This is a genomic window from Bacteroidota bacterium, from assembly GCA_018266755.1.
Classification (GTDB): domain Bacteria; phylum Bacteroidota; class Ignavibacteria; order Palsa-1295; family Palsa-1295; genus JAFDZW01.
This window is the reverse complement of the sequence record JAFDZW010000011.1, coordinates 1-57671: the sequence shown is the minus strand read 5'-3', so window position 1 is coordinate 57671 and position 57671 is coordinate 1. Positions and strand designations below refer to the sequence as shown.

General features: G+C 54.1%; 43 protein-coding genes and 2 tRNA genes (1 of these 45 running past the window's edge). 31 read left to right on the top strand and 14 right to left on the bottom strand.

Going from position 1 to position 57671, the window contains the following annotated elements; genetic code table 11:
- The 5 genes from JSS75_14700 to JSS75_14680 all read left to right on the top strand — a co-directional run.
- Positions 1-1446: the 3' portion of an acyl--CoA ligase gene (locus JSS75_14700; GenBank protein MBS1904951.1), read on the top strand. 270 nt of this gene lie to the left of the window's left edge; the window shows 1446 of its 1716 coding nt (coding positions 271-1716); its start codon lies off the left edge, out of view; it ends in the stop codon at positions 1444-1446.
- A 72-nt stretch (positions 1447-1518) separates the two neighbouring features.
- Entirely contained in the window at positions 1519-1890 is a 372-nt protein-coding gene (locus JSS75_14695; GenBank protein MBS1904950.1) for a GxxExxY protein, read from the top strand.
- 94 nt (positions 1891-1984) lie between these two features.
- Positions 1985-3070 (top strand): HD domain-containing protein, encoded by a 1086-nt coding sequence (locus JSS75_14690; GenBank protein MBS1904949.1) that lies wholly within the window; start codon positions 1985-1987, stop codon positions 3068-3070.
- A gap of 127 nt (positions 3071-3197) precedes the next feature.
- Positions 3198-5273, top strand: a complete 2076-nt coding sequence (ppk1, locus tag JSS75_14685; GenBank protein ID MBS1904948.1) for a polyphosphate kinase 1 — start codon at positions 3198-3200, stop codon at positions 5271-5273.
- Position 5274: 1 nt separating this feature from the next.
- Entirely contained in the window at positions 5275-6153 is an 879-nt protein-coding gene (locus JSS75_14680; GenBank protein MBS1904947.1) for a phosphatase PAP2 family protein, read from the top strand.
- Positions 6154-6236: 83 nt separating this feature from the next.
- On the opposite strand, the gene JSS75_14675 is transcribed toward JSS75_14680, so the two are convergent.
- Entirely contained in the window at positions 6237-6839 is a 603-nt protein-coding gene (locus tag JSS75_14675; protein MBS1904946.1) for an ATP-dependent Clp protease proteolytic subunit, read from the bottom strand.
- Between the two features lie 313 nt (positions 6840-7152).
- Between JSS75_14675 and JSS75_14670 the strand changes: the two genes are divergently transcribed.
- Together JSS75_14670 and JSS75_14665 are read left to right on the top strand one after the other, a co-directional pair.
- Entirely contained in the window at positions 7153-11292 is a 4140-nt protein-coding gene (locus JSS75_14670) for a choice-of-anchor D domain-containing protein (GenBank protein MBS1904945.1), read from the top strand.
- Positions 11293-11297: 5 nt separating this feature from the next.
- A complete protein-coding gene (locus JSS75_14665; protein ID MBS1904944.1) occupies positions 11298-12089 on the top strand; it encodes a hypothetical protein in 792 nt (263 codons plus the stop codon).
- 81 nt (positions 12090-12170) lie between these two features.
- Here JSS75_14665 and tig read toward each other — a convergent pair whose 3' ends face one another.
- A complete protein-coding gene (gene tig / locus JSS75_14660) occupies positions 12171-13436 on the bottom strand; it encodes a trigger factor (protein ID MBS1904943.1) in 1266 nt (421 codons plus the stop codon).
- A 21-nt stretch (positions 13437-13457) separates the two neighbouring features.
- A tRNA-Leu gene (locus tag JSS75_14655) sits at positions 13458-13539 on the bottom strand.
- Positions 13540-13758: 219 nt separating this feature from the next.
- On the opposite strand from JSS75_14655, the gene JSS75_14650 reads away from it, so the two are divergent.
- Positions 13759-15894 carry a hypothetical protein gene (locus tag JSS75_14650; GenBank protein ID MBS1904942.1) on the top strand — a complete coding sequence of 712 codons (2136 nt, stop codon included), beginning with the start codon at positions 13759-13761 and terminating at the stop codon, positions 15892-15894.
- Between the two features lie 76 nt (positions 15895-15970).
- Here the strand turns inward: JSS75_14650 and sucC are convergent, their stop codons facing one another.
- The 5 genes from sucC to JSS75_14625 form a co-directional block, all read right to left on the bottom strand.
- Entirely contained in the window at positions 15971-17134 is a 1164-nt protein-coding gene (gene sucC, locus JSS75_14645) for an ADP-forming succinate--CoA ligase subunit beta (GenBank protein ID MBS1904941.1), read from the bottom strand.
- Positions 17135-17232: 98 nt separating this feature from the next.
- Positions 17233-17778 (bottom strand): TPM domain-containing protein, encoded by a 546-nt coding sequence (locus tag JSS75_14640; GenBank protein MBS1904940.1) that lies wholly within the window; start codon positions 17776-17778, stop codon positions 17233-17235.
- A gap of 69 nt (positions 17779-17847) precedes the next feature.
- The gene (locus JSS75_14635) at positions 17848-18603 is read right to left on the bottom strand and encodes an SDR family oxidoreductase (GenBank protein ID MBS1904939.1); all 756 of its coding nucleotides are present in this window, start codon (positions 18601-18603) and stop codon (positions 17848-17850) included.
- Entirely contained in the window at positions 18600-19736 is a 1137-nt protein-coding gene (gene nadA / locus JSS75_14630) for a quinolinate synthase NadA (GenBank protein ID MBS1904938.1), read from the bottom strand. The genes JSS75_14635 and nadA overlap by 4 nt, the downstream gene beginning before the upstream one ends.
- An 11-nt stretch (positions 19737-19747) precedes the next feature.
- On the bottom strand, positions 19748-20758 hold the full coding sequence (locus tag JSS75_14625; protein ID MBS1904937.1) for an aminomethyltransferase family protein: 1011 nt from the start codon (positions 20756-20758) through the stop codon (positions 19748-19750).
- A gap of 57 nt (positions 20759-20815) precedes the next feature.
- Between JSS75_14625 and JSS75_14620 the strand changes: the two genes are divergently transcribed.
- On the top strand, positions 20816-21688 hold the full coding sequence (locus JSS75_14620) for a TraB/GumN family protein (protein ID MBS1904936.1): 873 nt from the start codon (positions 20816-20818) through the stop codon (positions 21686-21688).
- Positions 21689-21756: 68 nt separating this feature from the next.
- Here the strand turns inward: JSS75_14620 and JSS75_14615 are convergent, their stop codons facing one another.
- On the bottom strand, positions 21757-24657 hold the full coding sequence (locus JSS75_14615; GenBank protein MBS1904935.1) for an IPT/TIG domain-containing protein: 2901 nt from the start codon (positions 24655-24657) through the stop codon (positions 21757-21759).
- 92 nt (positions 24658-24749) lie between these two features.
- Positions 24750-28550, bottom strand: coding sequence for a T9SS type A sorting domain-containing protein (locus JSS75_14610; GenBank protein MBS1904934.1), 3801 nt, complete (start codon positions 28548-28550; stop codon positions 24750-24752).
- A 191-nt stretch (positions 28551-28741) separates the two neighbouring features.
- Between JSS75_14610 and JSS75_14605 the strand changes: the two genes are divergently transcribed.
- The 3 genes from JSS75_14605 to JSS75_14595 are packed head-to-tail and all read left to right on the top strand — an operon-like array spanning position 28742 to position 31652.
- Positions 28742-29683 (top strand): hypothetical protein, encoded by a 942-nt coding sequence (locus JSS75_14605; GenBank protein ID MBS1904933.1) that lies wholly within the window; start codon positions 28742-28744, stop codon positions 29681-29683.
- Positions 29683-30213, top strand: coding sequence for a spore maturation protein (locus tag JSS75_14600; GenBank protein ID MBS1904932.1), 531 nt, complete (start codon positions 29683-29685; stop codon positions 30211-30213). Before JSS75_14605 ends, JSS75_14600 begins: the two co-directional genes overlap by 1 nt.
- Before the next feature lie 14 nt (positions 30214-30227).
- A complete protein-coding gene (locus JSS75_14595; protein MBS1904931.1) occupies positions 30228-31652 on the top strand; it encodes a hypothetical protein in 1425 nt (474 codons plus the stop codon).
- 10 nt (positions 31653-31662) lie between these two features.
- On the opposite strand, the gene JSS75_14590 is transcribed toward JSS75_14595, so the two are convergent.
- Together JSS75_14590 and JSS75_14585 are read right to left on the bottom strand one after the other, a co-directional pair.
- Positions 31663-33564, bottom strand: coding sequence for a tetratricopeptide repeat protein (locus JSS75_14590; GenBank protein ID MBS1904930.1), 1902 nt, complete (start codon positions 33562-33564; stop codon positions 31663-31665).
- 82 nt (positions 33565-33646) lie between these two features.
- The gene (locus tag JSS75_14585) at positions 33647-34972 is read right to left on the bottom strand and encodes a replication-associated recombination protein A (protein MBS1904929.1); all 1326 of its coding nucleotides are present in this window, start codon (positions 34970-34972) and stop codon (positions 33647-33649) included.
- 309 nt (positions 34973-35281) lie between these two features.
- Here JSS75_14585 and JSS75_14580 point away from each other — a divergent pair, with 309 nt between their 5' ends.
- The 19 genes from JSS75_14580 to JSS75_14490 all read left to right on the top strand — a co-directional run bounded on the left by JSS75_14580 (position 35282) and on the right by JSS75_14490 (position 55116).
- A complete protein-coding gene (locus JSS75_14580) occupies positions 35282-38245 on the top strand; it encodes a hypothetical protein (protein MBS1904928.1) in 2964 nt (987 codons plus the stop codon).
- A 21-nt stretch (positions 38246-38266) separates the two neighbouring features.
- Entirely contained in the window at positions 38267-38863 is a 597-nt protein-coding gene (locus JSS75_14575; GenBank protein ID MBS1904927.1) for a hypothetical protein, read from the top strand.
- Position 38864: 1 nt separating this feature from the next.
- A complete protein-coding gene (locus JSS75_14570) occupies positions 38865-39575 on the top strand; it encodes a dienelactone hydrolase family protein (protein MBS1904926.1) in 711 nt (236 codons plus the stop codon).
- Between the two features lie 85 nt (positions 39576-39660).
- The gene (gene hflX / locus JSS75_14565) at positions 39661-40953 is read left to right on the top strand and encodes a GTPase HflX (protein MBS1904925.1); all 1293 of its coding nucleotides are present in this window, start codon (positions 39661-39663) and stop codon (positions 40951-40953) included.
- Between the two features lie 75 nt (positions 40954-41028).
- Positions 41029-41394, top strand: coding sequence for a hypothetical protein (locus JSS75_14560; GenBank protein MBS1904924.1), 366 nt, complete (start codon positions 41029-41031; stop codon positions 41392-41394).
- Between the two features lie 77 nt (positions 41395-41471).
- On the top strand, positions 41472-42389 hold the full coding sequence (locus JSS75_14555; GenBank protein MBS1904923.1) for a hypothetical protein: 918 nt from the start codon (positions 41472-41474) through the stop codon (positions 42387-42389).
- A gap of 132 nt (positions 42390-42521) precedes the next feature.
- Complete coding sequence (locus JSS75_14550; protein ID MBS1904922.1) at positions 42522-44780, top strand: SpoIIE family protein phosphatase; 2259 nt, start codon at positions 42522-42524, stop codon at positions 44778-44780.
- A gap of 9 nt (positions 44781-44789) precedes the next feature.
- Complete coding sequence (locus JSS75_14545) at positions 44790-45158, top strand: STAS domain-containing protein (protein MBS1904921.1); 369 nt, start codon at positions 44790-44792, stop codon at positions 45156-45158.
- Positions 45158-45583: an ATP-binding protein gene (locus JSS75_14540; GenBank protein MBS1904920.1), complete on the top strand. Its 426-nt coding sequence runs from the start codon at positions 45158-45160 to the stop codon at positions 45581-45583. The genes JSS75_14545 and JSS75_14540 overlap by 1 nt, the downstream gene beginning before the upstream one ends.
- Before the next feature lie 121 nt (positions 45584-45704).
- Entirely contained in the window at positions 45705-46520 is an 816-nt protein-coding gene (locus JSS75_14535; protein MBS1904919.1) for a hypothetical protein, read from the top strand.
- Between the two features lie 80 nt (positions 46521-46600).
- Positions 46601-47785 (top strand): hypothetical protein, encoded by a 1185-nt coding sequence (locus JSS75_14530; protein MBS1904918.1) that lies wholly within the window; start codon positions 46601-46603, stop codon positions 47783-47785.
- A 6-nt stretch (positions 47786-47791) separates the two neighbouring features.
- A complete protein-coding gene (locus JSS75_14525; GenBank protein ID MBS1904917.1) occupies positions 47792-48586 on the top strand; it encodes a c-type cytochrome in 795 nt (264 codons plus the stop codon).
- Positions 48586-49362 (top strand): c-type cytochrome, encoded by a 777-nt coding sequence (locus tag JSS75_14520; protein MBS1904916.1) that lies wholly within the window; start codon positions 48586-48588, stop codon positions 49360-49362. Before JSS75_14525 ends, JSS75_14520 begins: the two co-directional genes overlap by 1 nt.
- Before the next feature lie 99 nt (positions 49363-49461).
- Positions 49462-50154: a (2Fe-2S)-binding protein gene (locus JSS75_14515; protein MBS1904915.1), complete on the top strand. Its 693-nt coding sequence runs from the start codon at positions 49462-49464 to the stop codon at positions 50152-50154.
- Between the two features lie 129 nt (positions 50155-50283).
- A tRNA-Arg gene (locus tag JSS75_14510) sits at positions 50284-50357 on the top strand.
- 3 nt (positions 50358-50360) lie between these two features.
- Positions 50361-50765, top strand: coding sequence for a methylmalonyl-CoA epimerase (mce, locus tag JSS75_14505; GenBank protein MBS1904914.1), 405 nt, complete (start codon positions 50361-50363; stop codon positions 50763-50765).
- 163 nt (positions 50766-50928) lie between these two features.
- Positions 50929-52842 (top strand): excinuclease ABC subunit C, encoded by a 1914-nt coding sequence (locus JSS75_14500; GenBank protein MBS1904913.1) that lies wholly within the window; start codon positions 50929-50931, stop codon positions 52840-52842.
- Entirely contained in the window at positions 52832-53842 is a 1011-nt protein-coding gene (gene tsaD, locus JSS75_14495) for a tRNA (adenosine(37)-N6)-threonylcarbamoyltransferase complex transferase subunit TsaD (GenBank protein ID MBS1904912.1), read from the top strand. The genes JSS75_14500 and tsaD overlap by 11 nt, the downstream gene beginning before the upstream one ends.
- Positions 53839-55116, top strand: a complete 1278-nt coding sequence (locus JSS75_14490; GenBank protein MBS1904911.1) for a methyltransferase domain-containing protein — start codon at positions 53839-53841, stop codon at positions 55114-55116. The genes tsaD and JSS75_14490 overlap by 4 nt, the downstream gene beginning before the upstream one ends.
- A 3-nt stretch (positions 55117-55119) precedes the next feature.
- On the opposite strand, the gene JSS75_14485 is transcribed toward JSS75_14490, so the two are convergent.
- Together JSS75_14485 and JSS75_14480 are read right to left on the bottom strand one after the other, a co-directional pair.
- On the bottom strand, positions 55120-56064 hold the full coding sequence (locus tag JSS75_14485) for a hypothetical protein (protein MBS1904910.1): 945 nt from the start codon (positions 56062-56064) through the stop codon (positions 55120-55122).
- A gap of 913 nt (positions 56065-56977) precedes the next feature.
- Positions 56978-57385: a T9SS type A sorting domain-containing protein gene (locus JSS75_14480; protein ID MBS1904909.1), complete on the bottom strand. Its 408-nt coding sequence runs from the start codon at positions 57383-57385 to the stop codon at positions 56978-56980.
- Between the last annotated feature and the right edge of the window lie 286 nt (positions 57386-57671).

Sequence of the window (57671 nt, the reverse complement as noted above, 5' to 3'; positions counted from 1 at the left end):
GCACATAATCATGCCGATACTGTCGTGCATTACTATGCGGCGTGGCTCATGGGCGTGTGTGTCGTGCCGGTGAGTCTTTCGGAAGACGACGGACGTATCTCATATATCCTCCAGAATAGCGGTGTAAAGCTCGCATTCATTCGAAATGAGTATGTAGAGCGTGTCGCTCCGATCATCGCCGAAGCGACGAATGTGGTCGTGACGATGGTCTGCGGCAGTATGTCCCCGAAGGATCTGCCGAAGGGTTTCTATTCGTACGAGGATGAACTTGCAACGGCAGAATCAATCTTTCGCTCCGAGGAGGCAGTGACGAAGGATGACGAGGCGCTGATCGTCTATACCAGCGGTACGACTGGCAATCCGAAAGGTGTCGTGCTGACGCAGTATAACTTGCTCATCGATGCCAAAGGCATTAGCGAATGGCATGGCATCACCAACTCGCAGCGCATGATGTGTGTGCTGCCGATCCACCACGTCAATGGTACGATCGTGACGCTCGTCACGCCGATGTACGCCGGAGCGACGGTGGTATTGAACCAGAAATTCCAATCGGAGCAATTCTTCCCACGAATCGAATCGGAGAAGGTGAACGTCGTGAGCGTCGTGCCGACGCTGTTGGCATTCCTCATCGAATACTACCGCGCCAATCCGCAGTTGGGCATCCCGGCTCCTTCTGGCTTCCGACATATCATCTGCGGTGCGGGTCCGCTCACGGTCGAACTCGGGCAGCAGTTCGAGGATCTGTTCTCTATCCCGATCGTGCACGGGTACGGCCTTTCGGAAACGACGTGTTACTCGTGCTACCTCCCGACGTCGCTCGGTGCGGATGAGCACACGCATTGGATGCGCGACTTCGGCTTCCCGTCAATTGGGCAGGCCATTCCACAGAACGAGATGATGATCGCCGATGAGAATGGGAATGAACTCGCGCCCGGCGAACGCGGCGAGATCGCCATTCGCGGGTTTAACGTGATGAAGTATTACTACAACAACGACGAGGCCAACGCAAGCACGTTTTCGTACGGCTGGTTTCGCTCTGGTGATGAAGGATTCTATCAGCTCGATGCGGAAGGGAAGAAGTACTTCTTCATTACCGGCCGTCTGAAAGAACTTATCATTCGCGGCGGAGTAAATCTCTCTCCGCTGGAGATCGACGAGGTCATCGGCCGGTGTCCGGGCGTGAAGGCGGGCATCGCCGTCGGCTTCGAGAATGATTTTTACGGCGAGGAGGTCGGTGCGTATGTACAGCGAGCGGACGGATCGGAGGTGAGCGAATCCGAGATCATTACCTTCTGCAAAGAACACCTCCCTTTTTCCAAGGCTCCGAAGGTGGTGATCTTCGGTGAAGAGCTGCCTGTGACAAGCACGGGGAAGTACCAACGTAACAAATGTAAACATCTCTTCGCTGAGTGGAGGGCCGTGCAGTTTCGCAAGGAGAGAAAATAGAGACCCGTACCAACTTCAGCCGGGTCTAACCACAGAGGTACACAGAGGGCACACAGAGTATCACAGAGCATTATTTCTACGAACGAACTCACGCACAAGATCATCGGATGCGCAATGAAAGTACATTCTGCATTGGGACCGGGCCTGCTCGAAAGCGCATATCAAGAATGCTTACTGTTCGAGCTACGGCAGGAGGGATTGTTCGTAGAAAAGGAGCGAGCGTTCCCGTTAGTGTATCACGATGTGAAATTAGATTGTGGATACCGCATCGATTTGCTTGTTGAAAATCAGGTTGTAGTCGAGATCAAAGCTGTGGAGGGGTTGACGGATGTCCACACAGCGCAAGTTCTAACATACCTCAAGCTCTCAAAATGCAGAGTGGGCTTGCTTATCAATTTCAATGTGGCCCACCTTAAGGAAGGGCTGAGGCGTTTTGCACTTTGAATTTCTCTGTGTTACTCTGTGTGCCCTCTGTGTACCTCTGTGGTTAATAATTTGCTCGCTTCGCTCAAAGTATCTTATTTTTGAATCAAAGAGCATGACCGAGCACCACGATATTATCGCGCGCACCGAGGAGTTCGTTTTCGATCTCTTCAAGCACAAGCTGCCGGACTACCTCGTCTACCACACCTACGCTCATTCCGAGTCCGTCACCAAGACGGCTCGCAAGCTGGCGCAGGATACGGAGTTGGGCGAGGAAGGAGTGGAGGTCGTCATGCTTGCGTCGTTGTTGCACGACACGGGGTACACGGAGCTGTACAAAGGTCACGAAGAAATCAGTGTTCGGATTGCTGCCGAGTACTTACGTTCGCAGGCATACGCGCAGGAGAAGATCGAAGTCGTTCTCGGCTGCATCCGTGCAACACGGATCCCGCAATCTCCACGTAATATTCTCGAAGAGATTGTTGCCGACGCCGACCTGGCATCGCTTGGCAAGAAAAGCTTCTTCGAGCAGAGCGAGCTCCTGCGCATCGAATGGGAACGCGCACAGGGTCGCCACTATACCGATGAAGAGTGGCTGGAGCAGAATATCGATCTCCTCTCGAAGCACACCTTCTTTACCCGTGCGGCGCAAGAACGATATGCGCCCAGACAAGCGGAGAATCTCAGGAGACTCTACAAACAGAAGACGGAATCCGCACCACCGACAGTCAGTGAATCCGCCCCTGAGTCTGCGGCGCCCATCCAGTCTGCCGCACCTCTACAATCGCCGGACCTTTCGCTCCTGATGCTTATGACGGACAAAAGTGTCCGTCTGATCGAGCTTGCCAACCGAAGGGCTCAATTTTTCCTCGTTGCGAATATTGTGTTGCTGCTCGTACTCGCGAACGATGCATTACGTGTAGGGCATACGTCTATCTTCGGAAAACCGTATATCCTGTTCGCTCCTTGTTTCTTGCTATCGTTGTTCGCCAGCATTCGGTCACTCTCGTATCGTGTTACCGACCATAGCGGTCAGCTCACAGCCGAACGTTTACACACCGAGCTTGACGAACTCGGACACTCCGCCGAACGCAAAGAAGCTACGAACCAATGGGTGACTCTCTGGTTCGTGCTTGGTATTGTGGTCGGAGTAATTACACACCTGCTCGTGTGGTTCTATCCGCAAACGATGCGCTACTAAAGATTGGGGATGGGAACAACATCCCTCGCTGTCGCTTTACATACGCATAATACTTCACTAATCGTATAGTAATGTCATTCGGCTATTTTGCCGGCTTATGACATTCTCGATCGAACCACTCAATTCAATGCCGGCGTCGCAAAAGACGATTAACCGCGAGATTAGCTGGCTGCAGTTCAACGAACGCGTCCTGCAAGAAGCCGCCGATCCGCGTAACCCACTATTCGAGCGGATCAAATTTCTCGCAATCTATTCGTCGAATCTCGACGAGTTCTTCCGCGTGCGGGTGGCATCGCTTCGGAGCCTGCTCAATAGCAAGAAAGCGGCAAAGAGCGGACTGGACCTCGAACCGGAAAAGCTGCTGAAGAAGATTCATAAGATCGTTCGCGCGCAACAGGAAATCTTTGGCAAGATATTTCAAACGAAGATCGTCCCGGGACTGCACAAGCATCGCATTTATCTCGTCAACGAAACACAGTTAACGCCAACCCAGAACGAACAGGTGCGGGCCTATTTCCGTGAAACGGTATTGCCGACCCTCGACCCGGTCTTTCTCAATAATCCAGCGCTGCAACCGTTTCTGAAGAATCGCTCGCTCTATTTTGTGATCGAGTTGGCGACTCGGGCTGACGGAAATTATCCGAATGCCGGAGACGTGCAATTTGCGATTCTCGAGATCCCAACCGATAAACTCCCACGGTTTTATACGCTCCCGAACGACGGCAAGGATACGCATATCCTGTTCATCGACGATGTGATCCGTGTGTCGCTCAAAGAAATGTTTCCTCGGCACGATGTACTCGGTGCGTATTCGTTCAAGCTCACCCGCGACGCGGAATTGCACATCGAAGATGAATTCCAGGGTGACCTTCTCGCAATGATTAAAGAGAGTTTGGGAAGTCGAAGGAAGGGCGTGCCGTCGCGATTTCTATACGATCCGGCGATGCCACAGGATGCAATACGCTACCTTGCTAAGAAATTCAAGCTCACTGAGGACGATCTGATTCCCGGCGGTCGGTATCACAACTTCAGCGATCTGATGAGTTTCCCGAACCCAGGGATCGCATCGCTCGAAAACAAACCGCTGCCGACACTCGCGTGTACCGAGTTTGCCGATGCCACAACGATTGTTTCTGCGATCGAATCGCGCGATGTACTCGTAACCTATCCGTACCAGTCGTATGAGTATGTCGTTCGGTTCATTCGCGAAGCCGCGGCAGATGCATCTGTGATTGCGGTGAAGATCACATTATATCGCGTTGCGAATAACTCCGAAGTGGTCGAGGCATTGAAGGAATGCGCAAAAGCCGGTAAAGAAGTGACGGCGTTCGTCGAGATCAAAGCCCGATTCGACGAGGAGCGGAATCTCTTCTGGGCCGGCGAGCTCGAACGCGGCGGCGTTCGGGTCCTCTATAGCTTTCCTGGGCTGAAAGTACACGGGAAGATGTGTATTGTCACGCGTATGATCGCAGGAGAAAAGAAACGCTATTGCTATCTTGCAACCGGCAACTTCAACGAGAAGACAGCGAAACTCTACGGTGATTTCGGTTTCTTCACGACCGACCCGCGCATTACGAAAGAAGTAAAAGAGGTCTTTCAAATCCTTGGCCGCAAGGAGCGCTCGACCGATTTCGACCATCTGCTCGTATCGCCGTTCACGATGCGCAAGCAATTAACGAAGTTCATCGATAAGGAGATTAAGAACGTCAAAGAGGGCGGGAAGGGACGTATCCTTCTGAAGCTCAATTCGCTTGAGGATGAGGAGATGATCGCGAAGCTCTACGAAGCGAGTACGGCCGGGGTGAAGGTGCAGCTCATCATTCGCGGTGTGTGCTGTGCGGTCGTTGGAGCATCGCCCTATAGCACAAATATTCGTGGGATTAGTATCGTCGATCGATATCTTGAACACGCACGTGTGTACTATTTCTACAACGGCGGTAACGAACGGCTCTATTTGTCGAGTGCGGATTGGATGACTCGTAACCTCTCCCATCGTATCGAAGTCGGCTTCCCCGTCTATGACGAGCGAATCCGAGAGCAGATCCGTGCGTTACTGGACCTGCAACTTCGCGACAACGTCAAGGCACGTGTGCTGACGAAAGGCAAGATGAATCGCTATAAGAGTACCCGTGCCGATACGCCGAAGGTGCAGTCACAGATCGAGATCCACAAGCTTCTGCGAACGAAGCACAAACCGCTTTGAATTGAGCACAACGCATTCCCACGCAAGCAGACCCGCCTCGTTGATTACCGGTGTTGTTCTGTTGTTGACCAGCGTGCTATCCTTCGGCACGGCACAGGCGGCCGATTCAACCGCGACACATCGCAGCTTCTTCGCAACGATCGGGAGCGACATCGCGGTCGTCTGGAGCGATGTAGGTCCGTACTTCACCGCACCATTGCATTACGATGGGACTGACTGGCGCAATACGGCGATCGTCGTTGGCGGGACGGGCGTGCTCATGCCCCTCGACAGCGCAGGCCGACATGCTTCGCTGACCTCCTCGCAAAGTGCGTCCATGCAGGACTTCATGAACCTTGCAACACATTATGGCGATATTTACGCCATTGGCGGTGCATGTGCAGTGACGTATCTCGGTGGGTTGGCATTCGGCTCGGAAGACCTTCGGGTGACCGGGCGGGAATTGATCGAGACGCTTGCGCTCGCCGGCGTGACTACAACAGTGGTCAAATACGCACTCGGCCGCTCGCGCCCGTTTACCGGCGATGGCTCGTACTCATTTCACCCGTTCTCGTTCAACGATGCGCGGTTCTCGATGCCGAGCGGACATACGACGGTAGCGTTCGCGATTTCCTCGGTACTTGCAGCGCGGATCGACCACCCAATTGCGACGGTGTTGCTCTATGGCGCTGCTGCTACGACGGCATTTTCACGGATGTATCATGACAAGCATTGGCTATCCGACACGTTTCTCGGCGCCGCGATTGCAACGACAACAGGATTGTGGGTTGTACATCGCGACGAGAGGCGGAAGAATAACGAAGCGAGTCATCCGCTCGACCAGTCCGGTCTCGAGATTACCCCAAGCCTTGGCGGTTTGAGCCTGAGCTATCATTTTTAATACTGTGGAAGTTCGCTTCCTGTAAAAAAACAGTCAGGCCGGGGTGTCCCAACCTGACTGTTGTCATTTAAATACGTAACTCGTTACGAGGTGGTCTTCGTATCCTTACGCTCGTTCTGCGTCATGACGGCGTCGATGAGGTGATAATCCTTCGCTTCGTCCGGCGACATGTAGTTATCACGGTCGCAGTCGATCATGATCTGGTCCGTCGGCTTTCCGGTATGTTTCGAGTAGATCGCATAGAGTTCGTTGCGGACACGGAGCATCTCCTTCGTGTAGATCTCGATGTCGCGTGCCTGACCCTGCGTTCCGCCGAGCGGCTGGTGGATCATGATGCGCGAATGCGGGAGCGCCGAACGCTTGCCGGCCGTACCGCCTGCGAGCAGGATCGATGCCATCGATGCCGCCATGCCCATGCAGATCGTCGCGCAGTCCGGCTTGATGTACTGCATCGTATCGTAGATCGCCAGCCCTGCCGAGACCGAGCCGCCGGGCGAGTTGATGTAGATGTTGATGTCCTTGTCCGGATCTTCGGATTCGAGGAACAGCAACTGCGCAATGATCAGGCTCGAGACCGTATCGTCGATCGGTGTGCCGATGAAGACGATGCGCTCTTTGAGCAACCGAGAAAAGATATCATATGCTCGCTCGCCACGCGACGTTTGCTCGACGACCATCGGCACCAAGGCTGCGGAGATCGGGCTCGCCTCGTAGAGGCTTGTCAGCTTGTTATAGTCAAATGGTACTTTCATGAAATAGGAATATTATACAAATCTTCTGGGTATACTACCGTCTAAGATACGGAGTTTCAAGCCCTTCTACTGGGCAGACGTTTCAACGAATTTTCTATTGTAACAGTGCGGGGTGTGGGGCCCGGTGGGCGACAGCTGTTTTTGTAAGGTTTCCCCTGTCCAGAACGTCTTTCTTGAATATTGTATGGCAATCAATACCTGAAGTGCCAGACAGGCTCGTATATTTGAGCTCATCATCATCATCCCCATGGTTAAGAGGCTGATCATTATAACCGCGATTCTCTTCATTGCGGCCGGTTCGCTTTCTGCACAGAGCTTTACGGTCTTCGGACTGGATGCGTCTGCATTTCCAACAATGAAGGCGAAATTCTACGCCTTCGATGCAAGCGGCCAGCAGCAGTCACCATCTTCGTCAGATCTTACAGTGACCGAGAACGGCACGCTGCGCCAAGGAGTCTTGATCGACTGCCCATCACATCAACCGATCCCGCGTGTCTCGCTTGCGATGAGTCTCGATGTTTCCGGGTCGATGGGATATAGTAATTTCGTGGAGCGCCCGGTCGATCTTGGGAAGAGCACGATGGAAACTCTCGTGCCGATGATTGACGACCCGGCTTCGGAGTTTGCCCTGCAAACGTGCAACGATCACGCGCTGATTATTCAGGACTTTACCACGAATCGCGCGAAGATCCTCACGGAGATCAGTACGCTGGATGCTGGCGGAGGTAACGATTTTGTCGAACATCTGCTCAATCCGCGGACTGGAATCCTCAATATCGCAAAATCGGGGAAGTACAAGCGCGTCGCCGTTCTCTATACCGATGCATGGTGGGATGCGTTGTCGGACGTAGAGCTACAGCAATGCATCGATACATGCACTAAGTATTCCATAGAATTCTTCGCGATCATTTACAGCCGTCCAGAGGCGGAGCCGGACGGGATCAAGTCTTCGCTTCGGGCATTAGCGACGGCGACGGGTGGACAATTATTCGACGGGATCGATAGCAAGCAAGCCGCATTAGATGTTGCCACTTCGGTCGATCAATCGGCACAAGGTGCTTCTCCTTGTTTAATCCAATGGGAAAGTAAGCCCGAGTGTTCTGCGGGTATGACAACCGTTGCCTTCAATTGGCGAGGGCAGTCAGTGCAAATCGACTATCAACTTCCTTCCAGTGATGTTGCTGAACTAATGTGTTCCCCCTCGCTGGTCTCGATCTTGCCAACACAAGTCAATGTGCCTTCGAGTACGACAATGACCGTTCGGGCGGATCATGCATCATTCACCGTTACCGGTATTACGAGTTCGAACCCACGATTCGATATTAATCCCAAATCATTCGTGCTTGCCGATGGTGAGAGCAAAACACTCACCATCACGTACACCCCGCAGGATAGCGATTACAGTTGGTCTGAGTTTGACCTGCATACCGATTTCTGTGACGCAACCTGCAGCGCGAGTGCGAGTTTCTCAGGATATCACTCCACTACACGAACGCTGGCGCTCCTGAAGCCAAACGGAGGGGAAGTCTTTGAGGCAGGCATTGATACGCCGATCGTCTGGCGCGGTATTGATACCAGTATGACGGTCAGTCTCGCATTGAGTACCGACGCCGGTGCCACGTGGTCTGCAATCACGAATGCGACGACCGGAGGACAGTATGCGTGGCATGTGCCCAACACAACCAGCAACCGTTGCTTGGTGAGGGTTGCGCAGAACAGTCCTGGCGCTTCGGATGGTTGGGTGATCGGTGCTGGCGGGACCGGGATAGTGGACCCAGCCGCCACTATTGCAGATTCATCCGGGAATATCTATGTGGTAGGGAGCTTTCAAGGCAGCATCGATTTTGGAGGGACTTCGTTGACCTCGCAGAATTCCGGATCCGCCGACGGCTTTATTGCGAAGTATCGACCGGACGGGTATCTGACGTGGGTGAAGGGCATCGGAGGGTCATACATCGATGAGGTGCATTCGATCACGATTGATCATGCCGGCTATCTTTGCGTCGCGGGAATATTTTCAGGTGTGGTCGACTTTGGAGGAGTCAGCCTAACCGGGCAGGGTGGAAGGAGCGCCTTTGTCGCGACTTATGATCCGAACGGAAGCCTTGTCTGGGTCAAGGATGCAGTTGACGCCATATCGAATAGCGACGTTGAGGCCAATGGTGTCGCTGTCGATGCCGCCGATAATGTGTACATAACCGGATTGTATACCGATGTTACCGACTTCGGAGGAATCAAGCTGTCATCGGCGGGTCAGGAGGACATGTTCGTCGCGAAATACAGTTCCAAAGGTACCCTCCTGTGGGTAAAAGGTGCCGGTGGCATCGAGAAGGACTTTGGCAAAAAAATCGCGGTCGATAACGCAGGTAACTGTTATGTCACGGGCAGCTTTTCTTGGCATTGTGATTTCGGCATCACCACCTTGTATGCAGATCTTTCCGTACGGGACGCATGGGACCTCTTCATCGCGAAGTATCATTCCGATGGAAGTATCGAATGGGTAAAGCGTGCAGGGGGTCCCGATATGGACATCGGCGAAGATATTGGGCTCGACAATTCCGGCAATGCATACATCACCGGCTACACCTACGGGCCTAGCAGCTTTGATAGCTTCAACCTTATAGGGAAAAGCTTTAATGTTTTTCTTGCCAAGTATGCGCCGGATGGGACAGTCAAGTGGGTTGGCAGCAGTACAAGCGGAGGTGGGGAAGCGGCCGATGTTGTTGTTACTCCTTCGGGGGCGGCGTACGTGACGGGGAGTCTCATTTCTGATCTGGTTTTCGGTGGCACAACATTGAAACGAACAGGGTTAGACGATGCCTTCGTGGTAAAATTTGCGTCCGATGGATCTCCTGAATGGGCCAAGAAAGCCGGTGGAGCGGGAGACGCCGATGGTTCAGCACTCTGTGTGGATCCTCACGGGCAGCTATATGTCGCGGGTCTCTTTTTCGGCCGGGCAGGTTTTGACTCGGATACGCTCACCAGCGTCGGCCAGAACGGCAATATGTTCATCTGGAAGATGGGCACGCAAGGGGGGGTGCAAGCCGATACATCTGACGCGGTCTTCTCCATCGTGCAACCACAACCTGCTAGCCAGGATGTGGATATGGGTACTGTGATCGTTCCACAAAGCAGAGATTCCGTCGTTCAGACGTTCATTCGCAATGTGGGTTCGTATCCCGTACGTGTCGATTCGATGGCGATCGTTGGCGCCAGTGCATCGCAGTTTGTGATCGCCTCCGGGTTGCCGCCGTTTGTTGTGCCGGCGGGCGGAGCCCAGCGCGTCGAATTCCATTTTGCACCGACATCGGTGGGTACGAAGACTGCCCGTATCCTAATCTTTACGCAGTCCGGTACGCTCACGCAAACGATCACGGGCACCGGCATTCAACCGACGGTTTCCTCCGTCGGTACGGTGATCGACTTCGGACAACTCAAAGTCGGTGACTACAAGGATACGACGATCGCTGTTGCGATACGAAACGTCGGAAGCACATCCATCGACTTCACGGGCATCTCGCAACTCGGTCCGGATCTGAAACAGTTTTCCGTAGTGTCGGGCGGTCCGCCATTCACGCTTGCGAGCGGTGCGTCGCAGACTGTCACGCTTCGGTTCACTCCAAAATATATCGGAAGAGCATCCGGCAGGATAGGCTTTGAGTATTCCGGGGTCGGCTCGCCTGCTGTACTCACGACATTCGGCCAGGGTCTCGGGGGGCGTGTTCGAATACCGGACGACTCAGGGTACCCCGGCGATCATCGTGTCGTGCCGATGATCCTCGAGAATGTCCCCGTCTCCTCGCTGCAATCGGTTGCGACAAATTTTCAGGCACGTGTCCTCTACGACGCATCCGTGCTGTTCCCGACAAGCGGTACCGTAAAGCATGGCACCCGGTTCGATACGCTCGATATCACCGGTTCGATCGGCGCGGATTCCGTACTGGCTCGCATCCCGTTCGTTGCGATGCTTGGCGAGAGTTCGCAAAGTCCGATGAGCGTCGTCAACTTCGCATGGCTCGACGACAGTGGGCAGCCGGCTGACTACGACGTAGAGTCCGAGAGTGGAACATTCGACGTGCTGGGGTTATGTACGTCAGGAGGAACACGCCTATTTGATCCGAACGGCGTCGTACAGATCGCACGCGTGAGCCCGAATCCATCGGAGAAGATCTCGCAGATTGATATTCAGACGATCGAGAACGGACGTACAGTTCTTCGCATCACTGACCTGCTCGGCAGTCCCGTTACAACGATCTTCGATGGCGAGCTCAAACCGGGCACTCACACATTCCAAATCAATACTGCCGGATTGTCAGCGGGTAGTTACTATCTCACACTAACCACACCGACCGTGCAGCGGCTGCAACGGATCGATATCGTTAAGTAATCTCGATGCGACCGATACTCATCGTGCTCTTGCTTGTCGTCGGTGCGAATCTTTTTGCACAAGAGCGTCCTGCGTTCGGAGTGTACGGAGATTTCTCCGATAACATTCATAGCGCAGATTTCCAGCATTTGCCGGGTGTCCCGAGCTGCTGCCCTCGGTATGAAACGGGGACCGGCCCGGGGATCGCAGCCGGTGTGCTGTACAGCTTGCCGGTTGCAACTGATCTGATGATGCAGTTTCGGCTCGGATTTCAATCGATCGGTGCGACACTTTCCGAAACGGAATTCACGACTGTATATCACAACAGTGCGCCGGTGCAAGGCGCGTTTACTCATACACTCGATGCATCGATCTCGACGCTGGGGCTTGAACCGATCGTAGGATGGAAAGTGCTCGGTAAGTTACAGTTGCATCTCGGCATGCACGCCGCGTTGCTGCTTGCAAAATCGTACACACAACAGGAGCAGATCACCCAACCGGACGGCAGCGGTACCTTCCTCGATTCGCTCGGCAACGACTCGCACAGCCGTATTCGCAATCAGTCCAGCGGTACGATCCCGAATGCATCTGCATTCCAAGCCGCGCTCATTACAGGCATCTCGTACTCACTTCCACTAAACGAGCAGCGCACGATGGAACTCCATCCGGAGCTTATGTACTCATACGGAGTAACAAACATCGCGACGAGCCTACAATGGAAAGCAAACTCGGTCCGGGCAGGGGTTGTCCTGCTGTTTTCGCCGTTGCACACCCCGGAGCATGTACCGGTACCTCCGAAGGAAGAACGAGAGAAGTAAGTGTAGGGTAATGCACGAATAAAAAAAGACGGACAACATGTCCGTCTTTTTTTTCATCGACGATTCGGATGGAAGTCGTTGTTATGCCGCCGTGTCGACTGGCTTCTGATTAATCACGAACTGCGTCCGCAGGTGCTCGACGAGCTTCTCGCTCCGTACGCGTTCTTTGACCTCCTCGTTCGAGAGGTAATACTTCTCCAGATTTTCCGGCGGAATGCCGTACTGTTCGGCATCCTTCGCTGCGAGCGCTTTGATATCTTCCTCGGTTGCTTCGAGTCCCATCGCCTCGACAAGCTTTTCACGCAACAAGAGCCACTTTGCACGCGTCTCTGCGTTGTTCCAGGCTGTCTTGCGGAATTCCTCCTCGTCGATGCCGTAGTTTTCCGGGTAGCCTCGTCGCACGTTCTCTTCACGAGCCTCTTTCATCATCGAATCGATGATGGCATAGGTGTACGTGCGCGGCACCTGAAAATCGTGTTTCCCAAGAAGCGACGCAACCATGTTCGATTCCAACGCTTCTTGCGAGCGGCGCTGCACGTTCGCTTCGAGCTCATCGCGGACGAGCTTGCGGACCTCATCCTCGTTGGTTGCCTTGTCACGGCTGATCTTCTTGCAGAAGTCTTCGTCGACTGTCGGGAGCGTCACCTTCTCGACGCCTTCGACGGTGATCGAAACAGGAGACTTTTTCGTCTCGCCGCCGATCGTCTGCGGCAGTTCGATCTCGAATGTATCGCCGAGCGACTTGCCAATCAGTGCATCGCGAAGCTCCGGCACGATCTGCGGATCCTGCAGATACACAGCCGTGTGTTCGTTCTTCGGTCCGTCGGGGTTGGTGTTATCGGTGAAGTGCAGGTTCACGATCGACTCCGCATCCTCGATCTTCGTTGCAGGGGTCTTCTCCGAGTAATTGAATCGCAGGTAGTGGACGCGCTCTTCGACATCCTTGTCGGTGACCGTGTAGATCGGCTGCTCGACGTCGGTGCCTTCGTAACTGGCGAGCGTGATCTCGGGGCGAACTTCGTAGCTGATCTTGAAGTGCGCGCCTTCTCCGCTGTGGCGGTGAAGATCGGTCATCACGGGTGTACCGATCGGCTCGAGCTTCTGTTCTTCGACGATCTCTTTGAATTTTTCCTGTGCCAGCTTTTCGAGAGCATCGCCCTCGACGGCATCGCCATGCATCTTTTTGATCAAAGAGATCGGGGCTTTCCCCGCACGGAAGCCCGGAAGCGTCATCCGGGGCCGTATGGCGGCATACGCTGAGTCGAATGCAGCATTGAGTTCATCTTCGCCGACGAAGATCTCGAGCTCGCGAAGCACTTGTGAGCGCTTATGAATTGTTGTTTCCACGTTATATTTCAATAAGTTACGTGCCGGAGACAGGACTTGAACCTGCACACATCGCTGTACCAGATCCTAAGTCTGGCGCGTCTGCCAATTTCGCCACTCCGGCAGGAATTGGGAGTCGTAGAACAGCCATCGGGGGCTGAATGTTCTATGGCACCATGCCAAAGAAGCTGAGTTCTTCGGCACAAGAATTGCTGTGATTATCTCATACGTCAAGGTGTTCATTTTAGGTTACGTCATTGTGTGTCGATACGAATGATTAGCGCAGAAGGATAACGAATCGATGGTTGGATCATATCGGATTATATATCAGAGAGTTGCACTGTTGATTGTCCCCACAGTACTCTATTTCCTCAACCCTGGAACAGTCCGTTCGCAATGGGTATCGGACTCTACTAAGAACACCCCGGTCTGTACCGCGTCTGGCATCCAACAGAACCCAAAGGCTTGCTCGGATGGGAACGATGGGATTATCATCACCTGGGAGGACTTTCGGTCGAATCACTGGGATGTGTATGCCCAGAAACTCGATCGCTACGGTAATGCACAATGGACAAAAGATGGTGTCCTCGTCTGCAACACAACGACAGCCAAGAATCTGCCGGTCATTGCGACCGACGGAAATGGCGGGGCGTACATCGTCTGGAAAGATCAACGCCGTGGCGGTGGTATGATCGATTTGTATGGGCAGCATGTGAACTCCGATGGTTCGCTTGGCTATGGTTCGAAAGGAGTCGCAGTGGATTCCGTACCGAACTCACCGTCGTCTGCAACGTCCCCGAATAATGCTGTGATCTGCGAAGACGGCAGCGGGGGGGCGTATGTGATGTGGGAAGATAATCGCTCGGCAATTTCGTCCAATTCGCGGCCCGATATCTATGGTAACCGACTTACCTCTGGCGGTGCCTCGTGGGGCAAGAGCGGCCAGGCAGTGATCTCGCTTTCGGCATCGCAGACCACGCCGCGGATTGTTCCTGATGGCAGTGGTGGGTGCTACCTGGCTTGGGTTTCTTCCGGGTTGCCGTCGGCGATCCTCATCACAAGAATCAACGCGTTCGGTTCGTCGTCGTGGAATGGCGCCAATGGCATTGCGGTCTATAGCGGAGCGAAGGGGACAGAAGATGCATCCCGGAATCCGAATCTCACCAGAGATGGCAATCAGGTGATGATTACCTGGGAAACCAAGAATTCAATCAATACATCGAAAGGCTGGAACGTCTACGCTCAGCGCTTTAAGAACGATGGGACACGTGCGTGGGGGACTGCAACGACGGCATTTGAGATCTCGACCGATTACTTCGGCGATCAGACCAATCCCTCGATCTTCAGCGACGACTCGTTCATGGTGTCGAGCGGCTATGCCGGCGTAATGGTCGTTTTCCAGAGTGATGTGTCCAAGAATTCCATTGTCATGACACGCGGATGGGGAGATGGCATCAACTACACTCCTGCCGCGCCGAATCAGATGTACACCGTCTGTTACCAACTCGATGCCAATGGCAATTCTGTCGATCAGTATGACCCGGTTGCTGTAAAGGTTGGGACGGGGCAAGTACTAGCCGCATGGCTTGATAACCGTCTCAGCGGTTCATCGACAGTTACCTCTATCTACGCACAACGACTTGATAAAACGCCGAAACGCTTTCTCGGGCCTTCACCGGCAACGTCGAGTTGGGGTGTCCCCATATCGAATCGGACAAATTCAAACGCCGACGAGTTGGTGCTGATCCCGCGCAGTAACGGTGCGATTGCCGTCTGGCGTGACAATCGCAACGGGACGAACAATCAGGACATTTATGCACAAGTGATTTTCATCGACGGTTCGCTGCCGATCGAGCTTGCATCGTTCGATCTTCACCCGACCGCTGACAATCGCGTCCTGCTCCAGTGGGAGACCGAGTCCGAACGGCAGAACGCCGGCTTCGAGATCGAACGCCGTCGAGTCGATGGCACGAGCGATGCGAACAGTTTCGAGGTAGTGGCATCCTACCGGAGCGATGCGCAACTCCTCGGTCACGGCGACGCGAGCGGAGCATCGTCGTACAGTTATGTCGATGCGCCAGGAGCGATGGGAATCTATGAATACCGGCTTGTGGACGTGACGCTCGACGGCGAACGTAAGATGCACGAGCCCAAGCGAATTGAGCTTTCGAGCGTTTCGCAAATTTCAAACGGCATCGGCCAGGCAGTTCCGAACCCGTTCACCACCCAGACGATGTTGCCGCTGCAGTTGGGCGCACAATCACTTGTGAGTGTGCGCATCAGCGATGTGCTTGGTCGCGTGATCGCTACTCCGTACGATAATGTCCCGATGAGTGCGGGTGACCATCGGTTGAACATCAGTGCCGAGGGCCTTGCAGGCAGTGGCTCGTACTATGTAAGCGTGATCGTGCGCGATGCGAATACCGGCGGGATTGTCTGGACCTCGCCAAAAGCAATGACACTCCAGCTCGTTCGCTAATACAGAGTTATTCAAAGTAAAACGGGGCTGGATCCGACGGATCCAGCCCCGTTTGTATTTCAATACCAATGGTTGCTTATGCAGCGAGCGCCTGTGTCACCTTCGCGGCCGCATCTTTAAGGCCGTGTGCGACGAGGAAATTCAGCCCGCTGTCCTCGAGGATCTTGCCGGCTTCGATGGCATTGGTCCCTTCGAGACGAACGACGATCGGCACGTGCGGTTTCACACGGTTCGAGGCCTCGACGACGCCGTTCGCAACGCGGTCGCAACGGACGATACCACCGAAGATATTGATCAAAATTGCCTTCACGTTCGGGTCGCTCAGGATGATACGGAAGCCGTTGGCAACCGTCTCGGCATTGGCGCCGCCGCCGACATCGAGGAAGTTCGCCGGGTCGCCGCCTGCGAGTTTGATAATGTCCATCGTTGCCATCGCGAGGCCTGCTCCGTTGACCATACAGCCGACGTTACCGTCAAGCTTGATGTAGTTGAGGTTCGATTTCGACGCTTCGATCTCGAGCGGATCCTCTTCGTCGAGGTCGCGCAGAGCGGCGTAGTCAGGATGACGATAGAGTGCATTGTCATCAAAGTTGACTTTGGCATCGAGTGCGAACATCTGTTGCTCGGCCGTGAGCACGAGCGGGTTGATCTCGAACAGCGATGCATCGGTCTCTTCGTATGCACGATAGAGCGCCTTCAAGAACTTGACGCATTGCTTAAATGCTTCGCCGCTGAGTCCCAGGGCAAATGCCAGGTCGCGGGCTTGGAATTCGCGCAGGCCGACCGCCGGGTTCACGCTCACTTTTACGATCTTCTCCGGAGTCTCCTCGGCGACTTTTTCGATCTCCATACCGCCTTCGGTGGAGACCATGATCGTGTTCTGACCGGTTGCGCGATCGAGCACGATGCCGGCATAGAACTCCTTCTGGATGTTCATGCCCTGCTCGACGAGCAGTCGCTTCACGAGCTTGCCCTCCGGGCCGGTTTGGTGCGTGACGAGCGTCATGCCGAGGATTTGCGAGGCGTACTGACGAACCTCGTCGCGATTCTTTGCGACCTTGACGCCGCCGCCCTTGCCACGTCCACCGGCGTGAATTTGGGCCTTGACAACCGCTACCTGGGTCGGGAGCTTTGCCGCCGCTTCCATTGCTTCTTCAACGCTATAGGCGACATACCCTTCCGGAACCGGGACGCCGTATTTCTTGAGAATTTCTTTGGCTTGATACTCGTGAATTTTCATCGGATATTTCCTGCTTCAATTACTAAGACTACAAAAATACGAAGCAACCGGGGCAGGGGAGGGAGTATCGGGTTTTCGAGGGGCTGACGGCTGCCGCCTTAGTGTGATTCGAGAATCCGGATAATCTCTTTCGTACCAGCGATCAATGCATCTCCGAAGAGCTCTTTTTGCAGTGATCCAATCATTTTATTGTCGATGAGTTGGTTCAAAAGGGTGTCGGTCAATGTGCCTTTCAACCCGTCTCCCGGGACGAACTGAATTTCACCCTTTGTTTTACTGAGCATGATCATCAGCCCTTTGTCCTTTTTCGATTTCCCGATGCCCCAGACGGTTGCAAGGTCCTTTCCATAGCCGCCGAGATCGTGGTATGGCGCGAAGCTTTTGGTTGTGACAATCGCGATCTCGTCACCGGTGAGCTGCTGATGATTTCGGATGATCGTTGTGAGTTCGGCGATTTCGTTGGCGGTGAGCAACTTCTCGTAATCGTTGACCCAACCGATGCGCTGCGGGAAGGTACCCATGCGCTCCTCGGTCGAATCTGCGGTCGAGAGATATGTGCGATCGGTTTGTGCGCGCACCTGCGGCGCGAGGATACCGAGGCCAGCGCACAGAACGCCGAATATCAACAGTCGAATGCTCTTCATCGGATATATGCTAACTATCGTGTAGAGTACGGAGTTCGTGGCGGATTGTTCTATTCTTTCGAGGGCAGTCTAACGAAACACACTGCGTCCGCCATCGACGATCAGAACCTGGCCTGTGATATACGGGGCATCGTATGCGAAGAATACGGCGGCTTTTGCCACATCGTCCGGCGTACCGTAATGACCCATCGGGATCTTCTCTTCGGCTGTCCCGATAATGGATGCTTGTTCGGGGTCGGCGGCGATTGCACCCGGCGCGATCGCATTTACGGTGATCCCCTGCGGTCCGAGCTCGCGGGCCAATGCCTTTGTCAGTGTCACAAGTCCCGCTTTGGACACGTGATAGTCGATTCTCGACTTCCAGATCTCGAACGCTCCGAGCGAGGCAATATTGACGATGGCTCCACCCTGAGGCAGATGCGCTGCCGCTGCTTTCGCGAGCACGAACGGTGCGATCAGGTTCAAGTCGAGTGTAGATTGAAATTGATGCAGGGTCAGGTCGTGCAGCGGGGTTTGCGGTGGGAAGACACCAGCGTTGTTGACCAGCACATCGATACCACCGGCAAGCTTGATGAACCGGCCGACGATCGCTGCGCCATCTTCAATAATATCTCCCTTGATCAGGAATACCTGTTTCGCGCCTCGCTTCAAACACTCCGCTTGTGCGGCCTCGGCCTCCTTCTTCGACGCATGAGCATAATTCAACCCAAGAATTGCTCCGCGTTCGCTGCATGCGTATGCGATATGCAGCCCCATCCGTCGCACGCCGCCGGTGATGAGGACGCGCTTCGAGGACCATGTCGGCGCAGTGTGGTCCCGTTTCATGCCCCCGAGGAAGTAATGTCAAGCATCCGTTGCAACGCAATACGGGCCCAGTGTGCGTCACTTTCTCCGACAACGATTCTGTTGACGATCTCGCCGCGGTCAATATGTTCGAGTATGTTCAACAACGCTTCCGGCGAGATACGGTACATCGTTGCGCATTCGCACGCATAGGGTGCGAGCGTGGTGACAAATTTGTCAGGATTCTCATGTTTGAGTCGGTTGACGAGATGATGTTCCGTCCCAACGGCAAACGAAGAGCCCGGCTTTGCTGCCTCGATCGTCTTGCAGATGTAGGACGTCGAACCGACGAGATCCGCCTTTTGAACAACCTCGAACATGCACTCCGGATGTACGATGACTTGAATGCCGGGATAGAGTGCACGCATGATATCGGGATGCGACGGTTGAAAGTGCTGATGCACGGAACAATGCCCGCGCCAGAGAATCACTTTCGCCTTGTCGATCTGTTTCTTCGTCAGTCCGCCAAGCGGGCCTTGTGTCTGATCGAAGAGCACGATTTCGTCGAGAGGAATACCCATCTGGAAATACGCCGTGTTGCGGCCAAGGTGCTGATCGGGGAAGAAGATGATCTTCTCGAAGCCTTGGCGGAATGCCCATTCGAAGACGAGCTTGTTATTCGAACTTGTCGAGACTGCGCCGCCATGCTCGCCGCAAAATGCTTTGATTGCGGCACTCGAGTTCATATAGGTGATCGGACAGATTTTCTTGGTATCGGTGAGTTCGCCAAGCGCTTCCCACGAATCGAACACTTGCTCTGCTCGAGCCATGTCGCTCATCGAGCAGCCGGCCTTGAGGTCGGGCAACAATACTTTCTGGCTGATCCCGGAAAGAACATCAGCGGTCTCGGCCATGAAGTGCACCCCGCAGAAGATGATATATTCGCGTTCTTTCAGCGACGAAGCATACCGCGCTAGCTCGAAGGAGTCGCCCGTCTTGTCGGCGAATTGAATAATATCGTCGCGTTGGTAGTGATGCCCGAGGACGATCACCTTCTCGCGCAGCGTTGTCTTCAACTCGTGAATGCGTGCAACGACTTCTGCCGATGTCGATTCGCTCGAGAGAAATTCTTCAACCGTTTGACCGACGACCGGTAAGTCTATAGTGGTAGACATGGTAAGTCCTGTTAGTGGGTGGCGTATGATACTTCGATGTCGAACGGCAATTTTGTCAGTGTACCTGCGACCCCAGCGGCGCTGACGGCCGCTCCCGGATTTGCGAATGCCGTCTTCACGAATGCAAGCGCGATCGTGGCATTGAGCCCCGGACTGAACGTGAGTGACGTCACTTCGCCGATCTCCGTCGCATCGTTCGCTTGCAGCGGAAACGGAACCGATGCGGGGAGAGCATCGTCGAATCGGATACCCATGAGGTGTCGCTGTACTTTGTCATAGGTGTCAAGTCGGGCGATGACTTCCTGGCCGATGTAGCAACCTTTCGTCCAACTGATCGCCTGCACCAGTGTCGTCTCGAGCGGATTATGCTTTTCGTTGAGTTCGTTTGGCACGGACGGAATGCCGGCCTCGATGCGGATCGTCTCGTAGGTCTCGGCATCAAGCACCGCGCCGCCGTTGGATGTGACGAGTTCAGTCAATGCGGAGAGAATCGCGTCGTGAGACGCTGCGTCGCAGAAGATCGAGAAGCCGCTTTCGATAATGCGATGACTTCGTTGGATGCGCACCGGTACTGCGCCGAACGCAATCTCCGTCGATCCGAAGTTTGCTAGCCCCAAAAGATCGACGTCCGTCGCCGATGACAGTACCCCGAGCGCCGATGGGCCAAAGACGAGGAAGTGTGAAATCTCGGCGGTGACGTTCGTAAACTTCGCATCCTCCATGATGACATACTTATCGAGCCACTGCACGACCGCGTCTTCGCGGTCACTGCCGGTGACGAGGAGCGCGCCGTCATTCGTCGAGAGCACGTTCAACAGATCGACGATACGACCCTTTTCCGTAGTCAGCACGGTTTGTGCACCGTTGCCGCTATGTCCGATGAGTGGCGTAAGGTCGTTCGTGCTCATACGATGCAGAAGGTCGATCGCGTCCGGCCCGCTGGCCCGGACACGCCCGCTAAGGCCGCTCGCATCGACAAGCGCGAGTGCACGGTGGGCAGCTGTGTATGCGTCTAGATTCATTGGCAGTCAAAAACAAATCGGTGAGGGAAATGATTGTTTGCGTGTTGGTCTTCCATCATGTGCGCACTCAAACGTACGATCCTTGTGTTGGCGCTGCTCTGCAGCGCCGTGTCGTTGCATGCGCAGCGTCAGACTTCTCTGTTGTGGAAGATTTCAGGAAACGGACTGAGACAGCCCTCCTACATTTACGGCACTGTCCATTCATACGATAAGCGCGCATTTGTGTTCCGGGATTTGGTCGACTCCTATATGCGAACGTGTTCGGCGTTCGGCATGGAGATCAAACTCGACGACTTCGATCCGTTTTCGCTCCTGGGGCAGATTCAGATGCCGGGTGACACCACACTCCAGATGCTTGTCGGCGACAGCGCATTCCATGTGCTCGAAACAGTGATGCGGGATTCGTTTAGCATTGAGCTCTCAATGTTCGCGCGTATGAAGCCGATGTTTCTTGTCGGGTTGATGCAAATGCCCACCGGCGACGGAGATCAGTATTCAACCTTCCTCGACGAGTACTTAATGGACAACGCGAAGAAGGCAGATCAGGAATTGATCGGGATCGAGACGATCGCCGAACAACTACATGCGGTGGATCTTGTACCATTGAAGGAACAGGCTCGGATGCTGCTCGAAGAAACCACCTCGAACGACAGCAGCGGGATGCAACTTGACGATCTCTTAAACGTGTATCAGACCGGGAATCTGGACTCGCTGTATTCGATGTACCAAAAAGGCGAGCTTTCGAATGAGTTCAACAAAGCGCTCATCCTCGACCGCAACCACCGCATGGCCGACCGCATCGACTCTATCGCACATGTCAAATCTATTTTCGTCGCAGTCGGCGCGCTGCACCTCCCTGGGCCGGAAGGGGTGCTGAATTTGTTAAAAGGGAAGGGGTACGAGATAACACCACTCTGGAAGAAGCGGTAGTGACTTCGTTCGCTCAGAATGACAATGCGAGTACAGTTTATACAGAGCTACTCTACTTAGTCACTGACTCAATCATTTTCAAAGTTCACGTAGATCCCGTAATTCGCGGGTGTATCGGTCCAGTCGGTTAGTAAGTATTTTTCGTAGCTGACCCCACTTTTTGTCGTTTCATCAACCACCTTTGAAACGTGATTCTGAATCGCCAGTCCGGTCATCGAGTAAAACATCGAACTATGCGGCGAGCTGGTTGAGACCGGGATGTCAGTAAATGTTAGCTCTTCGGTACGCGAGTACTCGGCTCGAGTCCATTGATATTTCACGGTGATCGTAGAGATCATCGATCCATCGCTCGATACCGTCCCGGCGACCGTCGTGATCTCCGTGGTACCTGGTACGGTATTATCCGTCACCTGCTGCGAGAAACTCGTCCCGCTCCATTTCATATACGAGAGCGAACATAACGGCGAGGAAATCGACACGCCGCCTGTCGTGAATGATTCGTGCGGCGACGGTGTGCTGTAATACTTCTTGATCTTCGCATTGAACCATGCCAATGACAGGCAGTTCATTCCGTGCAGCGTATTGAGGAAGTTCTCGCGCACGCGGAAGGTGTTCCATCGGTCGAGATATCCGTTCGACACGGTGACGTCGAGCAGTACCGACCCGTAGGAACTGACCTCGGGCACGATCACCAGAAGTGTGGTATCGGACCACGAGACGATGGTACCTTCGTTGGAGTTGAACTCGACAGTCGACCGCTGCGCCTGCAGTGCTCCGAATCCCTCGCCTTTGATGGTGATCATATCACCGGGATACGCCGAATCGGGCTTGACGGAAGTAATCGCTGGCCCTTTGAATCCGAGATGTACCCCGGCAGTTGTGACTCCGCCGACTGTGACCGTCACATTCCCGCCGGAGAACATTTCCGGGACGGTCGCAACAATTTCTGTCGGTGACCACGACACGATGGAGTACGCGGGATACGGCCCCATCAATACCGTGCTTGAGCCTTGAGAGGTCCCAAAGTTCTTGCCGGTGATATGCACCGGCATTGCGAACGATTGCTCGCTCGGCCAAACGGATGTGACTTCGATGCCACTATGGATCGACGCTGTTGCCGTCGCCGAGGCGACTTTTATGTTCGTGCTTCGATTAAATACGTCGAGCGTGATGGTGTAGTCACCGTCGTTCGTGTATGAGTGGTATGCAACGGTATCGTTGTTGCGGATAAACTTCGAACTACCGTCGCCGAAATCCCATTCGAATCTTGCGTCCGATGGTCGGTTCATCACAATTCCACTCCACGTATACTGTTGGTTCTTCACGCCGGATGTTGTAGCCGGCTCGATACGAGCAAGGATCGTATCGTAGAAGAAATGAATCCATCGAAAATCGACCCATCGATACTGTTTCGGTGTGCCGCCGATGTCGCCAAAGATGGCAAAGCCGATGATGTTTTCGCCGGGTTTGAGGGCGATGATGCCTCGATCGGTCAGTGACGCCGGGACGGTCGGAGCGGGAAGCAGTCGGTCCCCGTTTCGGTCGTACACTGTGAAATATGATTTCAGTACTTCATTCCATGACACCGAGACGTCCACCGACGGGGTCGACGAATGGTATGCCGTACCCAGTTTCACGCTTGGTACGACATTGACCCATAGCGAATAGTCGGGGTACCTCGGATTCATCTTTTGTATGAAATAGAGCGAGTGATCGATCCCGATCGTCGTCCAATCGATGAAGGCGGTCTTCGATGTGAACTTGATGGAATTGAATTTCATGGAGCCTTCGGCAGCATTGAGACCTGCGTAGTAAGGGTCGAAGGTAGAGCCGTTGAACTTGATCGAGCGGGTTCGGTCGCCGGGGTAGTTGGGGTCGGCAATGTAGATGGTTTGGTTCGGAACGTCGATGCTGTATGCCGTCACGTCGTGTCCGCCTCTGCGTCCGGTGCCGTCGAAGCCGTAGAGTCCTACGTCGAAGGGCTCGCCGGTAAGATACATCGAAACCACGAATGCCGTCCATGTATAATTATCGTATGCTGAGACATACTTTTCATATATCTCACCCGTGAGTGCAGTCCAGTCCATGTCTTGTTGTACAGCCGACGCCCAGCGGTATCCTTGCGGATTATCTTCCCAGATTTTGTTCGGTGTCACATCGATGGAATCATAGAGATGATGCAGCATCGGTGCACCCTTTTTGCGTCGTAGTTCAAAGTAGTACCAGAGCGAGGATGAGTTCTGTCCGGCACAATGTCCGGCGCGCGCCTTCAGGAGATACGAGCCGTAGTTGACAAAATCCCAATCGTCCGCACCCGGATAATAGCCCGTGCGAATTAGCGGGCTCAGTCGGGAGATCGCAGAGACCATGTACGGGGTAGCCATTGTCAGCACGATGCGTGAGAAATTGGAGATCGTACCTTGCGGCGTGCCGCTCTTCGAGTGAGGGCTGCCTGCAGCGATGCCGCTTACATCGAAGTGTCTTGTCGCAATCGTTACACTATTGTGATCGTATGCAATAACCGGAATTCCTTCGAGTGCACCACTGACGTCGTTATAGAAGAACGCAAGCGGTATTACCGAGTCGGCGATCGTTGCCGGGATCTGCACCGCCATGATCGAATCGGCGTACCCACCGCCGTTCGAAATGGTGATCACCGGTGAGATCGGCTTAAAGAACTCGCCGAGCGTGTGCGACTTCACCGGCGCATACGATACCGTGAATAGTCGCGTATCCGTATAGGAGTTCGCCGGCACGGAGATTTCGAGCCCGCCAATGAGCGAGTCAGGAGCCGTAACAATGATGCGCCCGCCGCCGCTCGAGACCGATTGTGTGATGACCGGTACTTCCGTTCCGGTCTCGATCTTCGGCGATGGTGTTGGCTCCGGTTCGGTACTGCTTGTAGAACAGGAATACACAGCGATGCTCGTCAATATGGCAAGTGAGAGGATGCGTTGACCGATCTTCATGGTAAGTCTCCTCGTGGCGGTGAGTGCCAAATGATACACGTCCGGGAGTAACCGATCGATGGTACTCCCGGACGTGCTCTGCCCCCACTTCGTTAGTGGACGACGAATTTCTTCGTGCGAATGTGTCCGCCTTGTTCGAGGCGAACATAGTATGTGCCCGCGGTGAAGCCGGAGCAATCGATTTGGGTGTGGTACACACCCTCGCTTCGGAACGCCGATGGTTCGGATGCGACCTCACGGCCAAGAGCATCGAATACCACGACCGAGGTATGACCGGTAAGGGAAAGTGAATAGTCGAGATTGATGTACGTTGCCGTAGGGTTCGGGTACGGCTCACGAATCCAGAAATCAGCTTCGAGATTCGAGGGAAGTACACCGGAGGTGACTCGGATACTCACAGGGGTCGGTTGGGTCATTTCAAGATTGCCAACATGATCTTTTGCGAGCGCGAAGAAGCTATAGGTATGGTCCAGTGAGACGATTATCTGCGCTGAATCTGCATCCTGATTTCCGACAGCGACGTACGCACCGTCATCCTTCGCCATATACAGCATCGCACTTTCATACCCTGAGCCGCCGACCGGATCGATACTGTTCCACCGAACGGTGACGATCGTATCGCTCGTCTTCGACGGCAGAGCACTCATCATGGTACTCGGCGCTGCGAAGTCGAGTGTATTGATGTACGAATTCGTCATGATCGGCGCGTTTGCATCGAAGTAAATGTTCGCCCGGTTGCCAAGGGTGGTACCAGTCGTCAATCCGGCTTTCGGAAGTACACTATAGGTCAGCCACCCTTCACCCTCCGGCGGTACTTTGTTTGCCGGCAAGTCGATACCGGTAATTTCCCAACGAAGGATGTTCCCGCTTTGAGTTGCGGTGAATGCGTGACTCATGCGACCGAAGACGACCGTGGCTGGATCGAACACGTCGGCCAGAGTATCGACGACGACGATCTTATATGCTGCCGCCTGTGCGTCCGGCGCGTTTTCGAATTCGATCATGTATTCCATGCGGCCGGTACTCGAGATGAAGCCCTCCGTCCCGAATCCTGCCGGACCGGATTTGTGGTTCGGGTCCTTCGAGACGACCGGACGCACTTCCTTTTGCGAGCCATTACAATCGACATGTGTGAACACATCTTTGATCGGCTTCTGGCCGAGATAGCATTGCATGCCTTTGATCGTATTCTCCAGACATGACAATAGATTCACCGATAGTTTCGCGGGCCAGACGAGATGTTCGAGACCTTTGTTGGCGAGAATCTTCTTCGCGCCGTCTTCTGCAAGTTGTTTCCCGGTCGAGAGTGCGGCCCGCTTTGCCTGTTCTTTGATCGCAGCCTTCACATCGTTCGCGGCAAGTGTCTTGTCATTCGCATTCGAGCCCGGTGGCATCCACAGATCAAAGCAGCCTTCGACGGCCTTATCTGTCAGATAGTCGCTGATATATGCGCCGGCTACATAGACGGCCGCTGCCGCGATGAACCAGAACACCTGTGGCTTTGCCCCGCCTTTGATGCTGCTGGCAGTCGGCGTCGTCAGATAGAGTGTGAAGTCGCGCTCCTCGCGCGGCCCCATACTGCTGACGAGGAAGGTGATCTGCTGATCGGTGCTATCGGTTGCGAAATCATCGAGTGCATACGTGCGAAGCGTATTGTCCATTTGATCTTCCGTCTTCAAGAAGCGTGTCTTCTGATTTGCTTCGAGCGTAAGGAAGATGTCGCCGCTGATCGCATCGCTATTATTGTAAAGGTTGACGACCATGCGGTTTGGTGCGCCGACACGCAGATCGCTGCTGCCGACAATGGAAACGCGAACGTTCGATCTCGCAGGAATAGGAGTCATGCCTGCTGACGCAAGCACATAATCGCCCGAGCACACCATATCTTTCCAGCGCATGTAATTGCCGCTTGAATCGTGATACAGCAAGTTTGCGCGGTCGATCATCGTCCATGTCGCGCCGTTGTCGGTGCTGCGATACAGGCTGAGATCTTTTTCGGCGGTCCCATTGAGATCGGCTTGCCCATAATAGATATCGAGATATTGTAATTGTACCGCAGTCGCCGGCACGGTCCGGAGCCTGAACCAACTCTCGACGGCATTCCCGAATGTTTTCGGCGTCTGTCGGCCATACGACTCGACAATGACGGAATCGGGTTGTGTGCCGTTATTAAAGTGCGTGATCCCGCTATAGAAGTCGTAGCGTGTCGTATTCGCCACGGTTTTGTGCGGAATCGTGATTCGACCAAGATTACCGACACCGTTCCAACCGTAGTTCGTTGTGCCGTCTTCCACGACAAGTGTCGCTTCGGAGGCGACATAACAGATTGCACCCGAACTCATGGCAAGTGTCGGTAGGTAGTTATCACCGACGAGGATGACTTTTTTGCCTTGCACGCTGATCGCCGTTCCGGTTGCACCATGCAGACTCACTGTCCGTCGGCCTTCGCCGTCAAGGGTTGCTTGTCCTGCTTTCCACGTGCCGTTGTTGATAATATCCTTGAAGCCGCGGATGACAATGCCCCAATTGTTAAACGGGTTATTCGTCACAAGCCCGTTGTTGATGAAATTACCGTGAATCTCGGGCGTGACCCATCCGAGCCCGCCCCAGTGACGCATTGTGTCTGCAACCGTGACATCGCCGAGGAAAGTAACAGCACCATCGATGTTTGCCGAGCCGTGGAGGACCACGTCGCTGCCTACAATTGTGTTGTAGAAGTAGCTGCTATCGTGGCAATAGATGTGCGGGACATGTTTAATCGTCCCCCAACCCAGATGCCCATGATTAATGAGCGTCAGCGTGTTGCTGTCCATGTCGAGCCAACTCCAGTGCATATCGAACTCGCCGCTGAAGGTTAGGTCCGACGTTGCGATGAGTGAGCCGTTGGTATCTACATAGCCGCTGCCATCGCGGATCGCGATGGCGTTCTCGAACACTTTCCCCTGTGTTTGCGAGACGTGTTGAAGCTTCTTCGCCGCGAAGTATGTCGAGCCTGCTCTCCAGATACCATTATTGTGTACATCGCCGCGCAGATCCAACGCGATTGCGTACCCTGTGACCGGATTATTACGGATGAGACCGTTATTCGTGAAGTCGCCGTAAAAGACGGGCGTCACCCAGCCAAGACCGCCACGGTGTTGCATCGTATCGCTATTAACGATATTCGCATAGAACGAGACCGCTCCGTCAATGCGAACCACGCCGTGCAACTGAGCCGTGTTCCCTGTAACGATCGTGTTATAGAAAAATGCGCTGTCACGGAAGTAGATGTCGGACGCATTTGCGATCGTGCCCCACGAAAGATGTCCTTCTTTCTCCATCGTCAACGCATGTGATGCGAAGTCGAAGATCAGCCATTTCAGGTCGAACTCCCCGGTGAACGTAAGGTCACTTGCAGCGATAGCATGTCCGTTTGTATCGGTATAACCGTTCCCGTCGCGGAGTCCGAAATTGCCCTCAAAACGTTTGCCGGCCGATTGCGAAATATGCTGATCCTGTTTTGTAGCGAAATACGTATTGGACGGTTGCCACACACCGTTGTTCGTAACGTCGCCACGGAGGTCAAGCACAAGGACATAGTTGACTGGGTTATTGCGGATGGTGCCGTTATTGACAATATTGCCGCGTACGACGAATGTTACCCACCCGAGCCCGCCTCCGTTCTGTAAGAAGCTTCCGGAATTGACGGTGAGATTGCGACATGTCGATGCAGAACTCGTAACCGATACCGTCCCGGCGATGACGACATCGTTTGTCGCTGTCGGAACGGTATTTCCAACCCACGTGGATGCATCTTCCCAATTTCCGCCTGTCGATTTCGAGGTGATCGTCTGCGCACGGAGTGTCGTAGCGAGTATGCTGATAATGACGAGGGAAAGGGATATCCTTGCCATAGAGGAGTATAAGTTCATAATTTCCTCCCAAATCGTTTGTGATAACATCTACCAGACACAATTTCCATGCCAGCGGAAATGCGGTTGACTTATCAATCAGTTAACTGAGGGTGCCCCGTACGGACCACAAAGAATATTGCCGGGGTGGAAAAGAATAGCATCCGGCGCTACAATCTTCCGTAAATTCGTTCATGCTCAATTGGATATGGCTGGGGCTTGTTGTCATCGCACTCGCCGTCGCAACCGGCCGCGACGTCAGTGAGCTTTCGAGCGACCGCTTCCGAAACGGGAAGGCAATCCCGTTCTCGATTGTCTCGGCCCAGTCGATCGACCGGGAGCATCATACGGTCGACGCCTATATTCCCTCCGCGTCGCTTCGTTCATTCTACGAAGCGGATGATACCCGCTCGGTGAAGGCGGATTCGGTCAACGTTCATCTTGAGTACAAGGAGTCCGGCACATGCACGTTCGCCCTGCCTGCACAATCGCCGCTTGTATGGCAAGATATGGCATCTGCCCAGGGCGACGAAAAACAAATCAGCGGGACTCTCGCGATACAAGGCGATCACGTGATGTTTATCGCCGAACCGGTTCGATATCGTATCCTTTCTAAAGTAGTGAATGAGGGATTGCTCAAGATGGCCGATACGGCCGTGACTATTGCGCTTGGTCTGATCGGCGTCATGGCGCTCTGGCTTGGGATCATGCGCATCGCCGAAGCGGCGGGGCTGGTAACACTGCTTGCGAAGATGGCGAAACCGCTGATGGTGAGGCTCTTCCCCGATGTGCCACCCGAGCATCCGGCCATGGGCGCGATGCTCTCGAACATGGCAGCAAATATGCTCGGGCTTTCAAATGCGGCTACCCCACTTGGCTTGAAAGCAATGGAGGAGCTCAACAAGCTCAACGAACATGCCGGTGTAGCTACCAATGCGATGTGTATGTTTCTGACGATCAATACCAGTGCCATCACGATTATCCCGGCAACAGTGATCGCCATTCGGGTGTCGCTTGGTTCACACAATCCGAGCGATATTATTATTCCGACGTTTCTTGCTACGATCGTTGCGCTCACCTGCGGCGTGATCTTCAACCGGTTCATTCAACGATTCTTCCCGGTGACCAAGGCATGATCGAACTTTTGAAGATACTCTCGACGCTTGCCGTGCCGGTTGTGATCGCGACGATCGTAATCGTCGGTGCTGTCAAAAAAGTAAAGGTCTACGAAGAATTTGTAGAGGGTGCGAAGGACGGGTTCACGACGGCAGTGAAGATCATTCCGTATCTCGTCGCAATGCTTGCGGCGATCGGCATGTTCCGCGCAAGCGGCGCGATGGATATTCTCACGAATGCGATCTCGCCGCTGACAAATGCGATCGGCCTTCCGGCGGAAGTATTTCCACTTGCCGTTATTCGTAATCTTTCCGGCAGCGGCTCGCTCGGGCTGATGACGGATCTCATGAAAACCCACGGCACCGACTCGTTCATCGGCCGTCTTTCTGCCGTCATGATGGGATCGCATGAGACGACATTTTACGTGCTGGCCGTGTATTTCGGTGCTGTCGGCGTGAAGAAAGCCCGTCATGCACCGCTTGCGGGAATCTTTGCGGACATAGTGAGTGTCATAGTGAGCGTGATCCTTGTTCGGATCATGTTCCAGTAAGAAGCCCGCAGATCATGCGTACCCATGCTCAGAGCTGCTGTCTGCTCCTCGTTCTGTTACTGCTGATAACGGCTGCTTCCGCATATTCGCAAAATCTCGGCGACAGAGCCACGCCGACTCCCGATCCTTCGCAGAAATATAATGGCATCGGCGGCGGACTCGGCGCGAGCATCTTCAACGGCAAACCGTATCTGTTGATCGCAGTCCGCCCGCAGTACGAGTTCTGGGGTACACTTGGCATCGGTATCGACGGCAACCTGCGACTCAATAACGACGGCAAATTCCGCAAAGAAGATTTTCACGACGTCTATAGTATCGTTCGGTGGATCAACTACATTCGCTTTGGACATCCTGGCGAAGACCTCTATGTTCGAGCTGGCGGCCTGACCAACGTGACACTCGGTCACGGCACGATTGTCGATAATTATTCGAATAATTCGTCGTACGATAACCGTCGCGTTGGTCTCGTCGGTCGCGCCGATATCGGAGTCGTCGGCGTCGAGGGACTTTCGAGCGATGTCCTTGTGAATAAAAGTCTCATCGCAGCCCGAGGCTTCACGCGGCCCTTTCATATTTTCCCGGTACTGGCGAACTCGTGGTTCTTTCGGAATATCCAATTCGGTGCGACGGCATCGTTCGACTTCGACTCGAACGCCACACGCATCATCCCGAACCATGAACCGTTTGTGCGCGACTTCAAAGTTCTCAACGGCGATCGACTCAGCGATTCGCTTGCCGTAATGCGCGATTCGGCTCATATTCCGACACCGCTTGCCATCTATGGCCTCGATGCAGGGTTGATGATCTACCAGACGCGGCGTGCCGAAGGATTCGTGTACGGCGATTACGTCAAGATCGCGAATTTTAACGATGGTCTTGTCGCCGGCTTTCGCACGAGTTTTCTCTTCGACTCGGTGTATTTTCTCGACCTTCGATTCGAACGCGAGTTCTATCGTAACTATTTCATTCCGAGCTACTACAACTCGTTCTACGAGCGCGAACGCTTCAATGATGACGTCGCCCCCGACGATTTTCTGACGAAGACCACCAAACTCGCCGATACCGTCGCCGGCAATGGAAATGGCTGGAAGGCGGGGACATTCTTCGACTTCGACAACAAGATACAGCTCGGGATCACATATCATCACCTCGATAACCTGCGCCACAGTGATCTGTTGACCATGAGCTTCACCTTCCCGCATATCTGGTGGACGTTCTACGGCGCCTTCGATTATCAGCGGCGCTTCATCGACGGCCCGGCAGATTATATTGTGTTCGACGACAACACACAGGCCTCAGCCCGTTTGAGCGTTCAGCCATTGAAATTCATTACGCTCACACTCATTGCCCGCTGGAGTTGGACGCGAGACCCCGAGACCGATCACGTCACACGCCAGACCATCATCGAGCCGAAAGCCAGCGTCATCCTGCGTCTCTGACCTGTTTCGATCAAAATATATCACCTCGTAGCCGCCGAGCTCGCTGACGGACTTCGGTACAGAGTGGCGATTTCGGATATCGCGCGAGAAAATCCTGATAGAGTGTGAGGGCCTTGTCTTTTGAATGCAGTTCGTGTTCGGTAATTTCGGCTTGACGCATGGCAGCGCGATCGAGAAGGGGGCTATCCGTCATCGTGTCTTGCATGTTCTCGAGTAACAAAACGGCATCGCTTGGTTTGCCGAGGCGCACGAGAAGGTCTGCAGCGCGCAGTATCGCTTCGTCCGCGATTGCAGGCTTCGGATTGGTTTGGGCAATCGACTGGTACCCCGCAAGTGCGGTCGGCAGATCGGCACCGAGCGAAAGAAGCTCGGCTTTTGAAAATACCGTTAATGCCGCGTCTCTCGGACCTTCTCGGTTCTCGCTGATGAGCGATTGCATCGCGATCGCATCGTTCGCAAATTCGCTCGACGATGCAGCAACAATAGGGGTGAGTGTTGCGAGGGCCGTGTCGAAGCGGCCTTCGAAGTAGAAGATGCGAGCCTTTTCAAACTGGATGTGTCGCCGGATCTCGATGTCCTCCGAACGTCGACGTCGATCGAGCAACGTGCTAAGTGCTTCAAGTTCGTTGCGTGCGACGTCGATTTGGTTTTGTGCGAGAGCGATCGATTCGAGTGCGAAGTATGCATCGCGTGTCACGCTCGGCATCGATGTCGAACGTTTGACAATTGCTTCATAGTATGGCTTTGCAAGTGCAGGGTCATGCAGCGTATTGAGTGCGGCGTCTCCAGCGAGATCGAGCGCTTCGAGTGCAATCTCTGTGGGGGTGACAGGTGACGTACCGAGCGATGCATATTCAGTTACAACGGCGCGGATCGCATTGTCGTCACGAGGAACGCGGCGTTCGAGCGCGGCCAGTTTTGCGCGCAGAACACCGAGCTTTGCATCGTAATATAGCTCGGTACGAGTGTCGGGCGTGGTATGCTCTTCGGCGCGTTGTGCGGCTGCAGCGTATGCCCGTGATGCAGCATCGAATGCGCCTTCGGAGATTGCTTTATCGGCAAATTGCATCAGCGCGAACCCATTGTCTTTTTGATCGCGAAGTCCGTCGATGCGCAAGGCGACGTCGAGTCCTCCGTCGTAATTGCGAAGTTCGCCGTAGCACCACTCCAGCAACTCCAGCTCTGCGATGTTATCGGTCTCGGTATTAATTTGTGCGATGACAGTACGTATAATCGTCCGGTTGCTTGCGGTGTCGGCCGTGAAGCGCGAGATGCGCCCTTCGATGCTTGCAAGAATATTACCGATCGATGCACTTTTATCGTTCGAGCGCAGCAGGGATAAGAACTCGCGCGTCCCGAGATCGTACTTGCCCATGCGAAAGAGCAGATCGCCGATCAGCGGCGTATAGAATTGTCCATCTTGTTCGTTCTTGCGATGATCCTGCAATAGCTTGAGCGCCTCGTCGGTATATCCGACATCCGACATGGCTTGTGAAACTGCATACGTAAGGCTATATGGATTTTGCCCCGAGCCCGCATCGATCGCCTTGTGAAATGCATCGAGTGCGTCGGCCTTTCGGCCGAGCATCGAACGTGTTTTACCGAGAAGGAGGTAGAGGTCGTATGCCTGATTCGTCGGATGTGAAAGCGCATCGGTTAGTACCGAATCAGCAGTTGTAAATCGCTTGAGTGCTGTGAGCACGCGCACATAGCCGAAGAGAATATCGGGATTATCCGGCTGAAGGTGGTACAGTTCTTCGTAGAGTCTCGACGAATTCTGATAGTCGCCGCGTGCATCGAAAATAGATGCAAGCTGCAGCTTCTGGAGAAACTCCTGCGATCCCGGCTCTTGCGCAACGGCAGCGAGCGGTAATGCCGCAATGAGTAGTGCGATGCAGATCGAGCGAATCATTACTTGGATCTACGAAGGTCGTTCGGATTTGTAACTGTCGTGAACAACACAAAGAATCCTGGGGCGCCGACGGAAGTCGGCGCTACTTCTTGTATTTCTTCGGCATCAATGTCTCCAACCGCTCTCGAATCTGCTTTTCGCGGCCATAGCCTTTCGGATCGTAATAGACCTTATCCTCGTAGCTTTCGGGTAGGTAGGCAATCTCATCGGTGAAGCCGCCTTCGTAGCTATGAGCATATTTGTATCCTTCGTGATACCCGAGTTCTTTCATGAGCTTGGTCGGCGCGTTTCGCAGATGCATCGGAACGGGCAGATTCGGGTCGGCCGCGGCGTCGGCCATCGCAGCGTCAATCGCCATGTACGATGCATTCGACTTCGGAGCCATCGCCAGGTACACAACGCATTGTGCGAAGATAATGCGTGACTCCGGCCAGCCGACGGCATGCGTCGCCTGCCAGCAGCTAGTCGCTAGCGAAAGTGCAAACGGATCGGCATTGCCGATGTCTTCCGAGGCTAGAATAATCATGCGTCGCGCGATGAACTCCGGGTCTTCGCCTGCTTCGATCATGCGGGCAAGCCAGTAGAGCGATGCGTTCGGGTCCGAACCCCGCATTGATTTGATAAAGGCGCTGATGATATCGTAGTGCATCTCCCCGCCTTTGTCATAGCGCGATGCCTTGCGCCCGAATGCATTCTCGACGATCTCTTGAGTCAGAACGGCACCACCATCCTCCGTTCGAGGTGCAAGCGAGACCGAAAGCTCCAGTGCAGAGAGCAGCTTTCGTGCGTCGCCGCCACTAAGTGCAAGCAACGAACTCATTGCCGCGTCTGCGAACGAGATCGACAGTCGGTTCAGCTCGGTGTCGTTCTTCAACGCATGGGAAATAACCTCACGGAGCGCGTCCGCCCCGAGTGGTTCAAGCACGTACACCCGTGCTCTCGAGAGCAGAGGCGAAATTACCTCGAACGATGGGTTCTCCGTGGTTGCGCCGATGAGGGTCACAGTTCCGTCTTCGACGGCTCCGAGCAATGCATCCTGCTGCGATTTTGAGAACCGGTGAATTTCGTCGATGAAGAGAATCGAGCGTTTCTTGTTGCGAGCATTTGCCCGACGAGCTTCGTCAATCGTCTCGCGCAATTCCTTGACGCCGGAAGCCACCGCAGAGAGCGCGAAGAAGGCCGCACCGGTCCGTGACGCCAGCGAACGCGCGATCGTCGTTTTGCCTGTACCCGGCGGGCCCCAGAGAATCATCGAGTGGATCGCACCCGATTCCGACATCAGTCGCAGCGGCTTCCCCGGACCGAGCAAATGGGTTTGCCCGACGATATCGTCGATCGTCCGAGGCCGCATTCGCTCGGCAAGCGGCGCGAAGCGGTCGGCCGGCGGGTCGAGTTCGCCGCCAAGCATCGGCTGTGAGTCGGGGTACGGTTGTTTCTTCGCCATAGAGGTGCTCGTGACTATCGTACGTATTAGAAGTACGAACGAGTTCAAGGGGTTGATTGATTCGGGACGTTCGGGCCTAAATACCCACAACGGTGTAAGGATATTGATAGTTGGAGTTACAGCGATATTACCATTTTCGGTGCTTATAATCCTGAAACAAAAGGCAACCTAATGGTTTTTAAACTTAGCTACCCATCCATCGGCGCAGTTGTTGGGACGTGTTGATGCCCAGCGCCGCTGGGCAATTACTGAGAGAGGATATAGATACTTATTATGAAGCGTACGCAATTACCATTCTTATTGATGGCTGTTTGTTTTTCGTTTGTCGTGTTGGCCCCGGGTGTACGGGCACAATCGGCTCTGGAAGAGGAGGAGTTGCTACGCGAGCCGGTCAGCGCCCCGACGAACAGTGGTGTGTTTGGCACATTAAATTCGATCCCGGAAAGCGTTCGCCGTACGAAGCCATTCGCACGTCTGCTCGATGAATTTTCTCGCACGGCAACACCCGAAGGAGCTTCAACAACGGAGGCGCGCCTCTCCGCATTCGAGCAGGCGAAGCAGGATATGTACCGCTCGGCCGGTGTATCGATGAAATCCGTAGGCAGCAAACTTCCGATCTTTGCCGATGCATGGTCGAACATCGGCCCGACCAGCAATGGGAATATTGCGGCCGGTTGTACCAAAGCGTTGGCGTTCGATCCGTCGAACTCGAAGATCATCTATGCGGGCGGAGCAGCCGGTGGAGTATGGAAATCGACGGACGGCGGTTCGTCGTGGCTGCCACTGACGGATAACATCATACCCGACCTTGCGATCAGCTCTATCGCGGTCGATCCTTCGAATACCAAGACGGTCTATGTCGGTACCGGCGACCCTGCGGTCGCGATCGATGCACTCGGCGGCAGCGGGCTCTATAAGACTACCGACGGTGGTGCGACGTGGTCGCGCATCGCCGCCTCGACGTTCAAAGGGACGGTGAACAAAGTATTCGTGCATCCGTCGAATTCGAGTATCGTCTTCGCCACAAGTTATGACGCTTCGAGTCGCGGGTTGTATCGTTCGACCGACGGTGGCGCAACGTTTAGCAAGGTGTTCCCAAGCAGCGGCAATGCAGGCGGCATCATTTGGGATGTGATTAGCGCGCAGACGGTCGGCAATAATCTGATCATGTACTTCGTCGAAGGAAATAATCCCGGTGGATCGTCGGCGGAGTGTGGAGTGTATAAGTCGGTAAACGGCGGATCGACGTGGGCGAAGATAACGAGCGGCGGGCTTCCCGGCGGCAGTTCGATTGGCAAGGCTGCCCTTGGCGTTACGAAATATGACAAAACGCGGGTGTACTGTTTAATGGCAAACCCGAACGGCGATCTCAACGGAGCTGGGCTCTACTTTTCATCCGATGGAGGGACTACGTTCTCCAATATAACAGTACCTTCGACACTCTTCAATGTTGGTGCGGGTGCGCAGGGTTGGTATGATCTGTATCTCGGTGTTGCACCGAGCGCAGCGAGCCACGATACGCTCTATATCGGCGGTGTCGAAGCGTACCGTTCATACAATGGGGGTTCTTCGTGGACCGCATACAGCGATTACGGTTCGCATTCCTATGTCCATGTGGATAATCAGTCGATCGGGATTGACCCGAACAATTCACGCACGGTATTTATCGGTACAGATGGCGGAGTATATAAGTCCGGCAATTCCGGTTCCTCATGGTCATACTCCTCGAACGGCATGATGACGATGCGTGTGTATCACATTGCACTCGATGCCGGTGATTTCAAGAAGACGCTGGCCGGTTTTCAGGATCAGGGATATTGGAAGACGGTCACCGGGCAATCGCCGTCGCAAGTATGGGGTGGCGACGGTTTTCAACCGATCGTCGATCCGACGAACTCGAACATTTGGTATGTCGAAGGTCCGCAAGGCGACCTTATCCGTGTTAACGGCACAACTCCGACGGATATTACTGGCTCGAACTTTGAAGCAAATGCCCCATGGGATGCGCCGTTCCGGATGGCTCCGAAGAACTCGCAAACGCTCTTTACCGGTCGGACGAAGCTGTGGTGGTCGAATAATTCGGGTACAAGTTGGACGGCAGTTTCTCCTGCATTCGGAGGGTATGTTAGCTCGATCGGCCTTTCGCCGTCGGATGCCAACGTGTGGTGGCTTGGTACCTCAGGCGGAGGGGTGAAAGTAACGACGGACGGTGGTGCGAATTGGAACGACGCCTCTACCGGGGTGCCGAAAAATTCGATTCTCTCGATCGTCTGTCATCCGACAAATTCCGATTTTGCCATCATTTCCCTTGCGTCGTACTCACAAGGTAGTGCACGGGTAATGCTGACGACAAACGGCGGCACCTCGTGGACGGATGTCAGCGGTACCTCAGCCGGTCGGTTGCCGGGCGTGCCGGTCAATTGTGTTGCGATCGACTCCACGAACCCGTCGAGCGTATGGTATGCGGCCACGTTCAATGGCATCTACTATACCACGAACGCCGGTGCGAAGTGGACCATCGCGGGTTCGGGGCTCGGTCTTGCAGCTTGTTACGATGTGCAGGTTCATGCCAACGGAAAGACGATCCGTGTAGGAACGCACGGCCGCAGTATTTGGGAAGCGAATACGAATATCCTTCCGGTCGAACTTACCGGACTTACCGCGACAAAGACCTCGAAGGGTACGCAGCTCTCGTGGCGGACCGACAGCGAGATCTCGAATTCCGGGTTCTATATCACGCGCAGTTATAATTATGCCCCATTCGAGCGTATCGGCTTTGTCGAAGGAGCGGGCAACTCGAACACCCAGCGTGATTATGCATTCCTCGATTCGATGTTTGCTCCCGGACACTACACGTACCAGTTGCAGCAAGTCGATCTCGACGGGACGCTGCATCTATCGAATATGGTGGATGTCAGCTATGGGGCGAGTGCACAGGTGCGACTCGATCAGAATTTTCCCAATCCATTTATCGCCAGTGCGACGGCAGCCGGAAGTACGCGCATCCGTTACCAGCTTGCCGATGAGGACGTTGTGACGCTGAACATCTATGCTGCGACGGGCGCGGTTGTTCGGACACTGGTCAATCATCTCACCCAAGCCGGTGGCGAACAGGACGCCTTCTGGGACGGCACCGACGATGCCGGTACGAGCGTCGAAAGTGGAGCATATTTCTATACGCTCGAAACGGCAAGCGGTGCACGGTTGACGAACAAAATGATCTTTGTTCGCAAGTAACGATCGCGAAGGCTATCGTTGATGCACAGACTGTCCTTCTCCCATATTCACATCTTCATGCTTGGGGCGTTGCTGTTCGGCAACGCCAGAAGCACACGTGCGCAAGAGGCGAAGGCCGACCCGAAGCTTCTCTCCGATTCTGCCATCGCGGCAGCAAAGTGGGATATCCAGCCCTCGCCTCGTGGGAACATCATGTACCTCGATGTCCCCTATATCCGGCACGATTCTGTAACCGTACTCACACTAACGGTCTCGAAAGACCGCACCGTCGAGCGACCGGCAGTCGTCAGCATCATGATCCCTGCGCCGGTCGAGCGATCGAAAGACGCATTTCTTGCATTCGCAACCCGGACCACGCATCCTGACGGCTCGCATGGAATGGTGATCGACACAAATACTCGCACGCATGTGACTTATCAAGACTGCAATCCGGAGTTCTGTACCATTCAATTCAAGGATGCGTATAGCAGCGGACGCATTAGCGTCGCGAGTGCGGATCTCTATGCGGACCTGTTGAAATATGATTTTCTGGTGTTGATCTTCTTCGATCCCATGGGCCGCGAAAATGTCGTTGTCCCTCTCTCTACCTTTCGCTCACAATATAAAACGCTCGAATAATATGGTGACGAGATCGGATCTGATCATGCTCGAGGTTACCGATGGGACAGCCATGCAAGCATACTGCGCGCAGCCAGCTGGCGGGCCAATGCGCGCGGGGCTCATCGTCGGCCAGGAGGCATACGGAGTAAATTCACACATTAAAAATATTTGCGACCGACTTGCCGGTGAGGGATATGTCGCGATTGCACCCGAATTCTTACACCGCACAACCGGGCCGGGGTCTGTGTGGACATATACCGACTTCGAATCTGCCCGACCGCATGTGATGGCGCTGACCCAGGAAACGATTGCAGCAGACCTCGCTGCGACATTCCATCATCTGCGGAGCATGAGTAACGAGCCGTTCCCGATCGGCTCGATCGGTTTTTGCATGGGTGGTCGTGTCTCGTTCCTTGCGAACGTCACGCTGCCGATCGTAGCAGGAGTATCGTTCTACGCAGGTGGGATGATGCCGCTCTTACCGCGCGCAAGCGAAGTTCATGCGCCTCATCTCTTCGTATGGGGCGGTCTGGACAAAAGTATTACCCACGAACACGTCGAAGCGGTCGCAGCGGCGATGAAAGGGGCAGGAAAGGAGTTCGTGAGTGCGGAATTCTCGCATGCCGAGCACGGATTTCACTGCGACGAGCGGGCGGCGTATAACCCACGCGCCGCAACAGAAGCGTGGGCACTTTCGATGGCATTTCTTCGAAATCGGCTGCTCGTATAATGCTGATAATATTCGGGTATTCCTGGATGCGGAACAGAGCTGGCAGTCGCGGAGTTTGCAATAGTATAAGGAGACCTCAACCGATTTGAAAGAAACATTCGAGTATTTCCAAACGAACAAGCCGCGTGAACGAGCTGCTATCATTACGCTCGTGCGCTCTCCACAGTCCCGACCCGAAACAGAAGATCACCTCGACGAACTGGAGCGACTTGCCGACACCGCCGGTGCCGATGTGCTCGTGCGCCTGACGCAGGAGCGCCCATTGCCGGATGTTGCGTTATATCTCGGCAAAGGCAAGGTCGAAGAACTTCGGAAACATGTCGAGATGCTTGAACTGCAACTCGTGCTCTTCGATGACGATCTTTCGCCGGTGCAGGTGCGAAACCTGGAGCAGGAATTGAAAGTGAAGGTGCTGGATCGCACGGGCCTTATTCTCGATATCTTCGCCTCACGCGCTCGTACACGCGAAGCAAAGACACAGATCGAGCTGGCGCAGTTGGAGTATTATCTGCCGAGACTGACACGTCAATGGACGCACTTGTCCAAACAATATGGCGGAATCGGCACGAAAGGTCCTGGCGAAACGCAGATCGAAACCGATCGTCGGCTTATCAAAACGCGCATCTCGAAGCTGAAAGAGAAACTGGTTCAGATCGCTCGTCAACACGAGACTCGGCGCGAAGGCCGCAGCGATGAGCTTGCGCGTGTTGCACTCGTTGGCTATACTAACGCCGGGAAGTCGTCACTCCTGAATACGCTCTCGAGTGCAGGTGTGTTCGTCGAAGATCGTCTCTTCGCTACGCTCGACGCAACGACACGGTCGGTAGATGTGCCGGAAGATCGTAAAATTCTGCTGACCGATACGGTGGGTTTTATTCGCAAACTACCCGCGAAACTCGTTGCCTCCTTCCGTACTACACTCAGCGAAGTTGTCGGGGCCGACATTCTCTTGCATGTGGTCGATGCGAGCTCGCTTGATCTTGAAGAGCATATTGCTGTCGTGAACGAAACGATCCAAGAGCTTGGTGCAAGCGACAAGCCCGTGATCTTAGTGTTCAATAAGACCGATTTGGTCGATAAAGAAGACCGAGAACGCCTGAACGAGATTGCCGCCCGATTCCCGCATCATGTGTTTGTAAGCGCAGAGCGAGGGTACGGCATTCCGACGCTCCGCCATGAAATCTCCGTGCTCCTCAACGAAGCGTCAAGCGAAATGGAAGTCGAGGTGCCGATGGATCATTACGAGATCGCATCGCGGTTGCATGAGCTTGCGGAAGTAAAGGAACGTCGCTATACCGACCGGTCGGTGCTCTTGAAATTGCTCGTCCATCGCCGAAATGTCTCTCGCGTCGAACGCTTGCTCGCTCGCGCCGCATAGGGATGTATTAATGCCTGCAAACGTGGTATAGTAATTGTGTGTGTCCCCCGTAGCGACTATTACGGAGGACATGCCATGCGTACTCTCATAACTCTCAGCAGTCTCACACTACTTTCGGTCTGGTTCGCTGTGTGGGCGTATATCGACGAACGAGACGTCAGTCGTTCCGAGTGGAGTTACAAGCGAACGATCGACAGCCTCCGGCATGAGATCCGGATGGGCCCGAAACCGTATTGTATGCAACAACATACCTCGGCACGAACACCGGCAGAACACGATAGTGTCATGCTGTATCTGAGTCATTTCACGCGCGGAGAACTCGCTGAAATACAAGCGAATGTCGTTGAGAATGTTGCCCTGAAAGGCTTTATCGACACACTCGTACAATTCAAAGATTCGCTCGATTACGCACGAGGTATCTCTCCCGATATCGACAACTAAGCCGTAGATTTGTGCGCTTCAGTTTTCAGTTACTGTAGATGCATCTGTACCGACGAATTGGAATTTGTACGATAGCTGTGTCGTGCCTCCTGTTATTGTCCGGTCTCGCTACCGTTCATGCGCAACCGGCATCGGCACGCTATCGGCAGGTATTTCACGATAGCGCTTTCTCAACTGTCAAGATCGTCCGCGATACCGACGGCGGGTACGACCGGGAAGAGCAGATCACGAAGACGGTATCATATCACACGATTCACGAGTGGTCTGGTGATGAAGTACAAAGAATACAGACTTATCTGATCAAGGAAGTCAGCACGCAACGTTCGGCAACGACAATGGAGGGGGAACAGGGGAGTATCGAACTGGTGGCATCCTCGAGTGATGATAACTTCAAGCAGCCGATCTGGAAGAAGTCGATAGAGGCGAATCACATAGATTACGGCAGTGATTACTTGCAGGCGGTTCAGTACGGATGTTGTGGTGCCGAACACGGGTACATGCTCTACCGATACAGCGATGGCAAGAAACTGATGAACCTCAGTTCCGAGCTTGCAACGGTCAGTATCCCCAATCAACGAACGAAGCGCTATATCGGTATCCTCAGCCGCCAAGCCGCACTGCCACAGCCGGATTTTGATTCGGACAAGGCATACTTCGGGCTATTGACCTATATTGACCCAACCACGATGCGGCGGCAACAAGTAGTGATCGAGGATGCACACGGCGGCGATTCTACCGCGTCGACCGAAATATGGTTCGATAGTATTTCCTTTACCCCACGCGCGGCACGTGACCGTGATAACTACCACAAGAAGAACGAGCTCGAGCTGTGGTCAGCTGACGAGAAGAAAGACCCGAACGGGTATGATAATTTCACGATCAATATTACGCTTGCGTGGGACGATGAACCGAATACGATTCGTATTCCAGTAGTGCACGATACCCTCATGATTTCCGGCGTGCATTCGAATACCGTCAGGTTGAAGATGCGATAAGACGGTTGCGATCGTCAGCCAGGCTCCGAGGTCTTGGGGAGCCGGATAGTTGTTGTGCAGTGAGGTTGTGGGTAGCTTTCGGGGTCTTCCTGAACTCTCCGATGCGCAAAAGCGTATAGATAAGCTTCTGGAATGAACGAGGATACAAAGGAGATATCGGTTACGTCGATGGTTCGACAGCGCTACAAGGCGATCGCCAAGGGCGCTGCTACCCGTTCGGCCTTCTACGCCCTGATCGGAGGGCTAACCTTTGTCATTATCCTTGTTCTGAATCTCGTCTCGTATTCGCTGCGGACGATGCAGGGGCTGACGCTGGACGTGGTGCGTACGGCACTGCAACTTCTCACGCTGTTCTTTTTCTCTCGCGCTCTCGATCCGCTTATTTTCCGCTACCGCGATCTCTCTCGCCGAGTAGGGAAACCGGAGGCAAGCACGATCCCGGTGCGGGCACTCCGGTGGTTCGTTGTTGCGCTGGCAGTCGGTGAGTTGTTTTCGTTTCTTCCTGATTTGTTCGTCCTGAAGCTCAATACCGAGTACGAGGCGATGGTCCCGAACACGGTCGTGAGTATCAATATCATGGGGATCGTGTGGCTCACGGGGTTTGCCGCAATCATGGTGGGGTTTGCGAAACTGCTGTTTCTGTGGCAAAAAACCGTGGAGGTACGGCGAAAATTTGTCGCCTGGCTGATCCCGATCGGATTGTTTGGCATCGCCGAATATTTGCGCGATCGTTCGATCCTGGCCGGAGATATGAGCAGCGACATCGCACTCTATGGTCTTCGATTCCTGGTGATCTTTTCCACATTGTTCCTGTGGTTTCGCATTGACTGGATTCCCCACGTCTCTCGCAAAGACAAGAACCGCTTGCTCATCTTCAGTGCACTGGCAGTATTATTGTCCACCAGTGTCTTCATCAGTTATGCGACTGGTCTTACCGGGCACCTCATCGAGCGATACGCGATCCTCTTGCACAGCATCATACTCGTATCGATGCTCGGTATGGCAGCGTACTTTGCCCTGATCTTCTTCACCGCGCTCTTTTCGCTCTCTTCGACCGAACTTGTCGAACGTCGCGCTGCCGAAGTACAATCGCTTGCGAAACTAACTCGCTTCAGCTCGGACGTTCTCACGAGCGAACTTCTGCTCGATATTCCGCGCCTTGCCGACCAGATCACGGCGCTTGCGCGTGAGGCGACAAAATCGGATTGTGCCTGGCTGGTGCTGAACTTCAAACCCGCGTTCGGTGCGGCAACCGGCGATACGCGAGTCTATCGCTCCTTCAATAACATCACGCAGGACATTACGGACTATGTGGTCCGTACACCACATCCGCAGCTTCGCTCGAGCGGTGTACCGAAATCATTGCAGGACGAGCTTGCAACGACGAACAAACCGGTGCTCATTACAACCGGCGACTTACTCTCCGCTTCGCCGTCGGATCCGGAGTTTACACTCGAGACGCTCTCCTCGTTGATTGCAATTCCGTTGCTGCACCGCGATGAATCGCGAGGAGCAATCTACGTTGCAAAAACACATGAATACGGATACGACGATGAGGATGTGACCGTTCTGACGGCATTCAGCGACATCGCATCGCTGGCGCTCGATACCGCAAGGTTGCTTGCCGATTCGATCGAAAAGCAAAAATTCGATGGCGAATTGCGAGCCGCCCGTTCGATGCAACAGAGCCTCCTACCGAGTCGCGTACCCGATGTACCCGGATTCGAGATCAGCGCGATCAGCATTCCGGCATACGAAGTTGGTGGCGATTACTACGATTTTACCGCGTTATGGGACGGTTCGCCGATGGTTGTCATTGGTGACGTTTCGGGCAAGGGAATTTCGGCATCCATCTTTATGGCCGAGATTAAAGGCATTGTGCAGGCGCTGGCGCCGATGATGATGAATCTTCGGGAGTTGTTCGTTGGAACGAACGACGCATTAATGCGTAATATCACCGAACAGGGGTTCCGCCGCGCGTTTGTGACGCTCGCGGCGATCGCATTCAAGGATAATCTCCTGACGTATTCGCGTGCGGGCCACACGCCACTTCTGATCTTCGAGGCGAACGGCGAATACCAATATCTCCAGCCGAAAGGCATGGGTGTAGGGTTTGTTGGAAAGAACATCTTCGATACAGTGCTCGAGCAAAAGCAAATCGCGCTCGACCCCGGCGAAACGCTGATTCTCTTCAGCGATGGCATCACCGAAGTACGAAATGCCGATGGCGAAGAACTCGGATACGTCCGATTCGCCGAGATCGTCCGCGGTGCGCGATTCGAAACGACCGTTGCGAAAATGACCGACCGAATCTTGCGCGATGTCCTGCTCTTCGCAGGCAATGCGCAGTTCACCGACGATGCCACATTTGTGATCATTCGAAAAATATAAGAGGACCGTATGGCGACAACACCGTCACAATTTTCTGTCACCCAGGCTTCGTCGCCCACAAGCGGCGTTGCGGTCGTGGCGCTTTCGGGCCAACTGGATGCACATACTGCGCCGGAGTTCGAGCGATTTCTCGAACAACTCGTACGCCACGGACACGAACATAAGATCGTGCTCGACTTCTCGTCGCTCGAATATATTTCCAGTGCCGGGCTCGGTGTACTCATGGGCTTTATCGAGGAGGTCCGCTCCGACGGCGGTGACATGAAGTTCGGTGCGGTACCCGAGAAGATCTATCACGTACTCGACCTGCTCGGATTTCCGGTCGTCTTTACGATCGCACCGACCGTCGAAGAAGCAGCACGCTCATTTGCATCGTAATGACTGAAGAGATCATCCAATCACGCGTATTCCCGCCGGATACTTCGGTGCTGGCGGAGCTTCGCCGGTTTGTGCTTCAGACGGGCGAGATGCTCGGTCTTGCCGACGAAGCGCTGCGCCAGCTTGCCCTTGCCGTCGATGAAGCCGCAACGAACGTAATCCGTCACGTCGCAAGCCATCATCCATGTTCGATCGGTTGTGCCTGCGAACGCGACCGCGAACACCACGAAGTGATCTACGAGATCACCTGGGAAGATGACAAGCCGTTCAATCCGACCGCACCGGATAAAGAAACAATCTCAAAACGTGTCGAATCCAAGACGCCGGGCGGACTCGGTATCTTCCTCATGCATCATCTCGTCGACGATATCACCTTTGACTATCGCGATGGTAAATGTATCGTCAAACTCATCAAGCGAACGTAATGCCCGCCCTGTGTAACTCTCACGAGATAATCCGATTATCGATATACGACAACTTTAGTCCTTGTTGAGAGGGGGGCTGGTCCTGTATTTTTGCCGTATGCAATAGCAGAAAGAGCATACGATGAACAGAAAGATTGCTGCGTTTGCGTGGCAAATTGTGATGGTCTGCTTCATGTTCTCCACCATTGGCATTCCGACAACACAGAGCGCACTTCATACATCGAAATCCTTGAAACGACCGGCGCCGTCCTCGGGGTCGATTCGTGGGACAGTAACGTTTAGTGGCAAAATCCCAAAGAAGCTAACAATGACAGCCGTCGGCGACGCGGCATGTGGGAAAGAACATCCGCTCGACCGGCTGCTGCTCGGTGCGGGGAACGGTGTGCAATCAACGCTGATATTCATCAAGAATCCGCCGGCTGCTTCGACGACATCGATGAAGCAAGCCTCGATTACCCAGACGAGCTGCCGTTTCTGGCCGCATCTGGTCGTTGCAGCGCGCGGATCGAGCATCGAGTTCAAGAACGAAGATCCCGTGCTGCATAACTGCCATGGATATTTTTATAGCTATGCAGGCAACCGAGCCGAGCGCTCGACCGCATTTAATATTGCGCAGCCAAATGAAGGGCAACGCTCGATGCAAGAACTGCGCAAGCAGGGGATGATCAACGTAGAATGCGATGCGGGGCATACCTGGATGTCCGCGTGGATCTGGGTGACGGCGAATCCGTATGCCGTAGTGACCGACGAACGCGGCTCGTTCTCGCTGGACGGGCTTCCGGCCGGCACGTATACCGTTGTTATGTGGCACGAGGGGTGGGAGCAGAAAGAGTCGGGCGTAGACGGTCGGCCGATCTTTAGTGATCCCGTCGTGCAAGAGCGTGAAGTTGTGGTCGGCGACGGCGCCAGTGCTCAATGTAACTTCGATCTCCGCTAACGGTCGACACGCATATGAATACCCTCCACCCATTCCGAAGATTTCATCCCGGCGTTGTGTTGGCGTGTGCGCTTGTAATAATGCTTATCACCGTCGATGTTCGGGCGATCCCACTGTTTGCCAGGAAGTACGGCACGACATGTTTTACATGCCATACCACACCGCCGCTCCTCAACGATTTTGGCCGCCGATTCCAGGCATCCGGTTTTCAATTGCCCGGTGCCAGCGCTGATCCAACCGCGCAGGTCGATCAGGGACCGTTCCCGCTCGCTCTGGTCGCACATCCGAAGATTGTCACGACAAGCACGAAAAACAATCTGAGCGATTCGAGTGCAGTACGAAAGACAATATTCTCCGGCATCGAACTTGCTCTGTTTAGCACCGGTCAGCTCGGGCCGCATTTTTCATATTTTGCCGAGACACCCGTGGCGATCGCAGGAAGTGACGTCGGTATCGATGTGCTTACTGCCGAAGTGATATGGTCCGATATTCTCGGCGACGGGCTCGGGAATCTGAATCTACGCTTCGGCAAGATGTCGCCGCTCGTCGCGTATCCGGCAAATGTGATCCTCTCGAATGCCGATCCGTTCGTCACATCGTATGCACCGTTCTCGATGGTCGACTCGGAGGTCAATACGTTCATCCTTACCGACCCGATGTTCGGGCTATCGGCATTCGGGCTGCTTCCGCAAGTCTTCGAGGGATTGAGATGGGAAGTCGGATTATACGGCGGCAATCTCAGCGAGATCGACCTTGGAAAGAACAGGGCCGTCTTCGTCGGACTCGATCAAACGATCTACCTCGACAATACACCGCTGCGGTTTGGTCTGAGTTATTTCGGTGGCACACAAACGATCGCCGATGCCCTTACCCCTACAGTACACTGGGATAATGCGACAAACCGAGTCGCCGTGAACATCGAGCTGACCGACCCATGGCTCAAGCGCTTCCAGCTTTGCGGCGAATTTGTGAGGGGCTTCGACGCGAAAGCCGATAGCAGCGGCCATACGGCCAATAGTACTATCGCATTGATCGGGACGAACATTATCATCTTGCCCGAGCGCTTCTATGCCTTTGCCCGCCTCGACTATGCCGAGGCCAAGGAGCTCGGCATCCTCAATCGGCAATTCGATCTTGGAATTCGATATCACGTCCTGCCGAATGTTGTGCTCTCGGCAGGGGCGACGCAATTGGATGAACGACGCATCGGGCTGCTCGATCGTTCGACGACGAGTGCGGTTCTTGGAGTGCTCTTCGGATTCTGATACGACATGATACCGCTTACTATACGTGTAGTCGCGCTTCTGCTTGCCGGTGCCTTCGCGCTGGGAGGAACGACACGTCCGAAGAACCCGGTACAGGTTGTCGAGAACGAGGCCGACCGTGCAGCCAGAGGCAAGGTGTACTTTGAATGGTCATGCTCGCCATGTCATGGGGTAGGAGGTAAAGGCGACGGTCCGATTGCGGCAAACTTGCGCAATCTTCCGCGCGATCTGACACTCGGGGTGTATAAAAACCGTTCGACCGCCAGCGGTCAACTCCCGACCGATTACGATATTTATCGCACGATCACCGCAGGTGTGCACACATCGAGCATGCCGCCGTTCGCACAACTCGATCCGAAGGTGCGGTGGATGCTGGTCGCGTATGTCAAAACTTTATCGACACGGTTTTCGGATTCGGAAGAATATCCACTCGATACCGTCAAGCTCTCAAAACCGCTGCCGGTAACTCCCGCAGGGCTTGCCCAGGGACGCAAGATATACGTTGCAATGAAATGCTACGATTGTCACGGCAACTTTGGCAGAGGTGACGGACCGGCGGCCCCGACGCAGCATGATGATGCCGGACATTATGTGGTTAGTACCGACCTGACCAATCGCTCGGCGTACAAATTTGCATCGAATGTGAGCGATGTCTATCGCATATTCTCGACCGGGCTCAACGGTGTGCCGATGCCGTCGTACACTAATTCGCTCAGCGATGACGAACGCTGGCATCTGGCGAATTACGTGTGGGCACTGCAAAACCATGAACAATATCCGGCGATCGGAGGGATTCAGTAATGTGGATCGTCACGTCACTGGTATCTGTCGCAATGGTGCTTGCTTCGGTGAGGGGAGTCGGTTTTGCGTCGGTGACAGATCCGCCGGAGCATCTGAAGATGCGCCCCTTGGCCGATATCAAAATCATTGACCGGGGGCGTACGGTCTTTCGACTCTCCTGCGCACCCTGTCATGGGACAGGAGGAAAAGGCGACGGACCGATGGCAGCGAACATGGTACGTGTTCCAACGGATCTGACAAAAGGTGTCTTTGCGAATCGTTCGACGATCTGCGGTGAGTTGCCGCTCGACTACGATATTTACCATACGGTAACGAGTGGAATTCACAATACGGCAATGCCGTCGTTCTCGTCGCTTTCGCCGGAAGATCGTCTGGCAATACTCGAATTCATTCGCAGCATTGCTCCGAAATTTCGTGATACGTTTTGGTACCCCATCATCCCGGTCGATTTCGACGATCAAGTCCCAATGGATGCAGAAAGTATTACCCGTGGGAAAGCAGTATATATTCAGGCGAAGTGCGGATCGTGCCATGGGCCGGAAGGGAAGGGAGACAGCCCAGCCGTTGGAGTACCGAATACCTTGGGCAAGGTGATGGTCAAGAGCGACCTGACGAACCGATCCGACTACCGGTTCTCGACGGATGTCCGTGACCTGTACCGCATTTTCTCCTCCGAACTCGATGCTCGCAAACTCAGCCCCCATGAGCGGTGGGACCTCTCGAACTATGTCTGGTCGCTGCGCACAGGCGATGCTGCGCATCCTCCTCGCCGTTGAATATAGCTTCAGCAATGTACTGCCGCGTCGGGTGTTTTCGCCCCGGCTGACCCCCTCGGTTTCGTATATTTGTAGCTTAGAGTAAAAGGAGACCAAACGGTGTCACACGATCATTCCGGAAAATCGAGTTTAGAGCGTCATAACGAGGAAATGCGCGTCGGCGGGTTCTCCCGCTGGCTCTTCGGTGCAGGCGGCGGCACGGTCGTCCCGACCCCGACTGCCGCAAAGCATGCCCACCATGACGCCCCGCACGTTAGCGAGGAGTTTAAGGGCTTTTTCAAGGATGCTCCGGAGAGTACGGATTCCGAGTACCAGAAAATCCGTCGCGAGCGTACGGTCAGCGCTGATCTTTCGCAGATCAATATTCCGGAAGGCTATGTCCCGATCACATTCGTCGAAGACGATATTGTCGTGATCGCCGAGAAAGGCTCGAATCTTCGGCAGGTCTGTCTTGAGAATAGTGTTCCGCTATACTCGGACGTGATGACCCTTTTGAATTGCCGAGGCCTGGGGCTCTGCACGTCGTGTCGCGTGTCGGTCGATCCGGCAGACGGGATCAGCCAGCCGACAGCGATGGAGAAGGTCCATCTGATCCGTGATAATCCGAAATACCGCCTCGCTTGTCAGTGCGAAGTCACAGGACCGGTAAAAGTCAGCACGAAGCCGGCTCGTGACTACGGCCACTTGATGCGCAACTTTGTCCGTAATATCTCACTCTTTGGAGTGTTTACGGTGATCATGTTGCTTGTCTTGACCGTCATCGGTTTCGATGTGGTTGGGAAGTGGTTCTAAGTTGTGTAGAACATGATCTTGAAAGGGTAGGCGATGAGCCTGCCCTTTTTTATTCTCTTCACATTCCGCAACGACATTGCAAGGACACCAGACCCGCACTCATACTGTTTTCAAACCGATACGAGGACTGGTCTCGTAGTTCAGATGGATAGAACACCAGTTTCCTAAACTGGGTGTCGCAGGTTCAAGTCCTGCCGAGACCACACATGGCAACACGCATATCCCATCTTGGCATTGCTGTCAAAGATCTTGCAGCGGCTGAATCGTTGTTCGCGAAGCTGTTGGGCTCCGGCGAGATTCACCACGAGATCGTCGAAGACCAGCAGGTTCGCATCGCCTCGTTCAAAGTGGGCGAAAGCGTCATCGAGTTGACGGCGCCACTCTCGGAGTCGTCCCCGATCTCGAAATTCCTTGAGAAACGTGGCGAGGGCATCCATCACATGGCGCTCGAAGTGGATGATGTTGCCGCCGAACTTACCCGTTTGAAGGCCGAGGGGGTGCAATTGATCGACGAGGCTCCGCGACCCGGTGCGCATGAAATGCAGATTGCATTTTTGCATCCGAAGTCGACGAACGGTGTGCTCGTAGAATTGTGCCAGCATACGAAATAACCCTCAGCGAGTCTTGGCTCTCCCGTGATAATCGATTACCGTGACTGACTACCACCCACTTCCGATCTATAACGGCGACGACGATGACGTTGCCGGGTTCGACGATGAGTTCGAACAGGAAGAGGACGCCCTCGACATCGCCGAGGGTGCCGAGCAATTTCGTCTGGCGGTGACGATTGACGACATCCGCCTTGAGGAAAAGCTCGAAGGGCTGCCGAAGAACCCCGGTGTGTACCAGTACAAGAACGCCGCTGGCAAAGTCATCTATGTCGGCAAGGCAAAGAATCTGAAGAATCGCGTCCGTTCCTATTTTCAAAACTATCGTCGCGGCGCAGGCGATGCGAAGCTCAGAGCACTCGTCGAGAAGATCGCCGATGTCGAGCTGATTCTGACCGATAGCGATGTCGAGGCCCTCATTCTTGAGAATACGCTGATCAAAAAGCTGAAGCCTCGGTATAACGTCAATCTTCGTGATGACAAAACCTATCCGTGGGTGTGCATCACGAACGAGCCGTATCCCAAAGTATTTCCGACCCGCCGCAAACGTCATGACGGTTCTAAATATTTCGGTCCGTATACCGACGGGACGATGTTGCACTATGTGCTTCGCACATTGCGCGACATCTTTCCGTTGCGTACGTGCGAGTATGCGATCGATGCCGATTTCATCGCCCGAAAAAGGGCGCGCGTCTGTCTTGAATATCACATCAAACGCTGCGAAGGTCCGTGCGAAGGACTGGTAAGCCAGGAATCGTATGCTGCAATGATCAAGAAGGTCAGGCAATTCCTTGCCGGCCGCACACGCGATCTTGAAAAAGCACTTCGCGAAGAAATGCATCGGCATGCGGAGGAGATGCGCTTCGAAGAAGCAGCGAAGGTCCGAGACCAGATCACGATTCTTGCCGAGTATTCGAACAAGCAGAAAGTACTCAGCGAGGAACACACCGACCGCGACATCTTTGCCACAAGCGCGGATGACGATGATGCATGTGGTGTCGTCTTCAAAGTCCGCGACGGCAAACTTGTCGGTAAGCAGCAATTCTTTTTTACCGGTACCGAAGGCAAAAACGAACAGGAAATTCTCGAGGCACTGCTCGAGCGGTTTTATTCTACTACCGATTACATCCCTGAAGAAATATTCCTTCCGGTAGAACTTGAGGATACCGAAACGGTCGAGAAGTGGCTTGCACGTCGTTCGCGCGAACTCTCGAACGACGAAGACGCCGGCGCGATGAAGCCTCCGAAACTCATTGTGCCGAAGATCGGCGATAAGGTAAAACTTGTCGCGATGGCAGCAACGAACGCGAAATTCCTGCTTGGCGAGATCAAGATCCAAAAGCTCAAGCAAAGCGACTTTACTCCGCATGCCGTGAAGGCGTTGCAACGCGATCTGCATCTGTCAAAGCTGCCGAAGCATATCGAGTGCTTCGATAATTCTCATTTGCAGGGCACCGAGTACGTCAGCTCAATGGTCTACTTCGAGAACGGCAAACCGAAGAAGAATGAGTACCGGAAGTACAAACTTCGTACGATCGAAGGGAATGATGACTTCGCCGCGATGCGCGAAGTGGTCATGCGCCGGTACGGCCGTCTGCTCGATGAGAATGCAGAACTTCCGGATCTCATCATTATCGACGGCGGCAAAGGCCAATTGTCCAGTGCATACGAAGTATTGAGCGGCCTGGGGCTGAAGGATATTCCGGTTATCGGTCTTGCAAAACGGCTCGAAGAAGTATTCACCGTCGGTTCGAGCGAATCAATTCTGTTGCCACGTACGTCGAGCAGCTTGAAGTTATTACAGCATATTCGCGACGAGGCGCACAATTTTGCAATCACGTATCATCGTGTTCTGCGCGAAAAGCGTACGATCCGTACCGAACTCATGCAGATCCCTGGCATCGGGAAGAAGACGGCGATGAAATTATTAGAAGTCTTCGGTTCGGTTGATGGCGTACGGCATACCTCCGAGCCCGAGCTGGTGAGCGCTGTCGGCTTGAAGGCCACCAAACAGATTATTCAATATTTCAAAGAACAGGAGGCTATCGCACGTGCCCACAGCGATCACGATTCCAACTGAGGGCATCGTTCTCGGCATCGAGAGCTCGTGCGATGAAACGAGTGCGGCCGTGCTGCGCGGCGGCGAACTGGCATCGGTTGTGATATCGTCGCAGCTATTTCATTCACAGTATGGCGGTGTTATTCCCGAGCTTGCATCGCGCGCGCATTTGAAGACAATCGTACCGATCGTCGAAGAAGCGCTTGCGAAGGCCTCGCTGCATACGTCGGATCTGACTGCCATTGCTGTGACGAATGCCCCGGGGCTTCTCGGTGCGCTGCTCGTGGGGACAAATTTTGCGAAGGGACTTTCGATGTCGCTCGGTGTCCCGCTTGTCGGCGTGCATCATATCGAAGCGCATATCTTTAGTGCGTTGCTTGAACACGAACGACCCGAACTGCCATTTCTTGCGCTTGTCGTGAGCGGAGGTCATACGCTGCTTGTCGTGGTCGAGAATATCGGCACGTACCGTATTATCGGCAAAACACTTGACGATGCGGCGGGCGAAGCATTCGATAAAGTCGGCAAGATGCTGGGCCTCGGATATCCAGCAGGCCCGGTGATCGACAACCTTTCAAACGAAGGCGACGACTCCTTCGTCTCGTTTCCGAGGCCAATGATGCATGATGACTCGTATGATTTTAGTTTTAGCGGCATCAAGACGTCGGTCTTGTATTATCTTCGGGACAATCCTGATGTTATTGCAGCGCATCTTCACGATATTGCTGCATCGTTTCAGCGGGCGGTCGTCGATGTGCTGGTTGCCAAGACGTTACGAGCGGCGAAGGAATTTGGCCTGCGCGATATTGTCTGCGTCGGGGGCGTCAGTGCGAACAGCTTGCTACGCTCGGAGTTACAGAAAGCGGTAGAGAAGTGCAATCGACGCTTCCTTACCACACGGCCATTACTCTCGACCGATAATGCGGCAATGATAGCGATGCTCGGCGCGTTAAAACTTGCCGCCGGCGAGCGTGCCCCACTCTCACTAACCGCGCAAGCCCGAGCTACATTACCCGGATGATCAAGGCGAGTCTCATCGGACATACCATCGAGGTATTTGCGAAGTTTACCGAACGACCGACGCTGCCGTCGGATATTATCATTCGCGATTTTTTTCGCGACCGAAAATATCTCGGCTCGACGGATCGCCGTTTTATCGGTGAAGTCTATTTCGGAACGATCAAACATTATCTGCGGCTCGAAGCAGTGGCCCAGGATGCACTGAAGACGAAGTTCAATCATCCACAGCTTGTCGTTTCCGCATATCTGCTGGCCTTCAAAAACGAACGGCCGCCGGAGTTGCAGAAAATTATCGAGACGCTCGGCAACAGTTTCGCTCGTACCTATCCGCTCGATGTCTTCGAGAAGATGGCAGACCGTAAACGCGAAGAGCGACGCCTGAAGCAACTCAAACCTGCCGAACGGCTCGCACTCTACTATTCCTTCCCGATCTGGTTTGCTGAAGTGCTCGAGAAGGATTACGGCCCCGATCAGGTCGAGCCGATCCTGCGATCGCTCAACGAAGAGGCGCCGACCGTCTTACGAGCCAATCGCATCTTCGTTGGCCGCGACGAACTCAAGAAGGAGCTCGATGATCTCGGTATCCAAACAACGACGTCAGCTATTGCCGAGGATGCGTTGATCCTCTCCAAACGTCTCAATGTCTGGGACCTCAAGCCGTTCAAGCAAGGACATCTCGAAGTGCAGGACGAAGGCAGCCAGCTTGTCGCGCCGTTTGCGAAGATCACCTCGAATCGTATTCGCGTCCTCGATGCATGTGCCGGGGCGGGGGGGAAGTCGCTGCACTTTGCCAGTTTGCTTAAGAGTCACGGTGAGATATTTTCGACCGATGTCGATTCCCGTAAGCTCGACGAGATGCGGAAACGAGTCGTGCGAAGTAATGCGCAGAATATCCGCATTGTCAAACCCGACAAACAAGATGCGATGCTCGGCCCGAAGGTGTTCGGGACGTTCGATGTCGTTCTGCTCGACGTACCGTGTAGCGGTACCGGGACCATCCGCCGCAACCCGAGCATCAAGTGGCGTCTGAGCGATGAGATGCATGACGAACTGATCGCCAAGCAACGTAGTATTCTCGAACGAAATGCACCGTACGTCAAATCGCGCGGCGTACTGCTATATTCAACGTGTTCGCTGCTGAGAAGCGAAAGTGAAGATCAAGTTCGCTGGTTCACCGAACTCCATCCCGAGTTTACGCTGGAAGAAGAACGCCGTGTTCGTCCGGATATCGAAGGGGCAGACGGATTTTTCGTGGCTCGTCTGCGACGGGCCTGAATCTTATCCTTGCAATCTCGACATGATGCTGTTCCAATGACCGAGCATATCGTTACGCTCGTCGTCGGTATACGACATCAACGCTTTCGGTAAATGCTCGTGCCAGGCTGCTTCCAATTGTTCGAGCGATTTTCCAAAGTATGCTCTGAAGGTCGTGCTGGTCACATCGTCGTCGCATTTCGAGAATGTCGTGACCCGATCGTCCGACGCCGTATCGCCGAGATAGACCAAAAATGCTCCGGCGAGGACTCGACGCTCCAGATCCGAAGAGAACCGGACACTTTGCCATGCATAGCTGAGTGACGGCAGAAACGACCGTGCGATCACGTGATGTGCGATGACATCCGGCTCGGCTCCGAAGAACGGATGCGTCAGGCGATGATGTGCGATGCGCTCGGCGACGAACGTGGCGTAGGCATCTTCGAGCATTGCCCAACCCGGCGTGATGCCGTAGTGCTTGAGGTAGCGATGAAACCTCGTTGCATGCACCACCATCGGGATCAGCTCTGCTTCCGCCGAGAGCGTCATCGAACGGACGATATACACCGACCGCTCGCCGACATTGAAGTGTGTCGCGGCTTTTCGCCCAAGCAACGACGGGCTGCGCAGATCGCACAAGTACACCGGCACCCGGTCGAAGAATCCTTCGTGCGTCATTGCAAAGACCGCACGATACGCATCGTCGAGCATCACGGCAAGCGTCGCGGCTTCTTTTTCGTGATAGCAGATCCGATCGTAATACACGTTGAAATGGCGCGACGGGAGGTTGCCCCACTGTACCCGAGCACGGACTTCGGTATCCGAGATCGCGACAAGCGGACGTTCGGTGAACGTTACTCCGCCGGTCGAACTCGTCGGCGGTTCGTGTCGAAGGGAAGTTGCGCGCCCGGTGACAAATCCAGCATATTGAGTGGCATTGATATTCCCTGATCCTACTGTGTGTTCCATACTGATCCCTCCTAAAAGCCCGCGAATACAAACTCAATCACCGAGCGCAAAACTGCTTACATGAAATGTACGAAAAAATTTTCGCACTTGCAAGAGGAATGATACAGCAATATTATTATGTCAAAAAGTGGGTGTTTTCGTTCCCATTCTGTTCCCGTCACCAGCGAGGTGCCAATGTGCGGGATTAGGTCTGTAAGTGCACATATCATCAACAACATAATTGTGCACACACCCGGGCAACTGAGTACCTGAGCGGAAGAATTGGGAGCTTGCGGTCTGAGTATATGTGGATCTGCATTTCAATGGATATTTTGAATCTGTGACGCCTGGTGCCCGTCATTTCAAAGACAAGATACATGATAAGAATGGCTCCGTCAAGGTGCCCATGAAAAAGTTAATATTCCGAGCACCTGGGCTGATTGTAGAGACGCGCATATGCGCGTCTCCGCTGTCGGCCTGTTCTTGCTTTCTGGAAGATCCGCACCGCCCGGGACAACCACCCCACCCCTCCTCGTAGAGGAGGGGCAACTGTTCTTCCTTGCTTGCGCCGATTTGAAATTATTGGCAGTACCTTGAATTCAGCGTCAGCAAAGACAATAAGAGAGCCCCTCCTCTGCGAGGAGGGGGTGGGGTGGTTCTTTGGTGCACCACTCAATCAATCATTGGTACTTTCCGAACGATGAGACGCGCATATGCGCGTCTCTACATTCAACCACCTGTCATTCTGACCCTGAGCAACGCGAAGGGGAAGAATCCCTTCGGCGGAGCTTCACAACCCTCACGGTATCCTGCATCCCCTCCGTGATTCTCTCATCTCTTTAAACAATTGAGATGCGCAGCGAACAATGCGACATGCACCTGTTGTCTTGTAATCACTACGCTCCGGCCGGAGCGATGTTGTTCTGATCTCGCCTTATCGTTGGACCGTGATCGAACCGGTAGCTCTACCTTGCGTGGTGGACAAGGTGAAATAATACACTCCATTCGGAAGCAACGTCCCGTCGAACGGCTGTGTGTGCGTTCCGGCATCCTGAATTTGTGGAGCGGTGCTGGAGACGATAACGCCTCGCGCATCGGTGAAGGTACACGAGACCGTAGTCGCCGAAGGCAGCACATACTGAATCGTGGAAGCCCCCGGAGTGGGGTTTGGATAGACCTGGACACTCAGATCGATCATTGGTTGCGGTGGCACACCCGATGGGAGACCGCCGGTGGTCGTTCGGTAGATGTTCCCATCCGCGCAGGCCAACACTACGCTATCGTTAAGCATCGCAATCCCTGTCAATGGCGGTGCCACAAAGTCGTACCGTGTCCAACTCATCCCCCCATCATTGGTTACGGCGAAAAGCTCTCGCAAGGTGCTCAAACCACCAGCTATTACACCGTGTAAAGAATCTGAGAATGAGATATGGTCTAACACACTGCTTGCAACACCAATGATTGTCGTATCCCAGTGCTCCCCATAATCACTTGATCGGGCGGCTAACCCTTCTGAAGTACCGACGACAATTAGACCTCGAGATGGACAAAAACAGGCGGTTAGTTGATGTGGTATTCCGGTGTACACCTGATTCCATGTAAGCCCCGCATCGGTTGACTTCTCGCAG

Coding starts and splice junctions, on each gene's coding strand:
- JSS75_14690 (MBS1904949.1), top strand. CDS start 1,985: ATGACCGAGCACCACGATATTATCGCGCGCACCGAGGAGTTCGTTTTC.
- ppk1 (MBS1904948.1), top strand. CDS start 3,198: ATGCCGGCGTCGCAAAAGACGATTAACCGCGAGATTAGCTGGCTGCAG.
- JSS75_14670 (MBS1904945.1), top strand. CDS start 7,153: ATGGTTAAGAGGCTGATCATTATAACCGCGATTCTCTTCATTGCGGCC.
- JSS75_14665 (MBS1904944.1), top strand. CDS start 11,298: ATGCGACCGATACTCATCGTGCTCTTGCTTGTCGTCGGTGCGAATCTT.
- sucC (MBS1904941.1), bottom strand. CDS start 17,134: ATGAAAATTCACGAGTATCAAGCCAAAGAAATTCTCAAGAAATACGGC.
- JSS75_14640 (MBS1904940.1), bottom strand. CDS start 17,778: ATGAAGAGCATTCGACTGTTGATATTCGGCGTTCTGTGCGCTGGCCTC.
- JSS75_14635 (MBS1904939.1), bottom strand. CDS start 18,603: ATGAAACGGGACCACACTGCGCCGACATGGTCCTCGAAGCGCGTCCTC.
- nadA (MBS1904938.1), bottom strand. CDS start 19,736: ATGTCTACCACTATAGACTTACCGGTCGTCGGTCAAACGGTTGAAGAA.
- JSS75_14625 (MBS1904937.1), bottom strand. CDS start 20,758: ATGAATCTAGACGCATACACAGCTGCCCACCGTGCACTCGCGCTTGTC.
- JSS75_14620 (MBS1904936.1), top strand. CDS start 20,816: ATGTGCGCACTCAAACGTACGATCCTTGTGTTGGCGCTGCTCTGCAGC.
- JSS75_14615 (MBS1904935.1), bottom strand. CDS start 24,657: ATGAAGATCGGTCAACGCATCCTCTCACTTGCCATATTGACGAGCATC.
- JSS75_14610 (MBS1904934.1), bottom strand. CDS start 28,550: ATGGCAAGGATATCCCTTTCCCTCGTCATTATCAGCATACTCGCTACG.
- JSS75_14605 (MBS1904933.1), top strand. CDS start 28,742: ATGCTCAATTGGATATGGCTGGGGCTTGTTGTCATCGCACTCGCCGTC.
- JSS75_14595 (MBS1904931.1), top strand. CDS start 30,228: ATGCGTACCCATGCTCAGAGCTGCTGTCTGCTCCTCGTTCTGTTACTG.
- JSS75_14590 (MBS1904930.1), bottom strand. CDS start 33,564: ATGATTCGCTCGATCTGCATCGCACTACTCATTGCGGCATTACCGCTC.
- JSS75_14585 (MBS1904929.1), bottom strand. CDS start 34,972: ATGCTTGGCGGCGAACTCGACCCGCCGGCCGACCGCTTCGCGCCGCTT.
- JSS75_14580 (MBS1904928.1), top strand. CDS start 35,282: ATGAAGCGTACGCAATTACCATTCTTATTGATGGCTGTTTGTTTTTCG.
- JSS75_14575 (MBS1904927.1), top strand. CDS start 38,267: ATGCACAGACTGTCCTTCTCCCATATTCACATCTTCATGCTTGGGGCG.
- JSS75_14570 (MBS1904926.1), top strand. CDS start 38,865: ATGGTGACGAGATCGGATCTGATCATGCTCGAGGTTACCGATGGGACA.
- JSS75_14560 (MBS1904924.1), top strand. CDS start 41,029: ATGCGTACTCTCATAACTCTCAGCAGTCTCACACTACTTTCGGTCTGG.
- JSS75_14550 (MBS1904922.1), top strand. CDS start 42,522: ATGAACGAGGATACAAAGGAGATATCGGTTACGTCGATGGTTCGACAG.
- JSS75_14545 (MBS1904921.1), top strand. CDS start 44,790: ATGGCGACAACACCGTCACAATTTTCTGTCACCCAGGCTTCGTCGCCC.
- JSS75_14540 (MBS1904920.1), top strand. CDS start 45,158: ATGACTGAAGAGATCATCCAATCACGCGTATTCCCGCCGGATACTTCG.
- JSS75_14535 (MBS1904919.1), top strand. CDS start 45,705: ATGAACAGAAAGATTGCTGCGTTTGCGTGGCAAATTGTGATGGTCTGC.
- JSS75_14530 (MBS1904918.1), top strand. CDS start 46,601: ATGCTTATCACCGTCGATGTTCGGGCGATCCCACTGTTTGCCAGGAAG.
- JSS75_14525 (MBS1904917.1), top strand. CDS start 47,792: ATGATACCGCTTACTATACGTGTAGTCGCGCTTCTGCTTGCCGGTGCC.
- JSS75_14520 (MBS1904916.1), top strand. CDS start 48,586: ATGTGGATCGTCACGTCACTGGTATCTGTCGCAATGGTGCTTGCTTCG.
- mce (MBS1904914.1), top strand. CDS start 50,361: ATGGCAACACGCATATCCCATCTTGGCATTGCTGTCAAAGATCTTGCA.
- JSS75_14490 (MBS1904911.1), top strand. CDS start 53,839: ATGATCAAGGCGAGTCTCATCGGACATACCATCGAGGTATTTGCGAAG.
- JSS75_14485 (MBS1904910.1), bottom strand. CDS start 56,064: ATGGAACACACAGTAGGATCAGGGAATATCAATGCCACTCAATATGCT.
- JSS75_14480 (MBS1904909.1), bottom strand. CDS start 57,385: ATGAGTTGGACACGGTACGACTTTGTGGCACCGCCATTGACAGGGATT.